This is a genomic window from Nocardia yamanashiensis NBRC 100130 (assembly GCF_001613325.1).
In the GTDB taxonomy this organism is placed as follows: Bacteria; Actinomycetota; Actinomycetes; order Mycobacteriales; family Mycobacteriaceae; genus Nocardia; species Nocardia yamanashiensis.
The window spans coordinates 111468-159781 of record NZ_BDCD01000006.1 but is presented as its reverse complement, the minus strand read 5'-3'; the positions used below and the strand labels follow the sequence as shown (position 1 = coordinate 159781).

Here is a 48314-nt window from a genome sequence, read left to right as displayed (position 1 = left end):
CAGTGGGTGAACTCGCCCGCCGGGGCCAGTGGGACCACCAGACTGGACGGGTACACCGCATTCCGCTGGATCTGCTGCGAAGTGCCCAGCAGGCGGCCCAGATCCGCGGGATTGGGAATGGTCGAGGGGAACGTGCCGCTGGTGATGCGCAGCCGCAGCGCGTGGCCCGGCTCCAGCCGGTAGAAGGTGGGCCGCAGCTTGATGTCCAGCTTCACCACGTCACCGGGAACGAGCAGCTGCTCGTTCTCCTTCAGCACCGTGTGCTCGGGCGCATAGATGGTGCCGTCGGCGCTGCGCCAGGTCTTCTGCTCGTTCAGCGTGCGCTGGCTCGCCAATTGCGCACCGCCGGTGATGTTCACGGCCGTCCCGTCGGGAGCCACATCGTCGAGCCACACCTGGAAGGCGGCATCGGTGCCGGTGGAGGAGGTGTAGAGCGAGACGCTCGACGGCCCGGCCAGCATGGTCGGCTCGGTCACCGGATCCATGGTGTACTTCAGCCCGGCGGTCGGCCCCTGCACCCATTCGGTGCACGGATTGGAGATGGTGAAGACCCGGAACACGAAGTCCAGCAGGCCCGCCGTGTATTGGCCGAGCGTCTCGCGATTGCAGATATTGTCGATTCCGGTGTACGCCAGGTGATCCGAGGCGTCCGCGGGGCCGGGCGGGGCCGCGGTCAGGCGGTCGCCGTCGAACCAGCGCTGCTGCACGGCGGCCTGCTCGAACGGGTAGCGGGCGGTATCGGCGGCGTGATTGCCGGCATCGATCACGTGCAGCGGCTTGTCGGTCTTGTCCACGCCGTTGTCGATGTCCTTGAGCCACCGGTCGAACCAGGCCAGGGTGATCTGATCGGTGTCCATCCGCGACCCCGGGCCCACGCCCAGGCCGACGTGATACCAAGGGCCCATGAGCAATTGGTAGCGGCCGTCGGCTTTCTGATCGGCGGCCATCGGCCCGAACTGGTCGCGCCCGGCGGCCAGGTTCTGCAACTGCGCGTAATTGCGCACCGCGCCTTCCTGATACAGATCCCACCACCCGTCGACCTGATACATGGCGATGCCGTTGTCGACCAGATTTCGCAGCCCGGTCTCGAACCGGCGATCCTGCCAGAACTCGTTGTCGTAGGCGGTGCGGCCACCGGTGTAGGCGTCGATCAGCAGTTTCACCGTGCTGTCCTGACCCACCAGCGCCGCCAGGTGATCACCGAGCGACTTCAGGAACAGCTGCGGCGTCACCGTCGCGCTCAGGAACGGCCCGATCAGGCTCATGTACGGCACCATGAGCGAGATGACGGTGAGCAGCAGCGGGCTCATCATGCCGTCCTGATTGAGCACCTCGTCGAAGATGTTGTTGGGCACCGCGTACGGCACGATCGCCTTCAACGGCGAACCGGGGCCCACGGTTTCGGCGGTGCGCATGGCCGACAGACCCGGGAACGAATACCCGTACATGCCGACCTTGCCATTGGATCCGGGCAGCTTGGCCGCCCAATCCACCAGCTCCGCACCGTCTTTGCCGTCCTGCTTGGACGCCGGGCTCCACGCCCCGGTGGAACCGCCGGTGCCGCGCACGTCCGCGGTCACCTCGATATAGCCGTGCCGCACCAGCACGTCCTGCATGGAGGTGGCCTGATTGATGATGCGGCGGGCGTCCTTCAGCTGATCCGGCAGCTGAATGTGCAGTTCGTCGATGACGCTGGTGATCGCGGCGGTGAGCGCGCTGGTGACCGCGCCGTAGGTGGTGAAGTTGACGACCACCGGGAATTCCCCGGCCGCCCGCTGCCCCGTCGCCGGATCGGTCGGATACCGCACCTCGGTCTGCAACTGGGTGCCGTCGGAGAGCGAAACCACCTGTCCCAGCTGATATTCCACCCCGTATTTGGCGGGCGTGGGCTGGTAGCCGGCGGGCAGGCCGAAATTCGCGGGCGCGTCCGGCACCGGACCGAACACCGGCGCGCCGTGGGCGGACGTGGTGCCCGACACGGTCAGGGCGAGCACGGAGAATCCGGCGATCGCCAGTGGCGCGACTCGGCAGCGACGCGGCGGCCTGGGCTTGCTTCTCAAGTTCTACCTCTGCGGATCGGTCGGGAGGCCGCCGCGCACAACCGTTCTCACGGCGTCGCGTGCCGACCTCGTCGTCGGGATTCAGCACACCGCACAGCCCTGGCGTGCCGCTATCGGCAATCGCCAAGACTGCACGCGAGCGAATTGTGCACTTGCCTAACGGGCTACGGCGTGAAGGACGCGGCCTCGAGCCGGCGGGCGATGCGGGCCGCCGACAGCGTCATGGCATCGGTGGGGCGATGCGGGTCCAGGCCGGTGAGTTCGTGCACGCGGGCCAGCCGGTAGGTGACCGTATTGCGGTGGATGGTGAGCAGCCGCGCGGTGGCCAGCTGGTTGAATCCGGTGTCCACGAACACTTCCAGGGTTTCGGCCAGCAGCGGCTGGGTGTCCAGCGGGGCCAGCACCGCCGCCAGCCCGGCCCGCGCCGGACCGCCCGCGGCGACCGTGTACTCGAACATCAGATCGGCGCGCCGGCACACGATCTGCGAACGATCCAGGCAGCGGCCGAGTTCGGCGAGCATGCGGGCCTCGGCGAACTGTTCGGGAATCGCCGCGCGGGTGGGGGCCGCGGTGACGCCGACCCAGAACGGCGCGGGCCGCTCGGGTTGCCCGGGCGCGGCAGCGGGCAGACGGGCGGCGAGCGCGGCGGTGGTGGCGGTGCCGTCGTCGCCGGGTTGCAGCGGCAGCAGCGCGGTCCAGCCGCCGCTGTCCAGGCGCAGGAACACCCCGGGAATCGCTTCGATGCGATGGCGCAGCTCGCTGGTGTCGGTGCCGCGCCCGCCCCCGAGCCGGAACACCGCGATGAGCACCGCGTCCGGGACCGCGATGGCCGGTTCCTCGGCCCATTCGATCGGATCGCGCCCGGTGAGCAGCGCATCGGCGATGGCCCGGCGGCGGTCGAGGAGTTCCCAGCGCGGATCGTGCGCCCGTTGCAGGCAGGCGGTCGCGATGCGCTCGGTCACCAGCGTCACGTATTGCAGCAGCGAGAGCGCGGCGTCGGTGAGCAGTTCGCGTTCGGTCTCGTCGGCCGCGACCCGCAGGCGGGTCCAGATGAATTCCGCGCCGTAGCGGTAGCGGCCCAGCACCTCTTCCAGGGGTTCGCCGTCGCGCACCCGGCCCAGCGCGATCTCCACCAATTCGCGGGTGTCGTCGTGGGAGGGGGTCACGCCGCTGCGCACATAGTCGAAGTAGAGCTCGACGTTCAGCTTGATGCCGCGTTCGAATCCGCTCTCCACCAATCGCTGCGGCAGGGTGCGGTAGGGCGGCAGCACGCTGGTGAATTCGTCCCGCACCACGACCGCACGCCGGTACAGCTCCTCGAGCGCCCGGTCCCGGGTTCGTGCCTGCATCAACTCTCCTACTACCTGTACAGCGCCTCGATAGTATCCGCATAGGCAATAGCTATGGGTTTGCGCCTGAGTTTGCCGGTGGCCGTGAGGCAATCCGATCCCGGATTCCACACCTCGGGCAGCACCGCGAACTTCTTGATCTGTTCCACCCGCGAGAGCTTGGCATTGGCCGCATCGATGCCCTCTTGCAGGGCTTTCAGCACGGTCGGGTCGGCGGCCAGGGCGGCAATGCTGCGGTCCGGTAGCTGATGGCGTTCGGCGAAGGCGGCGGCCAGATCCGGATCCAGCAGGATGAGCGCGGTGTTGTATTGGCGGGCCTCGCCGATCGCCACCACCGTGCCCGCGAGGGGCGTGCTCTCGGTGACGGTGTTCTCGATATTGGTCGGCGACATGTTCTTGCCGTGCGCGCTGATGATGAGTTCCTTCTTGCGATCGACGATCTTCAGGAACCCCTCGGCGTCCAGTTCGCCGATATCGCCGGTGTGCAGCCAGCCGTCGGCGTCCACGGCCTCGGCCGTCTTGTCGGGGGCATTGCGGTAGCCGCGCATGACCATGCGCCCGCGCACCAGGACCTCCCCGTCCTCGGCGATGCGGACTTGTGCGCCCGGTACCGGCGTGCCCACCGTCCCGATCTTGATGCGGTCCGGGCGGCCCAGCGTCGCCGCCGCGGTGCATTCGGTCATGCCGTACCCCTCGCACAACGGCAGACCCAGACCCAGGAAGAACTCGTGCGTGTCCTTGGGGATCGGCGCGGACCCGGTCACGGCGATGCGCACCTGGTCCAGGCCCAGACGGGCGCGGATGGACGCGAGCACCAGGCGATCGGCCACGCGGTACTGCACCTTGTCGAGCACACCCTGAGCGCGGCCGTCGGAGACCGCGCGGGCGCGGGCACGGCCGGTCGCGACGGCCCAGCCCACCAGCTTCCGTTTGACCGGGCTCTCGCCCGCGAGCCGCTCTTCCAGGGCCGCTTTGACTTTCACCCACACACGCGGCACCCCGAGGAACACCGTCGGCCGGACCTCGATCAGCGCGGCGGCGACCTGCTTGAGATCGGGGCTGGTGGTGATCTGGCCGCCGGAGATCAGCGAAAGATAGTGCGCCACCCAGCGATTGGCGGCGTGCGCGTCGGGCAGGTAGGACACCACGCGATCGGCCGGGGTGCCGCCGCCGAATTCGTCCACCACGCGGGCGTTTTCGAGGAAGTTCACGTGGGTGAGCTCGACGCCCTTGGGCGGGCCGGTGGTGCCGGAGGTGTAGACGATGGTGAGCACGCTCTGCGGATCGACCGCGCGCCACGTCGCGTCGAAATCGAAGTCCGCGGCTTCGGTCGCCTCGATCTCGGCCAGCGGCACGGTGCCCTCCGGCGCGCCGTCCACGCAGATCACGTGCTCGACCGTGATGCCCTGCGCCGCCGCCTTTTCCACCGCCGCCAGCACCTGCGGCGCGAACTGCTGCTCGCAGATCACCGCCTTGTTGCCCGCATTGCCGTACTGGTAGACCAGCAGATCCACCGGATTGGTGTTGTACACCGAGAACGGCGTGGCCCCGGTGTGCAGCACGCCGGTATCGACCAGATGGAACTCCGGCCGGTTGGTCATCATGAGCGCCACGGTGTCCCCGGCGCCGATGCCCAGCGCCGCCAGCCCGGTCGCGATGGCCCGCACCCGCCGCCCGTACTCGCCCCAGGTGATCGACACCGCCCCGCCCAGCGTGCGCAGCGCGACCGCATCCGGATACCGGGTCACATTGGACTGGAACGCCTCGCACAGGGTGCGGGGCGCCGGCTGTGCCGCCGCTGCGGGCGCGGGCTGCGCCGCCATGGATGAACTCACGACCTACCTCTGGCTCATGCGTGGGCGGGGCCGCCACGGCCCCGTGGTGTCATACAGCACACCGCACAAAGTCCGCTCGCGGTAAGTGGCAATCAGCAAGATCTGCCCGGGGCGATTTGTGCACAGTGACAAAGGCTGTGGCCCGGTCCGATTCGGGAATCTTGATCATGCGTCGGACGTATCGTGAATTGCACGAAGAGGACACCGGACCCCGACCGGGCCGTCCGATCGGGCAGCGGTGCGGCTGTACGAGGAGCCCCACAGTGATCCCACCTACTACCAGCGGAGTGCAGGACTACATCGACACCGAGGAAGTCGAGTACGTCGACATCCGGTTCTGTGACGTCCCCGGCGTGCAACAGCACTTCTCCATTCCCGCAAGTATGTTCGGCGACGATCTGGTCGACAACGGCATCGCCTTCGACGGTTCGTCGGTGCGCGGATTCCAGGCCATTCACGAATCCGATATGCTGCTGCTCCCGGATCTGCGCACCGCGCAACTGGATTCGTTCCGCGCCGCGAAAACCTTGAACATCAACTGTTTCGTGCACGATCCGCACACCCGCGAGGCCTACAGCCGCGATCCGCGCAATGTGGCCCGCAAGGCCGAGGAATATCTGCGCTCCACCGCACTCGCCGACACCGCCTACTTCGGGCCCGAGGCCGAGTTCTACATCTTCGATTCGGTGCGTTACGACACCAGCATGAACAAGGCGTTCTACGAGGTGGATTCGGCCTCGGCGGACTGGAACACCGGGTCGGCGCTGAACCCGGACGGGACCATCAACCGCGGCTACAAGATCCGCCCCAAGGGTGGATACTTCCCGGTCGCGCCCTACGACCACGATGTGGACCTGCGCGACCGGATGTGCACCAACCTCATGGTCTCCGGCTTCGAACTGGAGAAGGGCCACCACGAGGTCGGAACCGCCGGACAGGCCGAAATCAATTACAAATTCAATACTCTGCTGGCCGCCGCCGACGATCTGATGCTCTACAAGTACATCATCAAGAACACCGCCTGGGAGTCCGGCAAGACCGTGACCTTCATGCCCAAACCGCTTTTCGGCGACAACGGTTCGGGAATGCATGTGCACCAATCGTTGTGGAAGGACGGCACGCCGCTGTTCTACGACGAAGCCGGCTATGCGGGGCTCTCCGATCTGGCGCGCCACTATATCGGCGGGCTGCTGCATCACGCGCCGTCGCTGCTGGCCTTCACCAATCCCACGGTGAATTCCTACAAACGCCTCGTGCCCGGGTACGAAGCGCCGGTGAATCTCGTCTACTCCCAGCGCAATCGATCCGCCGCGGTGCGCATCCCGGTAACCGGCGCGAACCCGTACGCCAAACGGCTGGAATTCCGCTGCCCGGACTCCTCCGGCAACCCCTACCTGTCCTTCGCCGCGATGATGATGGCCGGACTCGACGGCATCATGAACAAAATCGAGCCCGCCATCCCCATCGACAAGGACCTCTACGAACTCACCCCCGAGGAATCGGCCGAGGTCACCCAGACTCCCGGCAGCCTGGACGCCGTCATCGACCGGCTCGAAGCCGACCACGAATACCTCACCCAGGGCGGCGTTTTCACCGAGGACCTGATCGACACCTGGATCCGGATCAAGCGCGACACCGAAATCGCGGAAATCAACCTGCGCCCGCACCCCTACGAATTCGAGCTGTACTTCGACGTGTAGATCGCCCGCCGATCCGGTCGTGCCCTAGACTCCGTGGTTCGACCGGAGGGGAGTGCACGGGTGGATCGCGAGAAGTTCGTCGCCGTCATGACGGAGTCGACGCAACTGCTGCAGGCCGGGCGCGCGGCGGAAGCGCTGGCGCTGCTCGACGCCTATGACGCGGGGCTGGAATCGCCGCTGCCGCCCGAGGATTACGGGTGGATCCACTACTACCGGTTCCGGGGCGCGTTCGAGACCGGGGATTACGCGCGGGCGCTGCGGCTGGCCGAGCACGGACCCGAACGGTTCCCGGCCGATGTGCCCGCGCCGGTGGTGGGGACGATGTACTCCGAGGCCATGGAAGCGGCCGCGCGGCTCGGGCAGCCGGATGCGGTGGTGCGGATGGCGGATCGGTGTATCGAGCTGCGCCGCAGCCAGAATCAGCGCGAGGAAGTGCTGATGGCGGCCATGACGGCCGGGACGCTGCTGGGGCGGATCGGGCGGCGCGACCTGGCGCGGGGGTACTCGATGCTGCTGGTGAACGCGGCGGAGGGGTTCGAGCGGTACCGGGCGCACGGGTATCAGCAGCTGTGCGAGCTGGTGGCCGAGCAGCCCGATCCCGAGGCGATGGACATGTTGCTGGCAGGCCGGGAATGGTTGCGGGGGACCGAGAATCAGCAGGCGCAGGCGGCGCTGGGGTTCATCGAGAGCTTCCCGGCGTTGCGGGAGCGGGCCGAGGCGGTCGACCGGGTCAGCGGGGTGCGGTTCGCGCCCGGACAGGGCCCGCAGGCGGCTCCGATGGCGCAGCAGCCACCGGCCGAGCAGTGCGCGGCCGGGGAATACGCCGACGAGCTCCTCGCGGCGGGACAACCGGCGCGGGCCGAGACGGCCTACCGGGCGCTCATCGCCGACGCGCTTGCCACCGGCCGGCCGGATCTGCTCATCATGGGCAAATCACTGCTCGGGCTGTTGCAGGCGCTGATCTTCGACAATCGGGTGCGCGAAGCGTTCGAAGTGTGGGTGGACGACGGGCCCGGCACCAAGATCGGCACACTGGCGCTGGAGCAGGGCCAGACCTCGGCGCACGACCTCATCGGCTACCGGCTGATCGAGGCGTACCTGCACTCGCTGTCCTCGGGGGACAAGGCCGCCGCGACCCGGGCCGTGGACACCATCATGGCGAACTGCACCGACTACGCCGTCGCGCGCGAACCCGAGGTGGTGGTGCGCATGCTGACCAACTGGCGGCGCCATCTCACCGAGATCTACGACGACGCCCCGCCGCCGCAGGTGTTCGCGCAGGTCGAAGCGGCCGAACAGCGGCTCGGATACACCGCGCCGCTGGGGCCGCTGTACTGGTCACACCCCTCGCGCTGGGTCATCGACTGGCTGTGACGGTCGTCTCCGGAAGCTTTACCCGACGCGTAATCGCTTCCGTGCGCCGCGGCGAAGATGCTTGGTACATGAGCGAATACGAGAACATTGCCCAGCGCTACATCGACACCTGGAACGAGCAGGACGCCGGCAAGCGCAAAGCGCTGATCGACGAGTTGTACACGGCCGACGCCGAATTCACCGACCCGCTGGCCCAGCTGTCCGGCACCGACGCCATCGACTCGATGGTGGCCGGCGCGCAAGCCCAGTTCGCCGGACTGCAATTCGGGCTCGGGCCGGTCGACGGGCACCACGACATCGCCCGATTCACCTGGACCCTCGGCGCACCCGGCGCCGACGAACCCCTGGTGATCGGCTTCGACGTGATCACCCTCGCCGCTGGGCGGATCAGCCGCGTGCAGGGCTTCCTGGACAAGGTGCCGGGCTGAAAACCGTTGCGCACGCACACCGGTGGCGCGGCCCGAACCCCACGCCACCGGCGAACGCAACACGCAGACCCACTCGTTGGCAGCACCCTGGCGGACGCCGGTAAGGTGCAATTACGTTGGGGCGGGGCATTATCGGCGGGCCCGCGGTCATACCGCGGGTTTCCAAACTATGACCTTGCCCTCACTGGGCCCGGCGGTCTGGCAGCGCGCCATACGATCCGGGCCTGAATGATGTGGGAAGGCGTGGAGGCTGTGGATCGAAATGCGTTCGTCGAGGTGATGAACGAGGCGAGCGGCATGCTGGACGCGGGTCGCGCACCGGACGCGCTGGCCAGGCTGACGGCATTCGACGACGGGCTCACCGCGCCACCGGACCCCAAGGACTACGGCTGGATCGTCTCCTACCGCTTCCGGTCCGCCTTCGCCGCAGGCGAATTCGAGCAGGCCCTGCGGATCGCCGAACAGGGCCCCGCCCGCTTCCCCGCCGACATCCCGCCCGCCACCATGGCCAGCATGTACTCCATGGCCGTGGAGGCCGCCACCCAGCTCGACCGCGCCGACAGCGCCGTCACCATGGCCGACCGCTGCATCGAACTACGCCGCGCCCACGCCGATCACGGCGAAGTCCTGATGGCCGCCATGACCGCCTGCACCCTGCTCGGCGATATCGAACGCCACGACCTGGCCAGCCGCTACGCCCGCCTCCTGGTCGCCGAAGGCGACGGCTACGACGAATACCGCGCCTACGGCTACTACGGCGTCTGCGCCGCCATCGAAAACGGCGCCGGCCCCGACCTCATCGACCTCCTACGCTCCGGCCGCGCCTGGCTCACCAGCCACGACATCGAATTCGCCCGTGTAGCACTCGAATACCTCGACCACGCCGCCGCCGTCAACGCCACACCACCGGCCGCGCTCGGCGCCCCGGATCCCTTCGCCCCGGGCGACCCGCTCGCTGCCGCGGATCCTTTCGCCCCGTCGGATTCGCCTGCCTCCATTGACGCTTTCGCTGCCGCGAATGGACACTCACCTGCGGATTTGCCCGCTCAGGCCGATCCATTCGCCGCCGTGAATTCTCCTGTGCCCGCGAATCCTTCCGAACCTGTGGATCGGTTCGCCGCGGTGGAGCCGCAGGCTGCCGCGGATCCGTTCGGTGCGCAGTCGCAGTCCGCGATCGTGATTCCCTTCCCGGGAACCGCGACAACGCCGCCCGGTTCAGGTCCGGTCGGCCTCCCGCAGTCCCAAGGACCGTTCGCCGCACCGGGATCGGCTGATGACCCTTTCGGTGCGCCACCGACCGTGGCGATTCCGTTCCAGGGACCGGCGGGTACGCCGCCCACCGTCGCTATGCCCACAGCAGGGCCGGTCGCTGTTCCGCCCGCCGGCACAAGTCCTTTCGGGGGTCCGCCGCCGAGCGGGCCGCCGTTCACGGGGCCTGGCGCGATGCCGCCGCCGTTGGCCGGAACGTACGCGCCGTCGCCGGCGGATGCGAATGCGACCCAGTACCTGCGGGTTTCGGGGAGTGATCCGGAGAGTGCCACGCCGCATGCGCAGCCGCCGGCGGAGATGGTGGCCGGTGGGGAGACGGCGGACGCGCTGCTGGATGCGCAGCGGCCGGGGATCGCGGCGGCGGCTTATCGTGCGCTGATCGATGATTCGATGGCGAGTGGGAAGCCGGATCCGCTGATCGTGGGGAAAGCGGTGCTGGGGCTGCTGATGTCGCTGATCTTCGACAATCGGGTGGCCGAGGCGCACGAGGTGTGGATCGACGAGCAGGGGCCGACGCATCTGGGGATCTGGGCGCTGGAGAACGGGCAGACGTCCGTGCACGACGGGATCGCCTACAACCTGGTTGCCGCGTATCTGCATTCGCTGAGTACCGGGGATCGCAATGCGGCCAATCACGCGGTCGACACCCTCATGGGGCGGTGCGTGGATTGGGCGTCGGGGCAGGATCCGATGGCGGTTCCGCCGATGCTCAACACCTGGCGTCGCCATCTGCGCGAAATCCACGAGGGCGAACCCGCGCCCGAATACCGCTGGCATTACGAACAAGCCGCGCAGCGCTGGGCCGGTCCGATCCCCGAAGCCGGCCTCTACTGGATGCGCCCCTACCACTGGCATGTCGACTGGCTCTGAACGCGGCCGCCCGCGGGCGACCGCCTAGGCTGCGGCTATGGCATCCGAAGTAACCGAAATCTGGCACAACCCCAAGTGCTCCAAGAGCCGCACGGCCAAAGCGGTGCTGGACGAGACCGGTGCCGACTATGTCGAACGCCGCTACCTCGACAACCCGCCGACCGCCGCCGAAATCCGCGCTGTCCTGGGCAAACTCGGCCTCGAACCCTGGCAGATCACCCGCACCGCCGAGGCCGAAGCCAAGGAACTGGGCGTCAGCGCGTGGGGCAAGACCCCCGCCGACCGTGACCGCTGGATCGACGCCCTCGCCACCCACCCGCGCCTCATCCAGCGCCCCATCGTCCTGACCGCCGACGGCAAGGCCCGCATCGTCCGCGACGACGAATCCCTCGACACCCTGCGCTGAACGAGTGGCACACCAGCGCAGGGTGTCGCCCGATTTGTCCGTGCTGGTGTGCCACTGATCTTGTTCACGCGATGCGAAAGACGGGGAAGCCGGGCGCGATATCGGCCAGTTCGGCGTCGGTGGCGTTCTTTGTGATGCCCTCGAAGAACTTGCCGACCTCCCAGCCCCAGCGCTTCAGGTAGTCGCGCAGCACGGGCACCTTGTCGGCGTCGGCGACCTCGACGGCGGTGAACGGTTCGGCCTTGCGGCCCAGGCGCAGTTCGCCCGAACCGGCGACGCGCAGGTTGCGGACCCATTGGGTGTGACCGCGCGGGGCGACGAGGTAGCGGGTGCCGTCCTCGGCGGTCAGGACGTTCACCATGGTGGTGCGCCATTCGCCGCTCTTGCGGCCGCGCACCGCCAGCAGCCGGGAACCGGCAATGCTGATGCCGAGCTTGGGCAGCAGGTTGAACATGCAGTTCATGACCGGCTCGATGCCGGTGGGGGCGATATTGCGGGTGGCGGCGGTGTGGGCGTCCATGACGTTCTCCTCGTGAATCCGATTCGAGAGCAGTGCTCTCTGATGTGACCAGTGTGCACGCGTCGGTTCTGTCGTGTCAAGAGCAGTGCTCTCGAAAGTTTTCGATGATCCGGAATGTGGCACACTGTTCGCATGAGCGTCACCAGGACCGCCCGGGAGCGTGCCCGGGCCGAGATCACCCGCGAGATCACCGACGCCGCACGCCGGCAACTGGCCGACAGCGGCGCGCCCGGACTGTCGCTGCGGGCCATCGCACGCGAGCTGGGAATGGTGTCCTCGGCGCTGTACCGGTACTTCCCGAGCCGCGACGAGCTGCTGACCGCGCTGATCATCGAGGCGTATGACGCCATCGGCGGGGCCGTGGAAGCCGCGGCGGCGCAGGCGGATTCACCGCGCGCGCAATGGCGGGCGGTGGCGCACGCGGTACGGAACTGGGCGATCGCGCACCCGCACGAATACGCGCTGGTGTACGGCTCGCCCGTACCGGGATATCAAGCGCCGCAAGCCACCATCGCGCACGCCTCCCGGGTGCCGGTCACGGTGCTCGGAATCGTCCATCGAGCCTGGGAGAGCGGGCAATTGACCCAGCGGTCCGAGACGCTCGACGAGCGCCTCGCCGCGCAGGCCGCCGGGGTGGCGAAAGAACTCGCGCCCGGCGTACCGGACGCGGTGGTGGTGCGCCTCGTCATCGCCTGGACGCAGCTGTTCGGCGCGGTGAGCTTCGAACTGTTCGGCCAGCTGGTGGGGAGCATGGATCCGGCCGAACCGTTCTTCGACTACGCCGTCGAGGCGATGGCCGACCTGATCGGGCTCGACTGAGGCCTGCGATCAGGCCGGAATATCGTCCTCGGCCAAGGGGAACGGTGGCGCGCCGATCCCGGTGACTCGCAGATTGCCCCACGGATCACGCTCCTGGAGCCGACCGGCGACCGGGGTGCCGCCGGGCAGGGTGAGAAAGATCTGACCCCGCCCGGGATCGGGCAGATCCGCCGTTTCCGGGGCGGAAATCCGCCCGTACCAATGAAAATGGCCGTCTGTCGGGTCCAGATGACCGCTCAGCGCCACCGTGACCGACAGCTCCAGTCCCGGTGCGTCGAGCAGCGCCGGGCCCGAATATTCCGGCGCGGGTTCAGGTTCCAGCGCCCCCGCGGCGGTGCCGTCGCCGGTACCCCGCCCGCGCAAGGCGCTGCGGCTCCGATCGCGGGCACGCTCCCGCCGCCGGAACCTCACAGCAGCCCCCGCCGCCGCCAGATCCGCTTGCCGAGCGGCCCGATCAGCCCCTGCTTCTCCAGGAACGCACCGAGATTCGCCGCGCCCGTGCCGAGCGTGCGCTGCGCGTGCGGATTGCTTCGCGCGATCCGGCGGGCCGCACGCCCGTCCTCGATCCCGGCCCGGCTGTACATGTGCCAGTTCGTCATCAGATGCACGAACAGCGGCGCGGCCACCGCCACACACAAGCGCGTATACGCCAGTTCGGATTTCGACATGGTCGGCACCCGCCGCGCCAGCGCGTCACGCGCGAAACCGATGTGCCGCGCCTCCTCGGTCACGTGAATGCGCATGGCCCGCGCCACCACCGGCTGCAATTGCGGATCGTCGAGGGTGCGGCGCTGGATCGCGTCGAAGATCTCCTCGCCGACCAGCGCGCCCACCCACACCATCGACCCGCGCAGGAACAGCTGCAACGCGCTGATGGTCAGGCGCTCATAGCGATTCGGCCAATACGGGCGGGCCTCCACCCGGTCGATGAGCTTGCCGAACATCATCATGTGCCGGCATTCGTCGCCCATCTCGGTGAGCGTGTAGTGCGCGTGCCGCGAGGTCGGATCGCTGGCCATCAGCTCGCGCAGCAGCAGGCGATTGAGCAGGTTCTCGAACCAGATGCCCACCGAGAGCACGTTCGCCAGTTCCTGGCGGGACAGTTCGCGGCGCTGCTCGGGCGTCATCTGCTCCCACAGCGCGGTGCCGTAGAGCGAGATCACCTCCGCGGGCAGGAAGAGTTTGTCCGGATCCAGGGGTGCGTCCCAGTCCAGATCCACCACGGGGTCGTAGGACTTCTTCACCGAACCCTGCAGCAGGCGCTGGGCGAAGGATTCGCGGGGCAGTAGTGCGGCAGTGGTGTCGGCGGTGACGGCGTTGTCGCCCATGACAGCTCCTCGCTCGATAACTGATACAAGCTGTTACACTCAGATTAGTGGTACACCGTGTATCGGTCAACGATCGGATGGGTATCGTGAGCGGCGTGACCGGGACCAGCGCGAGAAAGCAGAACCAGGCCGAGGACGGCCGCAGTACCCGCTGGAACGGGCACAAAGCGCGGCGGCGGGCCGACATGCTCGATGCCGCCACCGCCGTGATCGAGGAGAACGGCATCGAGATCTCGGTGCAGCAGATCGCCGATCGGCTGCATGTGCCGCGCCCGGTGGTGTACCGGCATTTCGACGGCCGCGCCGATCTGGACGAGGCCATCCGCCGCCACATCCTCGAACAGCTGCTGGCCGAACTGCTGCCGCGACTACGACCGGACGGGACCGTGCGCGATGCCGTGCGCGGGGCCGTCGGGACCTATGTCGGCTGGGTGGAACGGCGTCCCAATCTGCACCGTTTCCTCACCGCGGCCGACCCGCAGCACGTGTCGTCGAGTGCGCTCGCGGGTGCGCGGGACCGGATCGGCGGGCAGCTGGCGGATCTGTTCGCCGATATCCTGGCGCGCTTCGGGCTGGACCGGAATCGGGCGCGGCCCATGGCATTCGGCATGGTCGGGTTCGTCGACGGGGTCGTCAACAGCTGGCGCTCGGACGACACCCTGACCTCCGAGCAGGTCGAGGGGATCCTCACCGAATCGGTGCTGGCGCTCATCGAGGGCAACGCCCGCAGCCTGGACGTGCCGCTCTCACGCGACAGCGTGGTGGCCGAGGTGATCGCCCGGGCGGGAGCTCAGGCCGCGGCGGGCTGACGGCGTTCGGTGAGCGCGCGATAGCTCGCGTTCCACAGCCATTCGACCGGGCCGCGCTCGAAACGGCGCAGCCACAGGTGCGCGAAGACCAGCATGAGCGCCGACACCAGCAGGTAGACCCCGACGGTGAACGGGACTCGGGCGTTCGGGGAGACCAGTTCGGCCAAGCCCAGACCCCAGCCGTAGCAGATGGCGCCCGCGACCAGGTTCTGCAGGATGTAGCAGCTCAGTGCCATCCGGCCGACCTCGGCGAAGCGGCGGCCGACCAGACCCGGGGCCGGGCGGCGGACGTACAGCTCGGCGACCAGGGCCAGGATGCCCATGGCGACGAACGGGGCCAGGCCGTAGCGGGTGAACACGATGAGATCCCCGCCGATCATGCCCAGCGCCAAGTCCAGGGGTGCGGCGACGGCGAAACCGATGATCATGAGCCGCTTGCGGATTCGCGCGCCCTCGGGCAGGAAGACGCCGGCGCGGTATAGACGGGCGCCCAGCAGGAACAGGGCGATCGACATGGGGAAGATCAGGATCGGTTCCAGGCGGAAGACCAGCAGGTGCTCCCAGCGGAAGACCACCAGGTCCCAGAACGAGCCGTCGGCATAGGGATTCGGGTCCAGGGGTTCGCGGGCCGGGGCATCGCCGGCGGGAGCGAAGGCCATGGCGACCGCGAGCAACGACAGCATGGTCACATGGATGCTCGCCGCCACAATCAGCCAGCGGCGTTGCGCCTTCGGGCTCGTGGCCAGCACGAATGCCACCACCAGGCCGGTGACGGCGTACCCCATCAGTACATCGAACTCGGCGACCAGGAAGAAGTTCAGCAGGCCGTCCAGGAACAGCAGACCCGCGCGAATCGGATAGCCGCCCGGCCAGCGTCGCCCCGACTTGACCGCCGAACGCTGCTGAATCGCCAGGCCGATGCCGAACATGATGGTGAGCAGGCCCAGGAACTTGCCCTGCGCCAGCTGCTGCAGGAACCGTTCCGCCCACAGCCAGGCGCCGTCTGGTTCGTCACTGTGGGCGAAATAGCCCAGCAGCCCTTCGGCATTGGTGAAGATCCAGATATTGGTGCCGAGCGTGCCCAGGATGGCGATGCCGCGCAATACGTCCAGGGCGGCCAATCGGGACGAATGTGGTTGTGGGGGAGTGGGATTCGATGCCTCCGGCGCGCCGGTGGCGGAGGGCGTCACGCGTTGCGGGGAGACCGATTCGACCATGCGCGTCATTCTGCCGGGCGGGCCGGTCATTCCGGATCGGCCTGCGGGACGATGCGGCATCCGACTCGCGAATGACCCCAACCCGGACAGTCCACCCGCGCCCGGGTGTGGTGTTCGCCTAGGCTCGAACCCATGCAGCGCATCATCGGAATCGAGGTCGAGTACGGCATTTCGACGCCTACGGAGCCGTCGGCCAACCCGATTCTCACGTCGACCCAGGCGGTGCTCGCCTATGCCGCGGCCGAAGGCGTGCCGCGCGCCAAGCGGACTCGCTGGGACTACGAGGTGGAATCCCCGCTGCGCGACGCGCGCGGTTTCGATCTGGGCCGGCTCAACGGGCCCGCCCCGGTCATCGACGCCGACGAGGTCGGCGCGGCGAACATGATCCTGACCAACGGCGCCCGGCTCTATGTCGATCATGCCCATCCCGAATACTCCGCGCCCGAGGTCACCGACCCCCTGGACGCGGTCATCTGGGACAAGGCGGGCGAACGCGTCATGGAAGCGGCTGCCCGGTACGCCTCGAGCGTGCCCGGCGCACCCCGCATGCAGCTCTACAAGAACAATGTCGACGGCAAGGGCGCCTCCTACGGCACCCACGAGAACTACCTGATGAGCCGCGACACCCCCTTCAACCAGATCATCCTGGGCCTGACCCCGTTCTTCGCCTCCCGTCAGGTGATCTGCGGGTCCGGGCGGGTGGGCATCGGGCAGTCCGGTGACACCCCGGGCTTCCAGCTGTCGCAGCGCGCGGACTACATCGAGGTCGAGGTCGGGCTCGAGACCACGCTCAAGCGCGGCATCATCAACACCCGTGACGAACCGCACGCCGACGCCGACAAGTACCGGCGCCTGCACGTCATCATCGGCGATGCCAACCTGTCGGAATGGTCGACCTACCTCAAGGTCGGCACCACCGCGCTGGTGCTGGACCTCATCGAGGCCGGTGAGGACCTGTCGGATCTGCAGCTGGCCCGCCCCGTGACCGCGGTCCACACCATCTCCCACGACCCCACTCTGCGTGCCACCGTTGCCCTTTCGGACGGCCGCGAGCTCACCGGCCTTGCGCTGCAACGCATCTACCTCGATCGCGTCGAGAAGTTCATGGACCGCGAAGGCAATGACGACCCCCGCGTGCAGGACGTCATCGAGAAGTGGGCCCACGTCCTGGATCTGCTCGAGCGCGATCCCATGGAAACCGCCGACCTGCTGGACTGGACCGCCAAACTCCGTCTGCTGGAAGGCATGCGCAACCGCGAAGGCCTCACCTGGGCCGCCCCCAAACTCCACCTGGTCGACCTCCAGTACTCCGACGTCCGCCTGGACAAGGGCCTCTACAACCGCCTCGTCGCCCGCGGCTCCATGCAGCGCCTGGTCACCGAACAGCAGATCGTCGACGCCATGACCAACCCGCCCACCGACACCCGCGCCTACTTCCGCGGCGAATGCCTGCGCCGCTTCGGCGCCGACATCGCCGCCGCCAGCTGGGACTCGGTGATCTTCGACCTGGGCGGCGATTCCCTGGTCCGCATCCCCACCCTGGAACCCCGCCGCGGCACCAAGTCACACGTGGGCAAACTCCTCGACGGCGTGAACACCGCCTCCGAGCTGGTCCAGCAGCTGACGCACTAGAACCTGCGAATCATGGCCCCCGAGACCAGGTCTCGGGGGCCATGGGCTGCGAGGTAGCCGGCAGCGTGCCGTGGTGCGGCGTAGCCCTCGGCTCCGGCGGTCGCGACCGGACGGCGAGGCCGCGGCCGGACACGGACTCCCACTCGGTAGCCGATGCCCCGGAGTCGCCGCTGATCTCCGATTTCGGGTCTCGTGCGGGCTCGCGCCGATCATTCTCCGGGGGTTCGGGGGCTTGCCCCCAAGTTCTCCATAGGGGGTCCGGGGGCGCAGCCCCCGGGAGCTCGGAGAGATCACCGCTCCACCACATTGCGGCTTAATCCGGCATGTTGTCGCCGACCGTGGGTAATGTTGACTGCACGAGCATCGGATCTTTCCGGTGCTCGCCGATGATCACAGAGGAGGTCGGCTGCTATGGCACAAGAGCAGACCAAGCGCGCCGGTGGTGGCGACGAGGACGAGGGCCCGGTCGGGGACGGTGCTGCTGGACAGGAGCGACGCGAGAAGCTCGCTGAAGAGACCGACGACCTGCTCGACGAGATCGACGACGTCCTGGAGGAGAACGCGGAGGACTTCGTCCGCGCCTATGTGCAGAAGGGCGGCCAGTGACCCAAGGTGACCCCCTGCGGCTCCAGACGGGGTTCGCCCAATCCTCTTTCTCCGAATACTTGCGGATGTCCGCTCCGGAACTGTTGCCCGGCAACGGTTCCCACGGTCCCGGCGCACCCCTGACCGGGGGTGCGCCCTCCGATATCGCCCCGCACGGCACCACCATCGTCGCGGTCTCCTACCGCGGCGGTGTGCTGATCGCGGGCGACCGGCGGGCAACCCAGGGCAATCTGCTGGCCAGCCGTGACATCGAGAAGGTGTACATCACCGACACCTACTCGGCGGCGGGCATCGCGGGCACCGCGGGCATGGCGATCGAAATGATCCGCCTGTTCGCGGTCGAGCTCGAGTACTACGAGAAGATCGAAGGCGTCCCCCTCACCTTCGACGGCAAGGCCAACAAGCTGTCGAAGATGGTGCGCGACAACCTGCCGGCGGCCCTGCAGGGCCTGGCGGTGGTGCCGCTGCTCGTCGGGTTCGATCCCGCCGCGCAGGACCCGGACAAGTCCGGGCGCATCATTTCCTACGACGTGGTCGGCGGCCGCTCGGAAGAGCGCTTCGGCTACACCGCGGTGGGGTCGGGTTCACTGTTCGCCAAGTCGTCGCTGAAGAAGACCTATCGCCGCGGCATCGATCAGGACACGGCGCTGCGCAATGCGGTCGAGTCGCTGTTCGACGCCGCCGACGACGACACCGCCACCGGCGGTCCCGACACCATGCGGGACATCTACCCGACGGCGGTCGTCATCGACGCCGAGGGCGCCGCCGAGGTGTCCGAGGAACGGCTCAAGGACATCACGCGGGCGATCGTCGCCGATCGTGCCGCCCTGGCTGCGGAAGGGGGCGGCGAAGCATGACACTGCCGTATTACGCGTCGGCCGAACAGATCATGCGCGACAAGACCGAACTTGCGCGCAAGGGCATCGCCCGGGGCCGCAGTGTCGTCGTGCTGACCTACGACAAGGGCGTGCTGTTCGTCGCCGAGAACCCTTCGGCGACACTGCACAAGGTGAGCGAGTTGTACGACCGTGTCGGTTTCGCCGCGGTCGGCAAGTACAACGAGTTCGAGGCGCTGCGCCGCGGCGGCATCCTGCAGGCCGACCTGCGGGGCTACCAGTTCGACCGCCGCGACGTCACCGGCCGCTTCCTGGCCAACCTCTACGCGCAGAGCCTGGGCAGCATCTTCACCGATCAGCTCAAGCCCTACGAGGTGGAGATCTGCGTCGCCGAGGTGGGATACCCGGAGCAGGAGTCGAATTCGGTCCTGTACCGGATCAACTTCGACGGATCCATCGTCGACGAACGGGAATTCGTGGTGATGGGCGGCAATACCGACCCGATCATCGCCGCGCTCAAGGGTTCCTACAAAGCCGGCATGGACCTGCACACCGCGGTCACCGTCGCCACCGCGGCCCTGCAGAAGGCCGCCCCCGAGGGCGACAAGGACAAGCGCACCGTCGGCGTCGGCTCGCTCGAGGTGGCCACCCTCGAACAGGCCCGCCCCCGCCGCGCCTTCCGCCGCATCCAGGGCTCGGTCCTGCAAGAACTGGTCACGGGCAAGGCCGCCACCGCCAAGGCCGCCGCGGAAGCCGACAAACCGTCGGCCGGAGACCCCTCCAACCCGTAGCCCCGCACCAACATTCGGCCCGCACGGCACCGGGCCCCCACGTTCGGCCGCGATTCCGCCCGGAATCGCGGCCGAACGTGTTTACGATCACACCCCCGCTGGCGATTGTGCCTGTGTGACAAGGATTGTGGCGCTACTGACGCTGCTCGTACTGAGCGTCGGAGTGACCGGATGCAAGCAGGCCGATCAGGATCAGATCGTCAAGAAGACCGAGGAGGCGACCTGCGAATTGGTCGTTCCGGTGGTCGATTACATCGCCACCACGTTGCGCGCCGGGCGCACCGTGCAGACCGCGGCCGTCGCCGCGGTCGCCACCGTGGCCGGTATCGCGCTCACCGCCGCGTGCCAGGTGTTCGTCGAGAACCTCAATGCCGAACCGGACAAGGACCAGCCGGTGGTGGTCGTCACCGGCAAGGGCGGCAACGACCTGACGGTGTCGGGGAAGACCTTGCCCGCCAAGGTCGAGGACATGTGCAAGACCAAGGGCGGCTGCGACGGGTTCGACCGCTGCCCGGACAAGAAGATCTGCCTGTTCACCGGGAGCGACGGGAACGGCAAGATGTCGCTGTTCGCCGAGGGTTCACCGGATCTGCGCGGGCAGCACATCGACGCGGCCACAGTCTCGGTCCTGAACCGGACCGGTACGTTCGTGACGCTGTTCGACAGGTACGACTATCGCGGCGATACCTACCGGGTCGAGAAGGGTACGAAGGGCGATCTGCCGAATTCCTGGAGTGCGCGGGCGCATTCGATCCACGTGGGCGCCGTGCCGACCGGCACGCCGGCCTCGTCCAGCACCACCACGACCACGACAACCACCCCGGTGACGAGCACTTCGGTCGTCCCGTCGAGCAGTACGGTCAAATCGACTCCGGTGGCGAGTTCCGGTGTGGTGACGACGACAAAATAATCCCGCTATTCGGGACGATTTTCTTTGCACTCTCAATGGGAGAGTGCAAAGGGGCCTTGCTTTTTCGCTGCGTGCGCGTGCTGCCGGGTTGCAGACCGTGCTAAATCGTTGTGAACCCGTTTGCAGTACCTGTCCGAGTACACCCTGGTAGCACACAACATCGCTGTAATGTCGATAGGGTGCAGCGACGAATCATGGGGATCGAAACCGAATTCGGGGTGACGTGCACCTTCCACGGTCACCGTCGGTTGAGTCCTGACGAGGTGGCCCGGTATCTATTCCGCCGGGTAGTTTCTTGGGGCCGTAGTTCCAACGTGTTCCTCCGTAATGGCGCCCGGCTCTACCTCGATGTCGGTTCCCATCCGGAGTACGCGACGGCCGAGTGCGACAGCCTGGTGCAGCTGGTGACGCACGACCGCGCGGGCGAGCGGGTCCTCGAGGATCTGCTCATCGACGCCGAACAGCGTCTCGCCGAAGAGGGTATCGGCGGCGACATCTACCTGTTCAAGAACAACACGGACTCCGCGGGCAACTCCTACGGCTGTCACGAGAACTTCCTCGTGGTGCGCGCCGGTGAGTTCTCCCGCATCTCCGATGTGCTGTTGCCCTTCCTGGTGACCCGGCAGTTGATCTGCGGCGCCGGCAAGGTGCTGCAGACGCCCAAGGCGGCGACCTTCTGCCTCTCGCAGCGGGCCGAGCACATCTGGGAAGGCGTCTCCTCGGCGACCACCCGGTCCCGGCCGATCATCAATACGCGTGACGAGCCGCACGCCGACGCCGAGAAGTACCGGCGCCTGCACGTCATCGTCGGCGACTCGAACATGGCCGAGCCGACCACCATGCTCAAGGTGGGCACGGCCTCGCTGGTGCTCGAGATGATCGAGGCGGGCGTGGCGTTCCGGGACTTCGCCCTGGACAACCCGATTCGGGCGATCCGCGAGGTCTCGCACGATCTGACCGGCCGCCGCCCGGTGCGGCTGGCCGGCGGACGGCAGGCCAGCGCCCTCGACATCCAGCGCGAGTACTACGCCCGCGCGGTCGAGCACCTGAACAATCGCGATCGCGATCCGCAGGTCGACGCGGTGGTGGACCTGTGGGGCCGCACCCTGGACGCGGTCGAGGCGCAGGACTTCGCCAAGGTGGACACCGAGATCGACTGGATCATCAAGCGCAAGCTGTTCCAGCGCTACCAGGACCGCTACAACATGGAGCTGTCCGATCCCAAGATCGCCCAGCTGGATCTGGCCTACCACGACATCAAGCGCGGCCGCGGCGTCTTCGACCTGCTGCAGCGCAAGGGTCTGGCCAAGCGGGTCACCGAGGACGAAGCGGTCGATGCCGCGGTCACCACGCCGCCGCAGACCACCCGGGCCAAGCTGCGCGGCGATTTCATCACCGCCGCCCAGGAGGCCGGACGCGACTTCACCGTCGACTGGGTACACCTCAAGCTCAACGATCAGGCGCAGCGCACGGTCCTGTGCAAGGACCCGTTCCGTTCGGTCGACGAGCGCGTGGACCGGCTCATCGCCTCCATGTAGTCGCGAACATCGGTGTAGCGCAACCTGATTGCGCGTCGATCCCGAGTGCACAGCGGGCCGCGAATCCTCCCGGGTTCGCGGCCCGTGGCATGTGGGGTGGGGCCGGGACCCCGCCGATCGCCGGCGCGGCGGCCGGGCCCCAGCCTGCGGCGGGAACCGCGGCTCACGTCCCGCGCAACCGGGTCCGGCGAATTTTGGGACCCGCCGTACCACACCGGCGGGGCGGGGACATTACTCTCTTACGGGTGGCGATATCCAAGGTCGAGCGGTTGATGAATCTGGTTATCGCGCTGCTGTCCACCCGCCAGTTCCTGACCGCCGAGCGGATCCGGGAAAGTGTCGCGGGTTACGAGGAGTCCGCGAGCGACGAGGCGTTCAGCCGCATGTTCGAGCGCGACAAGAACGAGCTGCGCGATCTGGGCATACCCCTGGAAATCGGCCCGGTGAGCCGGTATTCGAGCGTGGAGGGCTACCGGATCAACCGGGACTCCTACGAACTCCCCGATATCGACCTGACCAGCGAGGAAGCCGCCGCTGTCGCGGTCGCGGTGCAGCTGTGGGAATCGCCCGAGCTGGCGACCGCCGCGGAAGGCGCGCTGCTCAAGCTGAAAGCGGCCGGCATCCATGTGGAACCCGAATCCGGGGTGGCCTCGGTGCCCGCGGTGCCGGCGCGCACCCGTGGCTCCGAACCCGTCCTCGGCAAGCTGCTGGCCGCCATCGACGCGGGCCGGGCGGTGAAGTTCCAGCACCGGCAGTCGCACGGCGATCCCATCGAACGTGATGTGCAGCCCTGGGGTGTGGTCACCCATCACGGCCGCTGGTACCTGGTCGGCTTCGACAATGCGCGCCAGGCCGAACGCGTCTTCCGGGTCTCGCGCATCGGCGAGGAGATCGTCGAATACGGCCCGGCCAACGTGGTGCACAAACCCGAGGGCGTGGACGTGCGCGCCCGCGTCGCCGAGGTGACCGGGCAGGCCCCGATCACCGGTTCAGCCACGGTGTGGGTCGCCGACGGGCGCGGTCAGGAGATCCGCCGTCTGGGCGCCACCATGGAGGAGCGCGAGATCGGTGGCCGCAAGGGCTCCATCGTGGAAGTGCCGGTGCGCTCGCGCGATTGGCTGGCCCGCCTCATCACCGGTCTGGGCGCGGATGCCCTGGTGCTCGCGCCGGAAGACCTGCGCGACAATGTGATCGCCCGGCTCGAGTCGGTGCTGGAACGGACGGAGGTGTCGGCGTGAGCGACGGGGCCGGAGGCGGCAGCGAGCGTAACCACGGAGGCACCCGGGAACGCCGTAATGTGCAGAGCGTGACGCGCGCGTCCGATGGTCGGGAACGCCGGGGCAATGCGGCGGCGGCCGGCAGCCGGCTCTCCACCCGCCTGGCCCGGCTGCTGAACATGATCCCGTACTTCCAGGCCAATCCGGGCATCTCGGCCGCCGAAGCCGCCGCCGAACTGGGCGTCACCACCAAACAGCTGATGACCGACCTGAATCAGCTGTGGATGTGCGGGCTTCCGGGCTACGGACCCGGTGACCTGATCGACCTGTCCTTCTCCGAGGAGAGCATCGAGGTCACCTTCTCTGCGGGCATCGACCGGCCGTTGCGGCTGACCTCCCTGGAGGCGACCGCGCTGCTGGTGGCGCTGCGGTCCATCGCCGACCTGCCCGGCATGGTCGATCCGAGCGCCGCGCAGTCGGCCATCGCGAAGATCGAATCCGCCTTCTCCGGACTGGAATTCGACGCCGTCACCGTCCCGGTCCCCACCGAGGCCCCCGCCGTGGCGACCGTCCGGTCCGCCCTGGAGCGCGATCACGCCCTGCGCCTGGTCTACTACTCCGCCAGCCGCGACGTGGTTTCCGAGCGCGTGGTGGATCCCATCCGGATCGTGCTGGTGGACAACAACTCCTACCTGCGCGCCTGGTGCCGCGAAGCCGAAGGCGTGCGCCTGTTCCGCCTCGATCGCATCGAAGAGGCCACCGAACTCGACGAACCCGCGCGCCCGCCCGCCGAGGCCGCCGCCGACGAGACCTCCGCCCTGGACCTGTTCGTCGACGATCCCGCGGTCCCGCTGGCGCGCTTGCTGATTCGCCCCGACTACGCCTGGGTGCTCGACCAGTACCCCATGCACAAGGTCACCACCCACGCGGACGAGAGCATCGAAGCCACCATGCGCTTCGCCACCCTCGACTGGATGGCCCGCCTGCTGCTCGGCTTCGGTTCCGGCGTCACCGTACTCGGACCGCCCGAACTGGTCAGCGCCGTCCGCGAGCGCTCGGGCGCCGCGCTGGCCGCCTACGCCGCGCTGGCCCACGAACCGGACGCCGCGGACGCGCTCGCGCCGACCGGGCTCGAGGAGGTCGGTCCCGCTTGAGCTTTCGCGTGATGGTGCTCGGCGCGGGCAGTATCGGGGTGTACGTCGGTGGATCGCTCGCGGCCGCCGGCGCGGACGTCACCTTCGTCGGCCGGCCCCGCATGCTCGACGAGATCACCGCCCACGGCCTGCGGCTCACCGACCTCGACGGCCATGACATCCGGGTCGAGGCGGGGCAATTCCGTACCGCCACCGAACCTTCCGGCGATGCCGACCTGGTGCTGATCGCGGTGAAGTCGGCCGATACCGAATCCGCGGCACGTCAGCTGTCGGGCCTGCTGAAGCCCGGCACCGTGGTGATCAGCCTGCAGAACGGCATCGGCAACGACGCGGTGATCCGCGAGGTGCTGCCCGCGTGCGTGGTGCTGCCCGGCATGGTCATGTTCAATGTCGTGCACCATTCCGGCGGCCGGTTCCATCGCGGCACCGCAGGCGGGGTGGCCATCGCCGATGACCCGGTGCTGAACCGATTCGCCCCGGTCTTCGGCACATCCGGCCTCGAGGTCAAGCATTACCCGGACCTGCTGCCGGTGCAGTGGGCCAAGCTGCTGCTCAACCTCAACAATCCGATCAACGCGCTGTCGGGCCGCCCGCTGCGCGAGGAGCTGGGCAATCGCGACTATCGCCGCTGCCTGGCCTTGACCCAGCGCGAGGCCCTGATCGCCATGGATCACGCCCGCATCCGCCCGGCCCGGCTCACCCCGCTGCCGCCCGAACTGATGGCCCGCCTGCTCACCTTCCCCGACGGCCTCTTCCAACGGGTTGCCGGCAAGGTGCTGGCCATCGATCCGGTGGCCCGCTCGTCCATGGCCGACGATCTGGCCGCCGGCCGCAAAACCGAGATCGCCTGGCTCTGCGGCGAGATCGTGAGCCTCGGCACCATGGTCGGCATACCCACGCCGGTGAACCGCAGGTTGATCGAACTCGTGCACCGGGCGGAGGATGGCGACCGTCGCACCTGGTCGGGCGCGGAGTTGCTGGCGGAACTGACCGCGGCCGCGGCGAGTTAGTCGTTCACCGGGCGTTCACGCGAGCGCCCCGACTACTTGACGGGTGCAGCCGTCATATGCATGTCCGGTAGCATCTGAAACACCACATTCTTTGGAGGTAGGAAACGATGGGCTCGCTCAGTCCCACACATCTGCTGATCGTCGCGCTGGTCTTCTTGCTGTTCTTCGGCGCCAAGCGGATGCCCGACGCCGCCCGTGGCCTCGGCCGGTCGTTGCGCATCTTCAAGAGCGAAATGAACCAGATGCAGACCGAGGGCAAGGCCGAGGAAGCCGCCCCCGCCGCGGCCCCACAGCCGCAGGCACAGCTGCCGCAGGCGCAGGCCGCCGCGCCGGCCGCGAACCTCACCAAGCCGCAGGGCGACCAGCAGCAGGCCTGATCCAGGCCACGGTGCCGGGGTGAGCGCATGTTCATCCCGGGATAGCTTTTTGTCCAGGTCCGGGGCGTTCACTCGCAGCGAGGCAGCACTTACATGCGTATTCCGTTCGATCCGCGACGCAGCAAGCGGCGAACCAATCCCGACGGCACCATGTCGTTGGTCGAGCATCTGGCCGAGCTCCGGACCCGGCTGCTCATCGCGCTGGCGGCCATCGCGGTCACCACGCTCCTGGGCTTCTACTGGTATTCGCATTCGCTGTTCGGCATCACCGCGCTCGGCGACATCCTGACCGGACCGTACTGTGAGCTGCCCGCGTCCTCGCGCGCCGCGCTCAGCCCCGACGGCGCCTGCCGATTGCTGGCCACCGCGCCGTTCGAGCAGTTCATGCTGCGCTTGAAGGTCGGCGTCACCGCGGGTGTGGTGCTGGCCTGCCCGATCTGGCTGTATCAGCTGTGGGCGTTCATCACCCCGGGCCTGTACGCCAAGGAACGCAAGTACGCGGTGTCCTTCGTGACCGCCGCCGCCGCGCTGTTCGTCGCGGGCGCGGTGCTGGCGTACTTCATCGTCTCGCACGCGCTGGCGTTCCTGATGACCATCGGCAACAACGTGCAGATCACCGCCTTGAGCGGTTCGCAATACTTCGGTTTCATCATCCAGCTGCTGATCATCTTCGGCGTCAGCTTCGAAACGCCTTTGATCATCGTGGGTTTGAACTTCGTGGGCGTGCTCACCTACGAACGCCTCACCAAATGGCGGCGCGGCCTGATCTTCGGCCTGTTCGTGTTCGCGGCCATCGTGACCCCGCAGGATCCGTTCTCCATGCTGGCGCTGGCACTGGCCCTGACCGTGCTGTTCGAGGTCGCGGTGCAGATCGCCCGGATCAACGACAAGCGCAAGGCGAAGCTGAACGAGGACTGGAGCAAACTCTCGGACGACGAGGCCTCGCCGCTGAGCGATACCTCCGGCGTCGAGGGCGTCGCGCCGGTCGAGGCTCCCGAGCCGGTCGGCGCGACGACACCCGCGACATCGCCGGAGAAAACCACGCGATCCACGTCGGACTACTCCGATACGCTCTGACAAGTGACATCAAGGTCGCTTACTGGCGAACTGGCGGCATTCGCCGCCGAACTGAAATTCGCACTGGATCCCTTCCAGCAGCAGTCGTGTGAAGCCCTCGAGGCCGGGCACAGCGTGCTCGTGTGCGCGCCCACCGGCGCGGGCAAGACCGTGGTCGGTGAATTCGCCGTCCACATGGCCCTGGCCTCGGGCGGAAAGTGCTTCTACACCACGCCGATCAAGGCGCTGTCGAACCAGAAGTTCGCGGACCTGACCGAGCGCTACGGACGCGACACCGTCGGCCTGCTGACCGGGGACCAGTCCATCAATCCGGACGCGCCCGTGGTCGTCATGACCACCGAGGTGCTGCGCAATATGCTCTACGCGAGCTCGGATGCGCTGCAGGGCCTTTCGTACGTGGTGATGGACGAGGTGCACTACCTCGCGGACCGCTTCCGCGGCGCGGTGTGGGAGGAAGTCATCCTGCACCTGCCGCCGGAGGTGCGCCTGGTCAGCCTGTCGGCGACCGTCTCCAACGCCGAGGAATTCGGCGCCTGGATGGAAACCGTGCGCGGCGATACCGCGGTCATCGTGGACGAGACCCGGCCGGTGCCGCTGTGGCAGCACGTCATGGTCGGGCGGCGCATGTTCGACCTGTTCGATCCCAAGTCCAGTGACGCCAAAGTGGTGGTGGACCAGGACCTCGTCCGGTTCATCAAACAGCGCGAAGCCGTTGACCGGATGGAGAACTGGGGCGTGCCCGGGCGCGGTCGCGGCGGCGGGCGGCGCATGTACCGGCCCACCCCGCGGCCGGAGGTGATCGCGCGGCTGGACGAGGACGGGCTGCTGCCGGCCATCACCTTCATCTTCAGCCGGGCCGGTTGCGATGGCGCGCTGGCGCAGTGCGTGCGCTCGCGGCTGGACCTCTCGCGCGAGGAGGACCGCGAGGAAGTCGACGCGATCATCGAGAAGCACACCGGGGATCTGCCGCGCAGCGATCTCGAGGTGCTCGGGTACTGGGAGTGGCGTGAGGCGCTGCATCGCGGGTTCGCGGCGCATCACGCGGGCATGCTGCCGGCCTTCCGGCACACCGTGGAGGAGCTGTTCGTCAAGGGCCTGGTGCGGGCCGTATTCGCCACCGAGACACTGGCATTGGGCATCAACATGCCCGCGCGGACCGTGGTGCTCGAGCGCCTGGTCAAGTTCAACGGCGAGAGTCACGCCGAACTGACGCCGGGGGAGTACACGCAGCTCACCGGGCGTGCGGGGCGGCGCGGCATCGATGTCGAGGGGCACGCGGTGGTGCTGTGGCAGCCGGAGGTGGACACCAGCGCGGTGGCCGGTCTGGCCTCCACCCGAACCTATCCGCTGCGCAGTTCGTTCCGGCCCGGCTACAACATGTCGATCAATCTGGTCGATCGCATGGGCGCGGCGGAATCGCGGGCGCTGCTGGAGCGGTCCTTCGCCCAGTTCCAGGCCGACCGGTCGGTGGTCGGGTTGGTGCGCGGCATCGAACGCAACGAGGCGCAGATGCGGAAACTGCGCTCGCAGTTGGGTGATGAGAGCTTCTTCGAATACATCCAGTTGCGTGAACGCATCCGCGAGCGGGAACGCAGCATCGAACGCCAGGGCCGCACCGATCGGCGGCAGGCCGCGGTGTCGGCACTGAGCTCGCTGCGGCGCGGTGACGTGGTGGCGATTCCGTCCGGACGACGCCAGGGCCTGGCCGTGGTGCTCGAACCCGATATGACCCCGGGCGATCCGCGACCGCTGGTGCTGACCGAGGACAAGTGGGCGGGCCGGGTATCGGCCGCCGATTTCCCCACGCCCGCACAGGCATTGGGCAAACTGCGGCTGCCCAAGCACGTCGATCACCGCACCGCGCGCGTGCGCCGGGACCTGGCCTCGGCGCTGCGCAGCAGCGGGATCAGCGTGCCCCGGCGCGGACGCGGCGGCGGGCCCAAGTCGCGGGCGGCCGACGATCACGAACTGCAGGCGCTGCGGCGCGCGCTGCGCAACCATCCGGCGCACTCGCGCCCGGACCGGGAACAGCTGGCGCGCATCGGCGAACGCTACAACCGGGTGGACCGGGAAACCGAATCCATGCGCCAGCAGGTCGCGGCCACCACCAACTCCCTGGCCCGCACCTTCGATCGCATTCTCGGGCTGCTGCAGGAACGCGGCTATGTCGCCGACGGTGAGGTGACCGCGGACGGGCGGCGGCTGGCGCGCATCTACGCCGAAGCCGACCTGGTCGTGGCCGAAAGCCTGCGCCAGGGCCTGTGGCGGGGTCTGGGCCCGGCCGAGCTCGCGGCCGTGGTGTCGATCCTGGTCTACGAATCCCGGCAGGAGGGCGGTTATCTCGGCGCGTCCGGACCGACCGCACCGATTCGCCGCGCCGTGGACGCCACCATCGGCGTCTGGAGCCAATTGCGTTCGGACGAAGCCAAACACCGATTGCAACCGACCCGCGAACCGGACCTGGGTTTCATCTCCGGCGTGCACACCTGGGCCGCCGGCGGTGACCTCGCCGACGCCCTGCTGGCCAGCGGCGATCGCGGAAACTCCTTGTCGGCAGGCGATTTCGTACGATGGTGCCGTCAGGTGATCGATCTGCTCGACCAGATCCACTCCACCGCCGACGACGAGGAGGTCGCCGCCACCGCGGCCAAGGCCGTGCGCGCCATCCGGCGGGGTGTCGTGGCGGTGGACGCCGCCTAGCCTGGGCGACTGTGATTTGATTTCCTGAACGTAGGCGACCGCGGTGGGTTCACGAGCGTGTTCCCGCTCGGGGGGCTAGCGTGTTGTGCAACGGAATTGCGATGGAGGCAAGCAAATGAGCGGCCCGTACGGACCGAACGACGCCCCTGGCACAGGGGAGGGACGCAACGATCCGACGCAGCAGTGGGGCGGCGGCCAGCCCGCGCCCGGCGGTGCTGTTCCGGGTCAGCAGTGGGGTGGACAGCCGCAGCAGCCGGCGCCGCCGACCGCGCAGTGGGGCGACCCGCAGCAGGGCCAGCCCGTACCGGGCCAGCAGCCGTGGGGGCAGAGCCAGCCGCAGCAGCCGGTCCAGGGCCAGCCGCAGTGGGGACAGAGCCAGCCGCAGTGGCCCCAGCAGGGCCAGCCCGGGCAGCAGGACTGGAATCAGAGCCAGCCGCAGCCGCAGGTGCAGCCCGGCGCGCAGACCTGGGGGCAGAGTCAGCCGCAGTGGCCGCAGCAGGGCCAGCCGGACTGGAACCAGCAGACCGGGCAGCCGGGCCAGCAGTGGCCGCAGCCGCAGCAGCCCGGCGGCAAGAAGAAGACCGGCCTGATCATCGGCGGCGTCGCGGTGCTGCTGGTGGTGCTGGGCGGCATCATCGCCGGGGTGCTGTTCCTGACCGCCACCGACAAGCTCGACAACAAGGCCGTGGCGACCGGGGTACAGAAGGTACTCAAGGACTCCTACGGCATCGAGGACGTGCAGGACGTCAGCTGCCCGTCCGGGCAGAAGGTCAAGGTGGACGCGACCTTCGAATGCCAGCTCAAGGTAGGTGGCGAGAGCAAGAAGGTGACCATCAAGGTGACCAAGGACGACGGCACCTACGAGGTCGGGCGTCCGAGCTAGACCGACTCTCGGGCTCTCGGGGCAAGCCCCTGTAGCCGGGTGAGCACGGCGCGAAAAGCATTGAGCCCGGGGCGATTCGAGGAATCGCCCCGGGCTCTTCTGTATCAGCGCTTGGCCAGGGCGGAAAGCAGGCGCTTGACCGGGCTTTCGGCGTTGTAGGCGACGGCCAGGGCTTGGAGCGCGTCCGGGTCCGCGGGGGTGCGGGGGAGTAGGTCGGGGCCGGAGAATTCGACTTTCGCGTCCTGCACGACGCGGACGACCGGGGCGGCGGCCTTCAGATAGTCGTCGGCGGCAACGAGTTTCGCGCGCACGCCCTTGGCCATGTCGGAATCGGGGTCCGCGGCGGCGGCGCGCAGGGCCTCCACCGAGCCGAAGCGGGAGATGAGCTGGGCGGCGGACTTGTCGCCGATGCCCGCCACACCCGGCAGACCATCGGAGGCGTCGCCACGCAGGGCGGCCATATCGGCGTAGGCGGGACCCGCGATCGCTTCCGGCACACCGTATTTGGCCGACACCTCCGCCGGGCCCCACAGCTCGGCCTTGGACAGGCCGCGGCCCACATAGAAGACGCGCACCGGCGGGGCGGGGGTGTCGCGCACCAATTGCAGTAGATCGCGGTCCCCGCTCACCACGATCACCTCGCTGTCGCGCTCGACCGTGGCCAGGGTGCCGATCACATCGTCGGCTTCGAGACCGTCCGCGCCGGCCGTGGCGATACCGGCGGCCGCCAGCACCTCCATGATCATGTCGACCTGCGGGGTGAGGGTGTCGGGCACCTCCTCGGCCACCGAACCGTCTGCGGCAGTGACGGGTTGGTCCTCGGCGACCCGGTGCGCCTTGTACGACGGGATCAGATCGACCCGGAACCGCGGCCGCCAATCCAGGTCCAGGCACACCACCAGGCGGCTCGGCGCGTGCTGCTTGACCAGCGCGGCGACCATATCGGTGAATCCGCGCAGGGCATTGACCGGCCGCCCGTCCGGTGCGGTGATCTTCTCCGGAATCGCATAGAACGCGCGGAACCACAGGCTGGCCCCGTCGAGCAGCAGCAGCGGACCGGCGGCAGGGGTGCTCATGCCGTCCGACATTACCGGGACCTGGGGACATTATCGGTTTCCGGCCCCGGCGGGCCCCACTGGGCTGCACGTGGTTTGCCCGAACAGGTAGGTTGGATCGACATGAGCTCTCATGACGAGTCACGGTTCGCGGCACGGATCTACGGGGCGCGGTTGGAGCGGGCGGCGGAACTCGCCCGCGAGGCCCACCTGGACGCACTGCTCATCACCCCCGGACCGGATCTGCGGTATCTGATCGGTTCGCGAGCACAATCCTTCGAACGGCTCACCTGCCTGGTGATCCCGGCCAGCGGGGAGACCCCGTCGGTGGTGATCCCGAAACTGGAACTGGCCTCGCTGAAGGATTCCGCGGCCGGTGAACTCGGCCTGCAGGTGGTCGACTGGGTCGACGGCGTGGACCCCTACCGCATCGTCAAGAGCATCCTGAACGCGGGCGCGCGCACCGCCGTCGACGACGCCATGCCCGCCCTGCACCTGCTGCCCATCGCCGATCACCTTGGCGCACTGCCCATCTCGGCGACGCCGGTGCTGCGCGAGTTGCGAATGCTCAAGGACGACAGCGAGATCGACGCGCTGCGTCGCGCGGGTGCCGCCATCGACCGCGTGCACGCCCGCATGGGTGAATGGCTGCGCCCCGGCCGCACCGAGGCCGAAGTGGCGGCCGATATCGCCGCCGCCATCATCGAAGAAGGCCACACCGCAGCCGCTTTCGTGATCGTCGGCAGCGGACCGCACGGCGCCGACCCGCACCACGAGGTCTCCCAGCGGGTCATCGAACCCAACGATGTCGTCGTCATCGACATCGGCGGCCCCGTCGAACCCGGCTACTACTCCGACTCCACTCGCACCTACGTGCTCGGTGAACCCGAAGAGGAAATCGCCGACCAGATCGCTCTCCTGGAACGCGCCCAAGCCGCCGCCGTCGCTGCCGCCAAGCCCGGCGTCACCGCCGAATCCGTCGACGCCGCCGCCCGCGACGTGCTCGCCGCCGCCGGCCTCGGCGAATACTTCGTCCACCGCACCGGCCACGGCATCGGCCTCTCGGTTCACGAAGAGCCCTACATCGTCGCGGGCAACGACCTGGTCCTGGAACCCGGCATGGCGTTCAGCATCGAACCTGGCATCTACTTCCCCGGCCAGTGGGGTGCCCGCATCGAGGACATCGTCGTCGTCACCGCGGACGGCTGCGAATCCATGAACAAGCGGCCCCACGGCCTCACCCGCCTCTGACCCCGGCGAGTACTTCGGTTCGTCATTCCGCCGAACCTTGAAGCGTCTCACCGCCAAACGCCCCACCGCTGAGCATCGTTCAGCGGTGGGGCGGTTTCGTTTCGCCGGCTTCGGCAACCCGGCCATGATCGAGTCATGCCCCGCCCGCTAGGGCCTCGACGACCTTCCTGGCTGTGGCCTTGGCCGAGCCTGGGTTCTGGCCGGTGATGAGGTTGCCGTCGACGGCTGTGTAGGACACGAACGGGAGTAGCGCTTTCTCGTAGAGCGCGCCGCGTTGCTTGGCGCGTTCCTCGGCGTTGTAGGGCACCAGCTTGTCGACGCGGGCGAGCACTTCCTCTTGCCAGGCGAAGCCGGTCATGTGCTTGCCCGCGATGAGATAGGAGCCGTCGGACAGCTGTGTGTTGAGCAGTCCGCAATAGCCATGGCAGACCGAGGACACGATGTCACCACGCTCGTAGATTTCGCGGGTGATGCGTTGCAGCCCTTCGGAATCGGGGAAGTCGTACATCACGGCGTGGCCGCCGGTGAAGTAGATGGCGTCGAAGTCGGCGGAGTCGATTTCCTCGGGGCTGTTGGTGGTCGCGAGCAGCTCCATTTTCGCGGGGTCGGCGCGCCAGGCCTTGGCGGTCTTGTCGTAGTTGGGGAATTTCAGTGCTCGCGGCTCGAGCGGGGAGGGTCCGCCGGCCGGGCTGACCAGGGTCTGCTCGAAGCCTGCTTTGTCGAATTCGTGCCAGGCGTGGGTGAGTTCGGAGAGCCACAGGCCGGTGGGGTGGGATGGGTCGTCGTAATGACCGACATTGGTGACGACGTGGAGCACACGTTTGGTCATTGCCTGATCCTCCTTCATTCGGGGGCGAACGGCGGTGTGGTGGGCCCTCGTGTTGGGCAGCCCTCAGCTGCGATCCGGGACGGAGGTGGGCACCGGCATGTGCAGTGCCAGCTGGCCCTCGGTGGTGACGTCGAGCTGGATCGTCCGGATCGGTTTCAGTGCGCGCAGGCTCTCGCTCATCCGGCCCTCACCGAGCTGGAGGTTCAGGCCGCGGGGCAATCGCGTGGTGCCCGCGGAGAGCATGTTGATCTGGCTGGTCGTGGCGTGCCAGGCACCGTCGATCGTGGTGTAGGAGGTCAGGGTCGAGACGTGCGCGCCGGTAGGCTGCGCGGTCTGTTTCGGGGTGGGCGCCCAGAGGTCGAGGTCAAGGCCGCCCTGATCGTTGGAGATCCGGGCGGAGGTGCGCTCGGTGTCGATGTCGACGTCGAGCCGGGTGACCCACTTGGGGAAGCCGTAGCCGTCGTGGCCGCGCACCTGCGCGATCTCGGTGCTGACCGGCAGCGCGAGCACATAGGAGTGCAGGGAATCGTTCTTCAGCCCGGTGACCAGGTCGAACAGGCCCAGGCCCCGGCCGTGCCGCGCCGGCTTCACGGCGATGCCGACGGCGGCCTCGGTGTAGAAGTCGATGTCGCACACGTCGTAACGGAACGCCATCACCGACACGATCCCCAGCCCCGGGACGATCTCTAGTGGATCCAGTTCCTCGGGCAGGCGCGACCGGATCGCTTTGCTCGGCGCGAGCATCGTGAGCCGGGCCGTGGAGATGCGGTAGTAGAAGTTCGGCGTCAGCGTGGGGCCGATACGGGAATCCACGCGAGTCTTCGGCATCCGGCGGAAGAAATCGACGCTACCGACCCTTGGGTCTCGCGCGATTTCGTCGAGGTCGGTGTTCATCCGAAACCGGTCGTAGAGGCCACCTTCGGGAACGGTGACCAGACGACCTCCGAGCTCGACTTCCACGGTCCGGTCGGACAACTTGCCGGTTGATGCCATCGGCTATCCCCTCTGATGTATTCGGCGTCAACATCGAGGATTGCATGGCATGTGAGCACTGTCAACACTGCATATTCGGGAGCGCCTGGCTCGATCAGGAGCCGACCGACGCGATCGCGAGGAAGGCGCTGCGGACATGCTCGGCCACCTCCTCGCTCGACGTCGCGTGCAGCTTGCCGTCGAGATACAGGCAGGCCAGCCCATGTGCGAGTCCCCAGCCGGCCGACGCCAAGGCCGGGGCGTCCGCGTCGGGAAAAACCCGGCCGAGCGCGACGGTCAGCAGCTCGTGCAGAGCGCCGGCCGCCCTGACTCGCTCGTCGTCGGCATCGTCACACGGCTTGCCGAACATCACCCGGAACAGAGCCGGCCGCCGCAGCGCGAAAGCGACATAGGCGACCGCGAACTCGGCCAGGTCCTGCAGCGAGGCGGGCGGGTTACGCCCGTCGCCCAGGCTTGCCAGCAGGTCGCGGAAGCCCTCGGCCGCCAGCGCGGACTCCAGCGCGTCGCGGTCCTTGAAGTGGCGGTACGGCGCCGTCTGTGACACGCCGGCCTTGCGGGCGATCGCGCGCAACGAGAAGGGCTCGCCGGCCTCGAGCATTTCCATCGCGGCCGACACCAGCGCTGCCCGCAGGTCGCCGTGATGGTAGCCACTCTTCTCCAATGTTGACACCGATCACTTGCTCCTTCTACGCTGTGTTAGCACTGTAAACATATCGCACTTCAGGTGTGACCTGACCTCGCCACCTCGAGGAGACCCCATGCAGACCGTCCTCGGCGCCGGTGGACCGATCGCCGACGAGCTCGTCAACGAGCTCCACCGCAACTACACCAAGGACATTCGGCTCGTCAGCCGCAACCCATCGCGGGTCCATGACACCGACGAACTCGTGGCCGCGGACCTCACCGATGCCGAGGCCACCCGCCGTGCCGTCGCGGGCAGCGAGATCGCCTACCTCACCGTCGGACTGCCCCTGGACTCGCAGCTGTGGGAGCGTCAATTCCCCGTCATCATGCGCAACGTCATCGACGCCTGCGCCGAACACGGGACCAAGCTCGTCTTCTTCGACAACACCTACATGTACCCAGCGACGGCGGCGCCCCAGACCGAGTCGACAGCCTTCGCGCCGGGCGGTCGCAAGGGACGGGTGCGCGCCGAGATCGCCACCATGCTGCTCGAGGCCATACAGACCGGCCGGGTACAGGGCCTCATCGGCCGCGCCCCCGAGTTCTACGGGCCCGGCTCGACCAAGAGCTACACGAATTCACTGGTGTTCGACCGGATCGCAGCAGGCCAGCGGCCATTCGTCCCAGTCAATGCCCACGCCGTTCGCTCCCTGATCTGGACCCCCGACGCCAGCCGGGCACTGGCCCGGCTGGGCAACACCCCCGATGCCTACGGCCAGACCTGGCACCTGCCGGTCGATCCGAACCGGCAGTCCTACGCCCAGCTCATCGAGAGCGCCGGCGAGATCACCGGCCGCACGATCGGCTACACGGTGCTGCCGATGCTCGCTTTCCGCCTCGGACGACACATCGTCAAGACACTCGACGAAATGTACGAACTGCTCGACCGTTACCGCGACGACAACATCTTCGACAGCGCGAAGTTCACGACCCGCTTCCCCGACTTCCAGGTCACCACCTACCGGGAAGGGATCGAGCAGATCCTCACCGACTGACCGGCTCCCAGGGATCTACCCCCGCCACATAGGCGGCCGACTCGTCCTTCTCGTGTTGAAAGCGCGGGGCCACAAGGCTTTCGAACGAATCATCGCTGATCGGGTTCCGTGGCCACTCGTTGCGCAGCAGCTTCACCAGGAACTCGGCCATGCCGCACGGATACACCGCCCACTCGAGCCGCCCTCGCGCGTAGACCGCGACCGGCCATCGATCCGGGTCCGGGTCGGTCGTGACCCAGCACAGCGTGTCACCGGTACAGGTTCCACCCCAGATGAGCAGGTCCTCCCGCCGATACCGTCCCCGGTCCGCCGGAGCCCACTCGCACTCCCAACGGAGTGGGTCCTCCCAATCGGCCGCTGCGTCCGACATCCTGGCGAGCGTAGGGGCGTGCGACTGGGCCGAGGTGGCAGCAGGGACGAGAATGCTGACGATGTCCTCGATCGAGCCGTCGCCGAAGGCGGTCACGAAGGCCCGGTAGTCGGCCGGGAAAGAGATTGCGCAGGAACTCCAGTCGATGGTGTCACCGCAGGTCGGCCCGATGCACGACAGCACATCCGCGAGGCCGGCCAGCGCGGCCCGGTCCGCGCTCACCCGGCGCTCCCGAGCCATCATTCGTCCTTCGGATCGGTGATATTCGGCCGCCCATCCTCGACATGGACGACGTGCAGCTCGGTGCCGTCCTGATGACGCTTGGTACGACCGCACAGCCCGACTGCAATCTGCGAAGAATCGCGAGGCTCATCGGGACCGACGTAGGTGAGGACATCGTTGTGGTGCCCGGTGACCACCCATCCCTCCACATCCTTGGGATTGATCACGCCGAAATCGCCCGCCGCCGATCCGGCACGAGCCGGGCCGAACTCCGCCAGGATCGTGGTGGCTTGCTCGGCCAGATCCCCATCCGGAGCGGTGAGCACGACACAGGTGCCGTGCTCGAAAAGCACCCACGACTTGCGGGGATCGGCGAGCAGCTGTCGCCAGACGTCGGTAAGTAGTCCTGCGTTCATGGCAAACATCATTGCGCAGACCACTGACTTGTCCGGTTTCCGTTGCGGTGCAAGCCTGTTCGACGTTCTGGCTAGATGCTGAAGGGGCAGCCGGAAGATGCGCTCCGATGGTTCCTAGCGAGGCACGTGGGACGGCACCGGATGATCCGGATCCAGCGCGGGAAGGCCATCGATGCTGTGTCCGTTGTCTCCGGCGATCCGCCCCGCGAACTTCTCCTCTGGCTGCCTGGCGTGATGGGCGTCGAGGACTGGCCGTTCGCCGACGAGCTCGTAATAGGGAACGGAGTACCCACACGAGTCGGCGATGCGCTCGAGGTGGACGACGATGACCGCGCGGATCCCCGGATGGTCGAGTCCGAAATGCGTTCGTAGCTCAAGGAATTCGGGGCCGTCGGGTCGCACGACACGCCCTGAGCCGAACAACCGCAGAATCCGGGAGTTGCGCGTGAACGAGCTCAACATGATCGTGATACGGCCATTCTCGCGTAGGTGCGAGATCGTCTCCACACCACTGCCGAACAGATCCAGGTAGGCGACAGTGTGATCGTCGAGTACCGCGAAGGTGTCCTGGTACCCCTTGGGCGACAAGTTGACTCGCCCGCCCTGCGAAGGCGCCGTAGCGACGAAGAACATCGCTTGCGCCTCGATGAACTGCCGCAAGGATTCATCCAGATGCGGAAACTGCTTGGCCATGGGCTCCCCTTCCCAGTCGCTTTACTTGCTCACCCTAACGGCGTCATGGTCATCCACCTGAGTTAATACTCACCCTGAGGTGAGGGCTCCAAACACACGAGCGAACCCCCATACGCTGCGGACAGCTCGAATGGCCGCTGCGGGTCGATCTGCGGGAGCTCCTCGCAGACTGGTTCGACACACGCGGGTAGCGGCAAGTTAGTGGGTTTGCGAGTATGATCCTGGGTGCGAAGATCACCCGTATGAATGAACCCGTCGACTCTCGAATCAGGGATGCGGCCCTACCGTTCCTTCAAGGAAGGACTTCGGTCTTCGGGTTCTGGGGCGACTTCAACGCCGCAGTACAAGCCATCACGAAGGATCGTCCGCTGCGCGGGCTGGAGATCGATCTCTTCGACGTTCTCGAGCAGTGGGAAACCACGATCTTCGAGCTTCGCCCCGATGTTGTCGACCAGATGCGCCGCATCGCGAGAGATGCGGCGGCGGGCTAGTTCAAGCCGAAAGCGGCGGTAGCGGATGTTCATCGCGTGGACGAATCCGGACACGCTGACCGATGACTAAGGCAGGGGATTTTCGCAGCTGAGGAGGTGCACTCGCCGGCTAGCTCAGCCTGCGACGAGTATCGACGCGTTCATTCCATTGCGCTGTGCCTGCCATGGCGTGGCGGGCTCTGCTGGGACCGGTGATAGTGCCACAGGCCAAGGCCGATACCAGCGACACATCCTGCCGATGCCGCGAACAGACCCCAAGGCGTGGACCAGCTCTCCTGCAAGGGATCCCGTAACAGCAACAGGGCAGCGGCGAGAAGCGCCGCCGCGTGGAAAGCCAGTGCAACGCAGACCGCTTCGCGACGTGGCGCGTGGCGGGTGCGGTCGCGCTCGAGCCACCACAATGCCGCACCCATCAACCCGAACCCCGCGCCACCGAGCGCGTAGCCCAGCGACAGGAACAATGCGACGGCGGGCGAGCGGGTGGTCTGCACCCGAATATCGAAGGCGCCCACCGCAACGGTGCTCCCGCGCCATTGTTCGAGCATGACGGGCGTACCGGAGCGTGCGCGGCGGACGATCGGGTTGTCGCGCGGGAACTCGATGCGGGAGGTGCCCTCTGCCGCGGTCGCAGTCAGCTCATAGGTCGAGAACCGGGACAGGCGTTCACGGATGACCGTCCCGGTAACCTTCGCCGCGATCTGCCGGTGAGATTCCGCCTGGTAAGCATGCAGATTCCCTCCGTTCTGAATGGCTGTGACCACCCCCGCCACGAACACCACCCACCCGAGCACGCCAAAGATCTGCAATACCCAGAACTTCCAGGCGACACGCTTCCACCACGCAGCCGGTACACCCCGCCGCACGCCGTCGCCTTTGTCGGAACCGGTCATACGACTTATCGTGCGCAGACCGCGGCTCCACGCATCGCAGGACATGCCGAGCGGAAACATTCCGGCCGGTGGCCGAGCAACGCGCACACCATTGATCTTCCGGGGTACTGCGCTGGCCGGTTCGGTCAGCGCGAAATGCGGTATGACAGGACGTCGTAGTATCACCGCCGCCTGATTCTCATCTGTCCGTTCTCGCCTCTAGGCTGCGGTAGAGCTGCAAGGTTGCGATTGTTCCGGAGGTACCTGTTGTCAGAGCCCGTCATCACACGGCCGTTGTCCCCGCCGCTGTCGGCGGAACACGCCTTGATGTCGATGGCTGTCGCGCTCGCCCCGGACGAGGGCTGGGCGTTCTCGTTGGTTTCGCTGGTATCTGATTCCCTCAACTCCCCTGAGCAGGTGCGCGCGGACTATCCCCGCTGGCTCGATGTGCCATCGTGGTCGAATCACGAACTGGCACGCGAAGCCCTCCTTACAGCACTGACCGGCAACCTGTGGGCCTTGGAGCCCCTCGTCGCCGGATTCGACTGGCGCGCCAGCGCACAACAGATCCACCGAGGACTGCGGCAACTGTTCTTGTCCCCGTTGGCCACCTGGGAACCCGACCCTCGCGACGACTACGCCGAGCCGGACCCCGACGCCGCCGCGCCGTACCTGCGCAAGGCCGCCCGCCGGAGCAGAGCGGCGGGAATGGCGTTGTTCTCCATCGACATCGGTGACTCGTTCACTCTGGGCTTCGTCCGCTCCGATCGGGCCGACCTACTCGTTTCCGATGCTGCGCGTGCGGGGTACACCAGAGCGACGGACCAGATATTCCGGCTGGTCGACGGGTAGCCCCACCCCTGCCTCCCTGTGCCGGAATCGGCATGTGCACGCATTAATCCACCGCATCCATGGAGGTTCCTACCGCCCGGGACGCGTCCTTAGCGAGACCGCCAAGAAGGCCCCGGCCGACGGCTTGACCTCAACAATGGTTGATGTTTCACGATCAATTCATGCCTGATGACACCGAGGTGATCCGAGAACTGTTCGATCGCTACACCGAGCTCTGGGTTCAGCACAGGATGGGGGAGTGAGGAGAGCTGTTCACCGAGGACTGCGACTTCATCACCCATCGGGGCGTGTGGTGGCGGTCGAGGGAAGAGAATGTGCGCGGGCACGAGGATGTGCCCGAATCCGTTCTGGCGCAGAAGAAAAACTACAGTCAAACGGTTGTCGGTATCCAGCCGCTCGCTCCCGGAGTGATGTTGGTGCACACCGTATGGGCGTGGCCCGATCACGTCCTGCCGGGCTCTCCTGTAGGCGAGGATCGCCGGGGTCTCATCACCGCGATACTCGTACAACAGTCGGGGCGCTGGTTGATCCGGGCTGCACAGAACACACGACTCAACGGTCTGGATGACTTCGCATCGGCCGGGCCGCAGGTCAGCTCCCCATGAAACTGTCCCCTGGGGAGATGCCACCCCTGGTGGACTCGGGGAGCGGTCCGCGTCGATATTCGTCGACGTAGGCGATGCGCCACCGCGGCCAGTCCAGATACTTGTCGCCAGCCGACTTCCGGTAGCGCCGATACTGGGAGCGCTTCGTCCTTACCAGGGACTTCCTCGCCTCACGAGCGGCTTTCTGAGCTGCCCGCTCGCCCCGTTTGCGTTCGGCGTCTGTGAGTTCCAGCGGCGGATCGGCGAAGACGCCCGATCGTATCCAGCGCACAGTGGACCATCCTGGGAGTGAAATGCAGGGCGTTTCTCCCCGCGACACGCTCGATGCTAAGGATCCGGGAGACCAGCTGCTATCGGGCGATTGCCTTAATCGTATCGGCCGGATCATGTTGTGGGCCATACAGCGCCGACCACAGTGGTCGGCGCTGCGGGCGTCGGCACCCTTGAACTCCGGCTCGAATTCAGTTGAGCGGGGATTGTGTTGCGCCGCTGTCGAGTTCGCGGTGCAGGGACTCGCGGGTGTAGCGCAGATTGCGCGCGTAGGCGGGGTCCTGCCAGCGGCCGGCCATTGTTTCCGCTGTCACTTTCTCGAGCCGTTGATGTACCGACCAGATGTTGTCCCAAGGATCGGCGAAGCGGGCGACGAGTTCGCCGAAGGCCAGTGCGGTGGGTTCGGTGATCGAGCGGGCCCCGGCGCCGAGTGCCTTGTTGTAGACGGCTTCGGTGTTGCCGATATCGACCCGTAGGAACTGCGGTGCGGGTGACCATTGCGGCTTGCGATCGAACATGGTCACCACCGTGTTGCCGATGCGGGCTTGCGCATGGCTGACGGCGCCGTCGTCGTCGAGGATGCGCACGAGTTCGGCGGCGCGGAAGACGGCGGTGAGGAATTCGAGGAAGGCCGCGGTGTCCGGCACGATGAGCCACGGAGTGACCGTTGCGCGGCCCTCCGGGTCCGGCGTCATTCGATGGCGCCCAGGCTGCGGAAGAACGCACGCACATCTGCGACGAAGAGGTCGGGTTGTTCCATCGGCAGGAAGTTGCCGCCCGCTTCGAGTTCGGTCCAATGGGTCACGGGCGCATCGCGTTCGGCGAAGCGGCGGATGGTGATGTCGGTCGGAGCCAGGGCCACTCCGGTCGGCACGATCCCGGGTTCGCGTGGGGTCCAGGCGTCGGGGTTGTGGGCGTTGTCGAAGTAGAGGCCAGCCGATGATCCGGCGGTGCCGGTGAACCAGTAGAGGCACACATTGGCGAGCAGATTGTCCCGGCCGATCGCGTCCTCCGGCAGTTCGACGGCGGGGTCGGTCCATTCGCGGAACTTCTCCACGATCCACGCGAGCTGACCGACCGGGGAATCATGCAGACCGTAGGCCAGGGTCTGCGGGCGGGTGGACTGCTGGATGGCGAAGCCCATCATGTCGTCGCGGAAGTGCTGCAGTTTGCCCAGGCGCGCCATCTCGGCGTCGGTCAGGCCGTCCATCTCGCCGTCCTGCCCGATCGGGAAGGCGACATGGCCGTTGACATGCACGCCGACAACGCGTTCGTGCGCCTGCCGTCCGATTTCCACCGCGTCCCAGGCGCCGCCGCCCTGCCCTTGCACGCCGTACCGCTGGTACCCGAGACGGGACATGAGTTCGATGAACGCGGCGGCGATCCGTCCGGCATGCCAGCCGGCGGTGGCGAGCGGACCGGAGAACGCGACGCCGGGGATGCTGGGAATCACGAGGTGGAAGTCTCGCGAGAGCGGTGCGACGACCTCGCGGAAGATCATGAACGAGGCGGGCCAGTCGTGCAGGAGCAGCAGCGGAACGGCCTCGGGGTTGTCCGATCGCACGTGCGCGAAATGGATTGTCTGGCCGTCGATTTCGGTGGTGAACTGGGGGAGCTCGTTCAGTTCGGCTTCGGCGGTGCGCCAGTCGAAGCCGTCGGCCCAATAACCGGCGAGCTGCTGGAGGTAGTCCACGGGTACGCCGCGGTCCCAGCCCTGGCCGGGAAGCTCGCCGGTCCATCGGGTGCGGCGCAGGCGATCACGCAGGTCATCGATGTCGGCCTGCGGGATGTCGATCTTGAATGGCTGAATTTCCGTCATATGAGTAGTGTTCGCCGCGCAGGTAGCTGAGCGGCAGTGTCCGATGCAGCAATGCCCGTGCAAAATGCACATTCCTGCGTGATGCGTACGACCGGTGCTGGAGGCGAGCGGTGGGCCGACAGCCCGGATGGATACTTGTCGTGGTCATGCTGCTCGGGCAGCTGATGGCCCGCGGCGGCGCGCTGATAGGCGCCTTCGACCCCTCGCCTTTCGCGGTGTTCGGAGTCGTTGTCCTGGTGGCGATTATCGCGGTGCAGGGTCTGATCAGCACCGGTCGGTGGCGGCCGAAGGAATTGCTGTGGCTGCAGGCGATATTGGTCTTCGCGCCGTATCTCTGGCTGGGCGCGGCGTGGGGTCCGGTCGCGGGCCTGCTTGGTGCCGCGATCGCGCTCACGCTCCGGCCGCGGCTCGCCTGGTCGCTGTTCGGTGCGGTCGTCATCGCCGAGACCGCAGTTAACTGGGCACTGGGTGGTCCGTTCGAAGCAGCCAACGCTGTCGTGGTCGACCTCAATGTGGGTCTGACGTTCTTCGCCGCGGTCTATCTGGTCCGGCAGCTCGGCCGAACCGCCCGCGAACGCGAGAAGCTGGCCGCCATCGCGGTTGCCACCGAACAGCTGCATACGGCGGCGCGGCTGCAGGACACCCTCGGCGCGGAGCTCGGGGTGATCATCCGGGAGATCCGGCGTCCATCTGCCGAGGTGGAATTGACTCGGGTCGCTGACGCGAGCAGGAAGGCGCTCGGTACCGTCCGGTCGGTCGCCGATGCCCAGCGCACCGCGATTCCGACGCCCGCACCCGCACAGCGGCAGACCTCGGGGGCTCGGTTCGCGTGGTGGTGCCTGCTGTTTCTCTTGCTCGATCACTGTGCCATGACATTGGTGAATCTTGTTCAGCTCCACGTCGACCGCCGTGGGTTCGCGCTGATCATCACCCTGATGATCGGCGCCGGCGCGCTTCAGCTCTATCACGGCGCGCCCCGTACCGCCGATACCGAGCCGCGAGCCTGGCCGTGGACGCTCGCGTTGCACGGTGTGGTCGTGTGGCTCGCGATCGTGCTCCCGCCCTGGCCCGCGGCCGCAAGTTTCGCACCGTTCGTGCTGATGTTCGGCGCGGTGGTCGTGCGGATCCGAGCGGTGTGGGTGTGGGTACTCGTCGTGGCCGCCGTGGTGACGACCGGGTTGACGTTTCAGTGGCCCGGCATTCATTTCGGGTGGCGCATCTACTGGAGTGTCACGCCCGTGGTCACCATCGCTTATGTCTACGTGTTGTGCCGCATCCCCGAAGTGAATCGAGAGCTCTATCGGACGCGCGCGCAGGCAATGCGGATGGCCGTCGTGGCCGAACGGCTCCGAGTCGCCCGCGATGTCCACGACTTGCTGGGGCAGACACTGTCGGCGCTCACTCTCAAAGCAGAGCTCGCCGCCCGCCGGTCGCCCGCGGAACCCGTCGACGAGCTGCGGCAGCTGGCGGGACTGGCGGACCGGGCGCTCGAGGAAGTCCGATCGATCGCCCGCGGACCCGCCGACCTGTCCTTGGCCGAGGAGATCGCCGGTGCCCGTTCGGTTTTGGAGGCGACCGGAGCCGAGGTCGGCATCGATGTCGCGCCGGAGACCCCCGACAGCCGGGTACTCGCGATCGTCCTGCGCGAGGCGGTCACCAATATCGTGCGCCACTCCGAAGCGGACCTGGCCTCGATCCGGGTGACGGCCGACGATAATGCGATGCGGATGCAGATCACCAATAATCGCGCGGCATCCGGCCCGTCGGAACGTCAGGGCACCGGCCTGACCAATATGACCGCCCGCCTCACCGAATCCGGTGGAAACCTTGCGACGCAGAGGGATTCGGACCGGTTCACCCTCACCGCCACCCTGCCCAGGTGAGCGCGCGGCTCACAGCCAGCCGGCTCCGGTCGCGAGATTGATCGCATCCACTCGATTACGGGCGTCGAGCTTGGTCACCGCGGACGCCAGATAGTTCCGGACCGTGCCATAACTCAAATGCAATCGGGCGCCGACCTCGCGCGGTGAGGCGCCGGTGGCCAGCTCGCGCAGCACATCGGTCTCGCGTTCGGTGAGCGGACTGTCGGCCACATCCAGCGTCGCGTAAGCCAGCTGCGGATCCAGCACGCGCCCACCTCGGGCCACCACGCGAATCGCATCGACGAGATCCTGTGGGCGCGCGTCCTTGAGCATGAACCCCGCGACCTTGGCGGCGATACCCCGGCGCAGATTCCCGGGCCGCCCGACACCGGTCAGGATGAGCACCCGGCACGTGGGCAGCCGATCCCGCAACAACTCGGCCGCCTGCAAACCGTCCATTCCCGGCAACTCGATATCGAGCACCGCCACATCCACCCCGTGCCGCATCGCCGCGGCGACGGCTTGCTCCCCGGACTCCACACCGGCCACCACCTCGAGGTCGTCCTCGAGCTCGAGCAAGCCGATCAGCGCCTCGCGCAGGATGCGGACATCCTCGGCGACCAATACACGAATCACCGCAGAATCATCCCGGATCTCTTCGAGCGGTCGGCGACGGGTAGCCCGGAGCCGGACCGAATCGATTCCGGCAGCCCACTCCGCATCCGGGTCAGGATGCGGTGGGCTTGAAGCCGCTGCTGGAGAGGACCTTCTCCACGGTGATGGCGATGACCACGCGGGTCGGGTTTTCCCGCGGCTGCCGGTAACGGCCGGCGTAGCGCTCCTCGGCCTCGGCGACCGAAGCCGGGTCGTCCAACACGGTGGCCTTGCCCTCGAGGGTGATCCAGCGTGCACCGTCGACTTGGCTGACCGCCGCGTATCCGGAGCGGCGCGCATTGCGGACCTTTACCGACGCACCATCGGCGATCACGCGCACCACGCCCGCGTCCGGATCCCAGGTGAACCCGACCGCGACCACGTGCGGGGTGCCGTTGGCGCGCAGGGTGGTGAGGGTCGCCAGGTGGCGTTCGGTGACGAATTCGGTGGCGGCAGGCGTCAGTCCGGGGCGGGTGGAGGTGGTGGTCATGGCCATGACGCTAGCAATCGGCGGTTTCGACACGCTCGCCACGCGGTGTGTTCCGGGGCGGATGGCAAACTGTGGGCCATGGCATTCGGATCATCACGGGACGTCGACGCGGGCGTCATTCTGTTGTTGGGTGGACGCAGTGAGATCGGGCTCGAGGTGGCTCGGCGGCTGGCACCGGGGCGTGTGGTGATTCTGGCGGCGCGCCGCAGCGACGATCTGGAGAAGCAGCGCCGTGAGTTGCTGACCGCCGAGGCGAGCGCGGTGCAGACGGTGGAATTCGATGCCGACGATCTGGGCGGGCATCAGGCGCTGCTGGAGAAGGTGGTGGCCGAGCACGGACGGATCGGCGTGGCGGTGCTGGCGTTCGGGATCCTCGGGGATCAGGCTCGCGCGGAACAGGATCCGGCGCATGCGGTGGCGATCGTGCACACCGACTATGTGGCACAGGTGAACATGCTGACCCTGCTCGCGAATCTGTTGCGGGAGCAGGGAGATGGGCAGCTGGTGGCGTTCAGCTCGATCGCCGGTATCCGGGTGCGCCGGGCGAACTACGTCTATGGCTCGGCCAAGGCGGGCTTGGACGGTTTCGTCAACGGTCTCCAGGATGCGTTGCACGGCAGCGGGATTCACCTGCTGCTGGTGCGTTCCGGGTTCGTCATCGGCCGTATGACGGCGGGCATGGAACCGGCTCCCATGTCCAGCACTCCGGACCAGGTTGCCGACGGTGTGATCGCGGGCCTGTACAAGCGGTCCCGCATCGTGACGGTGCCCAAGCGCCTGAAGCTGGTCTTCATCGCCATGCGCCTTGTCCCGCAGTCGCTGTGGCGACGAGCGCCGCGATGAGCGACGCCACCGCTGGTCGGCAATCGGACGAGAGGGGAGGTCGCTCGTTCTCGAGCACCAGCGCGGGTGCGACCTCATCTCGCAGCAATGGCGGGGCCGGATGGACGCTGCCGAGCGGCGGTGACGGCGTTGTCGAGTTGCCTCCCCAAGCTGGCGTCATCGCCGTGGTCGGTATCGGCGCGGACGGGTTCGACGGACTGGGCGGGGCTGCGCGGCGGGAGATCGCGGCGGCGGAGGTGTTGTTCGGGTCTGGGCGGCAGCTGGAGTTGGTGCCTGCTGAATCCTGCGGTGCCGAGCGGGTGGCGTGGCCGTCGCCGCTGGTACCCGCGTTGCCGGGATTGCTGCGGCAGTTCGCGGGACGGCGTATGTGTGTGCTCGCCAGTGGCGATCCCATGTTCTACGGGATCGGCGTGACGTTGGCGCGGTTGGTCGGTCCGCATGCGCTGCGGGTGCTGCCGCAGCCGTCGTCGGCCTCGCTGGCGTGTGCGCGGCTGGGCTGGGCGTGGGCGGAGACGCCGGTGGTGAGTGCGGTGGGGCGGCGGATCGAGACGGTGTTGCCGGAGTTGGCGGACGGGCGGCGGGTGCTGGTGCTCAGTTCCGATGCGGCGACGCCCGCGCAGTTGGCGAATCTCCTGGCGGCCAATGGATTCGGCGGGTCGCGGCTGACGGTGCTCGAACAGCTGGGCGGGCCGGGGGAGCGCGTGTTCGACGGTACCGCCGCGGACTGGACGCATCCTGTCGGCGACGCGCTGAATATTGTTGCGGTCGAAGCGATATCGGATCTTGGAGCAGTCCGGCTGACCCGCCTGCCGGGCCTGCCCGACACGGTCTACGGCGGCGATGGCCAGCTCACCAAAGCAGAGGTGCGCACCCTGACCGTCGCCGCGCTGGCTCCTGCACCAGGTGAACTCCTGTGGGATGTCGGCGGCGGTTCCGGCACGATCGCGATCGAATGGTGCCGTACCGATTCCTCCTGCCGCGCAGTGACTTTCGAACAGCACGACAGCCGCCGCAAGCAGATCACCGAGAACGCGGCGCAACTCGGCGTACCGGGCATCGAGGTACTGGGTGCCGCCCCGGACTCCTTCGGCGACCGCCAAGCCCCCGACGCGGTGTTCATCGGCGGCGGGCTCACCCAGCCCGGCATGTTCGACGCCTGCTGGGACCGCCTGCGCCCCGGCGGCCGCCTGGTCGCCAACGCCGTGACCGCCGAATCCGAGGCCCTGGTCACGAGCCTGGCCGCCGCCCACGGGGGTTCGCTGCGCCGCTTCCAGATCTATCGCGCCGAACCCCTGGGCGGCTTCACCTCCTGGCGTCCCCAGCTCCCGGTCACCCA

At 67.5% G+C, this 48314-nt stretch carries 47 protein-coding genes (1 of these 47 only partly in view); 28 read left to right on the top strand and 19 right to left on the bottom strand.

The annotated features are described in order from the left end of the window. From NY1_RS06665 to NY1_RS06655, 3 genes are all read right to left on the bottom strand, one after another. The coding region (locus NY1_RS06665; RefSeq protein WP_067709502.1) for a CocE/NonD family hydrolase at positions 1–1994 on the bottom strand (1994 nt) is incomplete at its 3' end. 230 nt (positions 1995–2224) lie between these two features. Continuing rightward, positions 2225–3409, bottom strand: a complete 1185-nt coding sequence (locus NY1_RS06660) for a PucR family transcriptional regulator (RefSeq protein ID WP_157762083.1) — start codon at positions 3407–3409, stop codon at positions 2225–2227. 11 nt (positions 3410–3420) lie between these two features. Next, complete coding sequence (locus NY1_RS06655) at positions 3421–5232, bottom strand: AMP-dependent synthetase/ligase (protein ID WP_067709498.1); 1812 nt, start codon at positions 5230–5232, stop codon at positions 3421–3423. Positions 5233–5507: 275 nt separating this feature from the next. Here NY1_RS06655 and glnA point away from each other — a divergent pair, with 275 nt between their 5' ends. The 5 genes from glnA to NY1_RS06630 all read left to right on the top strand — a co-directional run bounded on the left by glnA (position 5508) and on the right by NY1_RS06630 (position 11291). After that, positions 5508–6944 (top strand): type I glutamate--ammonia ligase, encoded by a 1437-nt coding sequence (gene glnA, locus NY1_RS06650; protein ID WP_067709496.1) that lies wholly within the window; start codon positions 5508–5510, stop codon positions 6942–6944. A gap of 60 nt (positions 6945–7004) precedes the next feature. Then, positions 7005–8318 carry a hypothetical protein gene (locus NY1_RS06645; protein WP_067709494.1) on the top strand — a complete coding sequence of 438 codons (1314 nt, stop codon included), beginning with the start codon at positions 7005–7007 and terminating at the stop codon, positions 8316–8318. 68 nt (positions 8319–8386) lie between these two features. After that, entirely contained in the window at positions 8387–8746 is a 360-nt protein-coding gene (locus NY1_RS06640) for a nuclear transport factor 2 family protein (RefSeq protein WP_067709492.1), read from the top strand. Between the two features lie 252 nt (positions 8747–8998). Continuing rightward, complete coding sequence (locus NY1_RS06635; RefSeq protein ID WP_157762082.1) at positions 8999–10885, top strand: hypothetical protein; 1887 nt, start codon at positions 8999–9001, stop codon at positions 10883–10885. A gap of 37 nt (positions 10886–10922) precedes the next feature. Continuing rightward, entirely contained in the window at positions 10923–11291 is a 369-nt protein-coding gene (locus tag NY1_RS06630) for an arsenate reductase family protein (protein WP_067709489.1), read from the top strand. A 64-nt stretch (positions 11292–11355) separates the two neighbouring features. Here the strand turns inward: NY1_RS06630 and NY1_RS06625 are convergent, their stop codons facing one another. Continuing rightward, positions 11356–11811 carry a nitroreductase family deazaflavin-dependent oxidoreductase gene (locus NY1_RS06625; RefSeq protein ID WP_067709488.1) on the bottom strand — a complete coding sequence of 152 codons (456 nt, stop codon included), beginning with the start codon at positions 11809–11811 and terminating at the stop codon, positions 11356–11358. A 132-nt stretch (positions 11812–11943) separates the two neighbouring features. On the opposite strand from NY1_RS06625, the gene NY1_RS06620 reads away from it, so the two are divergent. Further along, complete coding sequence (locus NY1_RS06620; protein WP_067709487.1) at positions 11944–12630, top strand: TetR/AcrR family transcriptional regulator; 687 nt, start codon at positions 11944–11946, stop codon at positions 12628–12630. Positions 12631–12639: 9 nt separating this feature from the next. Here NY1_RS06620 and NY1_RS06615 read toward each other — a convergent pair whose 3' ends face one another. Then, positions 12640–12993 carry a DUF4873 domain-containing protein gene (locus NY1_RS06615; protein ID WP_084534708.1) on the bottom strand — a complete coding sequence of 118 codons (354 nt, stop codon included), beginning with the start codon at positions 12991–12993 and terminating at the stop codon, positions 12640–12642. Between the two features lie 44 nt (positions 12994–13037). Then, positions 13038–13958, bottom strand: a complete 921-nt coding sequence (locus NY1_RS06610; protein WP_067709486.1) for an AurF N-oxygenase family protein — start codon at positions 13956–13958, stop codon at positions 13038–13040. A gap of 95 nt (positions 13959–14053) precedes the next feature. Here NY1_RS06610 and NY1_RS06605 point away from each other — a divergent pair, with 95 nt between their 5' ends. Continuing rightward, positions 14054–14767: a TetR/AcrR family transcriptional regulator gene (locus NY1_RS06605; RefSeq protein ID WP_233434229.1), complete on the top strand. Its 714-nt coding sequence runs from the start codon at positions 14054–14056 to the stop codon at positions 14765–14767. Here NY1_RS06605 and NY1_RS06600 read toward each other — a convergent pair. Next, the gene (locus tag NY1_RS06600; protein WP_084534707.1) at positions 14749–15984 is read right to left on the bottom strand and encodes a DUF418 domain-containing protein; all 1236 of its coding nucleotides are present in this window, start codon (positions 15982–15984) and stop codon (positions 14749–14751) included. The genes NY1_RS06605 and NY1_RS06600 overlap by 19 nt on opposite strands. A gap of 132 nt (positions 15985–16116) precedes the next feature. On the opposite strand from NY1_RS06600, the gene dop reads away from it, so the two are divergent. The 13 genes from dop (at position 16117) to NY1_RS06535 (ending at position 30715) form a co-directional block, all read left to right on the top strand. Continuing rightward, positions 16117–17616 carry a depupylase/deamidase Dop gene (gene dop / locus NY1_RS06595; protein WP_067709480.1) on the top strand — a complete coding sequence of 500 codons (1500 nt, stop codon included), beginning with the start codon at positions 16117–16119 and terminating at the stop codon, positions 17614–17616. A gap of 411 nt (positions 17617–18027) precedes the next feature. Then, complete coding sequence (locus NY1_RS06590) at positions 18028–18222, top strand: ubiquitin-like protein Pup (RefSeq protein WP_067536347.1); 195 nt, start codon at positions 18028–18030, stop codon at positions 18220–18222. Positions 18223–18287: 65 nt separating this feature from the next. Then, positions 18288–19079 (top strand): proteasome subunit beta, encoded by a 792-nt coding sequence (gene prcB, locus NY1_RS06585; RefSeq protein ID WP_084534706.1) that lies wholly within the window; start codon positions 18288–18290, stop codon positions 19077–19079. Next, positions 19076–19849 (top strand): proteasome subunit alpha, encoded by a 774-nt coding sequence (prcA, locus tag NY1_RS06580; RefSeq protein ID WP_067709476.1) that lies wholly within the window; start codon positions 19076–19078, stop codon positions 19847–19849. The genes prcB and prcA overlap by 4 nt, the downstream gene beginning before the upstream one ends. Before the next feature lie 115 nt (positions 19850–19964). Next, complete coding sequence (locus tag NY1_RS06575; RefSeq protein WP_157762081.1) at positions 19965–20759, top strand: peptidase inhibitor family I36 protein; 795 nt, start codon at positions 19965–19967, stop codon at positions 20757–20759. 179 nt (positions 20760–20938) lie between these two features. Then, positions 20939–22297, top strand: coding sequence for a Pup--protein ligase (gene pafA, locus NY1_RS06570; RefSeq protein ID WP_218026768.1), 1359 nt, complete (start codon positions 20939–20941; stop codon positions 22295–22297). A gap of 245 nt (positions 22298–22542) precedes the next feature. Further along, positions 22543–23535 carry a helix-turn-helix transcriptional regulator gene (locus NY1_RS06565; protein WP_157762080.1) on the top strand — a complete coding sequence of 331 codons (993 nt, stop codon included), beginning with the start codon at positions 22543–22545 and terminating at the stop codon, positions 23533–23535. 158 nt (positions 23536–23693) lie between these two features. Beyond that, on the top strand, positions 23694–24668 hold the full coding sequence (locus tag NY1_RS06560) for a helix-turn-helix transcriptional regulator (RefSeq protein ID WP_067709537.1): 975 nt from the start codon (positions 23694–23696) through the stop codon (positions 24666–24668). Continuing rightward, positions 24665–25678 (top strand): 2-dehydropantoate 2-reductase, encoded by a 1014-nt coding sequence (locus NY1_RS06555; protein WP_233434228.1) that lies wholly within the window; start codon positions 24665–24667, stop codon positions 25676–25678. Before NY1_RS06560 ends, NY1_RS06555 begins: the two co-directional genes overlap by 4 nt. Positions 25679–25785: 107 nt before the next feature. Continuing rightward, on the top strand, positions 25786–26055 hold the full coding sequence (tatA, locus tag NY1_RS06550) for a Sec-independent protein translocase subunit TatA (protein WP_067709467.1): 270 nt from the start codon (positions 25786–25788) through the stop codon (positions 26053–26055). 93 nt (positions 26056–26148) lie between these two features. Continuing rightward, positions 26149–27132: a twin-arginine translocase subunit TatC gene (gene tatC / locus NY1_RS06545; protein WP_067709466.1), complete on the top strand. Its 984-nt coding sequence runs from the start codon at positions 26149–26151 to the stop codon at positions 27130–27132. Between the two features lie 3 nt (positions 27133–27135). After that, positions 27136–29832, top strand: a complete 2697-nt coding sequence (locus NY1_RS06540) for a DEAD/DEAH box helicase (protein ID WP_067709464.1) — start codon at positions 27136–27138, stop codon at positions 29830–29832. 115 nt (positions 29833–29947) lie between these two features. Continuing rightward, positions 29948–30715: a DUF4333 domain-containing protein gene (locus NY1_RS06535; RefSeq protein WP_067709462.1), complete on the top strand. Its 768-nt coding sequence runs from the start codon at positions 29948–29950 to the stop codon at positions 30713–30715. Between the two features lie 104 nt (positions 30716–30819). On the opposite strand, the gene NY1_RS06530 is transcribed toward NY1_RS06535, so the two are convergent. Continuing rightward, positions 30820–31791, bottom strand: a complete 972-nt coding sequence (locus NY1_RS06530) for a 5'-3' exonuclease (protein ID WP_067709535.1) — start codon at positions 31789–31791, stop codon at positions 30820–30822. Between the two features lie 102 nt (positions 31792–31893). Here NY1_RS06530 and NY1_RS06525 point away from each other — a divergent pair, with 102 nt between their 5' ends. Beyond that, positions 31894–33021 carry a M24 family metallopeptidase gene (locus NY1_RS06525; RefSeq protein WP_067709460.1) on the top strand — a complete coding sequence of 376 codons (1128 nt, stop codon included), beginning with the start codon at positions 31894–31896 and terminating at the stop codon, positions 33019–33021. 133 nt (positions 33022–33154) lie between these two features. Here NY1_RS06525 and NY1_RS06520 read toward each other — a convergent pair whose 3' ends face one another. The 3 genes from NY1_RS06520 to NY1_RS06510 all read right to left on the bottom strand — a co-directional run bounded on the left by NY1_RS06520 (position 33155) and on the right by NY1_RS06510 (position 35513). After that, positions 33155–33850, bottom strand: coding sequence for a type 1 glutamine amidotransferase domain-containing protein (locus tag NY1_RS06520; RefSeq protein ID WP_067709458.1), 696 nt, complete (start codon positions 33848–33850; stop codon positions 33155–33157). Positions 33851–33913: 63 nt separating this feature from the next. Further along, entirely contained in the window at positions 33914–34843 is a 930-nt protein-coding gene (locus NY1_RS06515; protein WP_067709456.1) for an acetoacetate decarboxylase family protein, read from the bottom strand. 94 nt (positions 34844–34937) lie between these two features. Continuing rightward, positions 34938–35513 carry a TetR/AcrR family transcriptional regulator gene (locus NY1_RS06510; RefSeq protein ID WP_067709454.1) on the bottom strand — a complete coding sequence of 192 codons (576 nt, stop codon included), beginning with the start codon at positions 35511–35513 and terminating at the stop codon, positions 34938–34940. Positions 35514–35601: 88 nt separating this feature from the next. On the opposite strand from NY1_RS06510, the gene NY1_RS06505 reads away from it, so the two are divergent. Further along, entirely contained in the window at positions 35602–36522 is a 921-nt protein-coding gene (locus tag NY1_RS06505) for an NAD-dependent epimerase/dehydratase family protein (RefSeq protein WP_067709452.1), read from the top strand. Here NY1_RS06505 and NY1_RS06500 read toward each other — a convergent pair. From NY1_RS06500 to NY1_RS06490, 3 genes are all read right to left on the bottom strand, one after another. After that, positions 36512–37114, bottom strand: a complete 603-nt coding sequence (locus tag NY1_RS06500) for a hypothetical protein (protein ID WP_157762079.1) — start codon at positions 37112–37114, stop codon at positions 36512–36514. The two genes, NY1_RS06505 and NY1_RS06500, sit on opposite strands and share 11 nt — an antisense overlap. A gap of 17 nt (positions 37115–37131) precedes the next feature. Next, a complete protein-coding gene (locus tag NY1_RS06495) occupies positions 37132–37530 on the bottom strand; it encodes a hypothetical protein (RefSeq protein WP_218028321.1) in 399 nt (132 codons plus the stop codon). Between the two features lie 114 nt (positions 37531–37644). Continuing rightward, positions 37645–38223, bottom strand: coding sequence for a pyridoxamine 5'-phosphate oxidase family protein (locus tag NY1_RS06490; protein ID WP_067709450.1), 579 nt, complete (start codon positions 38221–38223; stop codon positions 37645–37647). 242 nt (positions 38224–38465) lie between these two features. Here NY1_RS06490 and NY1_RS06485 point away from each other — a divergent pair, with 242 nt between their 5' ends. Then, complete coding sequence (locus NY1_RS06485; RefSeq protein WP_169815312.1) at positions 38466–38714, top strand: hypothetical protein; 249 nt, start codon at positions 38466–38468, stop codon at positions 38712–38714. 140 nt (positions 38715–38854) lie between these two features. On the opposite strand, the gene NY1_RS06480 is transcribed toward NY1_RS06485, so the two are convergent. Further along, positions 38855–39604 carry a hypothetical protein gene (locus tag NY1_RS06480; RefSeq protein WP_067709446.1) on the bottom strand — a complete coding sequence of 250 codons (750 nt, stop codon included), beginning with the start codon at positions 39602–39604 and terminating at the stop codon, positions 38855–38857. Between the two features lie 246 nt (positions 39605–39850). Between NY1_RS06480 and NY1_RS06475 the strand changes: the two genes are divergently transcribed. Next, positions 39851–40435: a DUF6630 family protein gene (locus NY1_RS06475; RefSeq protein ID WP_157762078.1), complete on the top strand. Its 585-nt coding sequence runs from the start codon at positions 39851–39853 to the stop codon at positions 40433–40435. 248 nt (positions 40436–40683) lie between these two features. Beyond that, positions 40684–41040 (top strand): SgcJ/EcaC family oxidoreductase, encoded by a 357-nt coding sequence (locus tag NY1_RS41765; RefSeq protein WP_267888394.1) that lies wholly within the window; start codon positions 40684–40686, stop codon positions 41038–41040. A gap of 461 nt (positions 41041–41501) precedes the next feature. On the opposite strand, the gene NY1_RS06470 is transcribed toward NY1_RS41765, so the two are convergent. Further along, complete coding sequence (locus NY1_RS06470) at positions 41502–42005, bottom strand: VOC family protein (protein ID WP_067709442.1); 504 nt, start codon at positions 42003–42005, stop codon at positions 41502–41504. Then, positions 42002–43129 (bottom strand): epoxide hydrolase family protein, encoded by a 1128-nt coding sequence (locus tag NY1_RS06465; RefSeq protein WP_067709440.1) that lies wholly within the window; start codon positions 43127–43129, stop codon positions 42002–42004. The genes NY1_RS06470 and NY1_RS06465 overlap by 4 nt, the downstream gene beginning before the upstream one ends. A gap of 110 nt (positions 43130–43239) precedes the next feature. On the opposite strand from NY1_RS06465, the gene NY1_RS06460 reads away from it, so the two are divergent. Beyond that, on the top strand, positions 43240–45012 hold the full coding sequence (locus tag NY1_RS06460; protein ID WP_157762077.1) for a sensor histidine kinase: 1773 nt from the start codon (positions 43240–43242) through the stop codon (positions 45010–45012). Positions 45013–45021: 9 nt separating this feature from the next. Here NY1_RS06460 and NY1_RS06455 read toward each other — a convergent pair whose 3' ends face one another. After that, positions 45022–45627 carry a response regulator transcription factor gene (locus NY1_RS06455; protein WP_067709436.1) on the bottom strand — a complete coding sequence of 202 codons (606 nt, stop codon included), beginning with the start codon at positions 45625–45627 and terminating at the stop codon, positions 45022–45024. A gap of 91 nt (positions 45628–45718) precedes the next feature. Then, positions 45719–46135 (bottom strand): PPOX class F420-dependent oxidoreductase, encoded by a 417-nt coding sequence (locus NY1_RS06450; RefSeq protein ID WP_067709529.1) that lies wholly within the window; start codon positions 46133–46135, stop codon positions 45719–45721. Positions 46136–46213: 78 nt separating this feature from the next. On the opposite strand from NY1_RS06450, the gene dprE2 reads away from it, so the two are divergent. Together dprE2 and cbiE are read left to right on the top strand one after the other, a co-directional pair. Beyond that, the gene (gene dprE2 / locus NY1_RS06445) at positions 46214–46978 is read left to right on the top strand and encodes a decaprenylphospho-beta-D-erythro-pentofuranosid-2-ulose 2-reductase (RefSeq protein ID WP_067709434.1); all 765 of its coding nucleotides are present in this window, start codon (positions 46214–46216) and stop codon (positions 46976–46978) included. Next, positions 46975–48314, top strand: the 5' portion of a protein-coding gene (gene cbiE / locus NY1_RS06440) for a precorrin-6y C5,15-methyltransferase (decarboxylating) subunit CbiE (RefSeq protein WP_084534713.1). The gene runs 28 nt beyond the window's last position; 1340 of the gene's 1368 nt are visible here — the first part of the coding sequence; its start codon is at positions 46975–46977; the stop codon falls past the right edge of the window. The genes dprE2 and cbiE overlap by 4 nt, the downstream gene beginning before the upstream one ends.

Excerpts from the sequence above, each read along its gene's own strand:
- NY1_RS06600 (WP_084534707.1), bottom strand. The coding sequence starts at position 15,984 with ATGGTCGAATCGGTCTCCCCGCAACGCGTGACGCCCTCCGCCACCGGC.
- NY1_RS06480 (WP_067709446.1), bottom strand. The coding sequence starts at position 39,604 with ATGACCGGTTCCGACAAAGGCGACGGCGTGCGGCGGGGTGTACCGGCT.
- NY1_RS06465 (WP_067709440.1), bottom strand. The coding sequence starts at position 43,129 with ATGACGGAAATTCAGCCATTCAAGATCGACATCCCGCAGGCCGACATC.
- NY1_RS06515 (WP_067709456.1), bottom strand. The coding sequence starts at position 34,843 with ATGGCATCAACCGGCAAGTTGTCCGACCGGACCGTGGAAGTCGAGCTC.
- tatC (WP_067709466.1), top strand. The coding sequence starts at position 26,149 with ATGCGTATTCCGTTCGATCCGCGACGCAGCAAGCGGCGAACCAATCCC.
- NY1_RS06640 (WP_067709492.1), top strand. The coding sequence starts at position 8,387 with ATGAGCGAATACGAGAACATTGCCCAGCGCTACATCGACACCTGGAAC.
- NY1_RS06470 (WP_067709442.1), bottom strand. The coding sequence starts at position 42,005 with ATGACGCCGGACCCGGAGGGCCGCGCAACGGTCACTCCGTGGCTCATC.
- NY1_RS06450 (WP_067709529.1), bottom strand. The coding sequence starts at position 46,135 with ATGACCACCACCTCCACCCGCCCCGGACTGACGCCTGCCGCCACCGAA.
- NY1_RS06625 (WP_067709488.1), bottom strand. The coding sequence starts at position 11,811 with ATGGACGCCCACACCGCCGCCACCCGCAATATCGCCCCCACCGGCATC.
- NY1_RS06655 (WP_067709498.1), bottom strand. The coding sequence starts at position 5,232 with ATGGCGGCGCAGCCCGCGCCCGCAGCGGCGGCACAGCCGGCGCCCCGC.
- NY1_RS06610 (WP_067709486.1), bottom strand. The coding sequence starts at position 13,958 with ATGGGCGACAACGCCGTCACCGCCGACACCACTGCCGCACTACTGCCC.
- NY1_RS06590 (WP_067536347.1), top strand. The coding sequence starts at position 18,028 with ATGGCACAAGAGCAGACCAAGCGCGCCGGTGGTGGCGACGAGGACGAG.
- NY1_RS06525 (WP_067709460.1), top strand. The coding sequence starts at position 31,894 with ATGAGCTCTCATGACGAGTCACGGTTCGCGGCACGGATCTACGGGGCG.
- prcB (WP_084534706.1), top strand. The coding sequence starts at position 18,288 with ATGTCCGCTCCGGAACTGTTGCCCGGCAACGGTTCCCACGGTCCCGGC.
- prcA (WP_067709476.1), top strand. The coding sequence starts at position 19,076 with ATGACACTGCCGTATTACGCGTCGGCCGAACAGATCATGCGCGACAAG.
- NY1_RS06560 (WP_067709537.1), top strand. The coding sequence starts at position 23,694 with ATGATCCCGTACTTCCAGGCCAATCCGGGCATCTCGGCCGCCGAAGCC.
- NY1_RS06490 (WP_067709450.1), bottom strand. The coding sequence starts at position 38,223 with ATGGCCAAGCAGTTTCCGCATCTGGATGAATCCTTGCGGCAGTTCATC.
- dprE2 (WP_067709434.1), top strand. The coding sequence starts at position 46,214 with ATGGCATTCGGATCATCACGGGACGTCGACGCGGGCGTCATTCTGTTG.
- NY1_RS06495 (WP_218028321.1), bottom strand. The coding sequence starts at position 37,530 with ATGAACGCAGGACTACTTACCGACGTCTGGCGACAGCTGCTCGCCGAT.
- NY1_RS06620 (WP_067709487.1), top strand. The coding sequence starts at position 11,944 with ATGAGCGTCACCAGGACCGCCCGGGAGCGTGCCCGGGCCGAGATCACC.
- NY1_RS06505 (WP_067709452.1), top strand. The coding sequence starts at position 35,602 with ATGCAGACCGTCCTCGGCGCCGGTGGACCGATCGCCGACGAGCTCGTC.
- NY1_RS06535 (WP_067709462.1), top strand. The coding sequence starts at position 29,948 with ATGAGCGGCCCGTACGGACCGAACGACGCCCCTGGCACAGGGGAGGGA.
- dop (WP_067709480.1), top strand. The coding sequence starts at position 16,117 with ATGCAGCGCATCATCGGAATCGAGGTCGAGTACGGCATTTCGACGCCT.
- NY1_RS06530 (WP_067709535.1), bottom strand. The coding sequence starts at position 31,791 with ATGAGCACCCCTGCCGCCGGTCCGCTGCTGCTGCTCGACGGGGCCAGC.
- NY1_RS06485 (WP_169815312.1), top strand. The coding sequence starts at position 38,466 with ATGAATGAACCCGTCGACTCTCGAATCAGGGATGCGGCCCTACCGTTC.
- tatA (WP_067709467.1), top strand. The coding sequence starts at position 25,786 with ATGGGCTCGCTCAGTCCCACACATCTGCTGATCGTCGCGCTGGTCTTC.
- NY1_RS06520 (WP_067709458.1), bottom strand. The coding sequence starts at position 33,850 with ATGACCAAACGTGTGCTCCACGTCGTCACCAATGTCGGTCATTACGAC.
- NY1_RS06630 (WP_067709489.1), top strand. The coding sequence starts at position 10,923 with ATGGCATCCGAAGTAACCGAAATCTGGCACAACCCCAAGTGCTCCAAG.
- NY1_RS06660 (WP_157762083.1), bottom strand. The coding sequence starts at position 3,409 with ATGCAGGCACGAACCCGGGACCGGGCGCTCGAGGAGCTGTACCGGCGT.